The 55,115-nt window shown below is 67.7% G+C and carries 57 protein-coding genes, 1 tRNA gene and 2 pseudogenes (1 of these 60 running past the window's edge); 19 read left to right on the forward strand and 41 right to left on the reverse strand.

All coding sequences use genetic code 11. The features are described from left to right. Positions 1–161: 161 nt before the first annotated feature. The 7 genes from AB0K52_RS22005 to AB0K52_RS22035 form a co-directional block, all read right to left on the reverse strand. Positions 162–620: a hypothetical protein gene (locus tag AB0K52_RS22005; RefSeq protein ID WP_363535434.1), complete on the reverse strand. Its 459-nt coding sequence runs from the start codon at positions 618–620 to the stop codon at positions 162–164. Between the two features lie 15 nt (positions 621–635). Beyond that, complete coding sequence (locus tag AB0K52_RS22010; RefSeq protein WP_363535437.1) at positions 636–1,166, reverse strand: EndoU domain-containing protein; 531 nt, start codon at positions 1,164–1,166, stop codon at positions 636–638. 9 nt (positions 1,167–1,175) lie between these two features. Next, complete coding sequence (locus AB0K52_RS22015) at positions 1,176–1,667, reverse strand: hypothetical protein (RefSeq protein ID WP_363535439.1); 492 nt, start codon at positions 1,665–1,667, stop codon at positions 1,176–1,178. Beyond that, entirely contained in the window at positions 1,667–1,990 is a 324-nt protein-coding gene (locus AB0K52_RS22020; protein WP_363535441.1) for a hypothetical protein, read from the reverse strand. Before AB0K52_RS22020 ends, AB0K52_RS22015 begins: the two co-directional genes overlap by 1 nt. Before the next feature lie 8 nt (positions 1,991–1,998). Beyond that, entirely contained in the window at positions 1,999–2,424 is a 426-nt protein-coding gene (locus AB0K52_RS22025; protein WP_363535444.1) for a YbaB/EbfC family nucleoid-associated protein, read from the reverse strand. A gap of 36 nt (positions 2,425–2,460) precedes the next feature. Further along, positions 2,461–2,991, reverse strand: coding sequence for a hypothetical protein (locus AB0K52_RS22030; protein ID WP_363535447.1), 531 nt, complete (start codon positions 2,989–2,991; stop codon positions 2,461–2,463). Positions 2,992–3,201: 210 nt separating this feature from the next. Beyond that, positions 3,202–3,528, reverse strand: coding sequence for a transposase family protein (locus AB0K52_RS22035; RefSeq protein WP_363535450.1), 327 nt, complete (start codon positions 3,526–3,528; stop codon positions 3,202–3,204). Positions 3,529–3,665: 137 nt separating this feature from the next. Here AB0K52_RS22035 and AB0K52_RS22040 point away from each other — a divergent pair, with 137 nt between their 5' ends. Further along, the gene (locus AB0K52_RS22040) at positions 3,666–4,097 is read left to right on the forward strand and encodes a hypothetical protein (protein ID WP_363535453.1); all 432 of its coding nucleotides are present in this window, start codon (positions 3,666–3,668) and stop codon (positions 4,095–4,097) included. A 268-nt stretch (positions 4,098–4,365) separates the two neighbouring features. After that, complete coding sequence (locus tag AB0K52_RS22045; protein ID WP_363535455.1) at positions 4,366–4,527, forward strand: hypothetical protein; 162 nt, start codon at positions 4,366–4,368, stop codon at positions 4,525–4,527. Here AB0K52_RS22045 and AB0K52_RS22050 read toward each other — a convergent pair whose 3' ends face one another. The 5 genes and pseudogenes from AB0K52_RS22050 to AB0K52_RS22070 all read right to left on the reverse strand — a co-directional run. Continuing rightward, positions 4,528–7,623, reverse strand: a complete 3,096-nt coding sequence (locus AB0K52_RS22050; RefSeq protein WP_363535458.1) for an NACHT domain-containing protein — start codon at positions 7,621–7,623, stop codon at positions 4,528–4,530. It abuts the gene before it with no gap. A gap of 930 nt (positions 7,624–8,553) precedes the next feature. Beyond that, a tRNA-Trp gene (locus tag AB0K52_RS22055) sits at positions 8,554–8,626 on the reverse strand. 90 nt (positions 8,627–8,716) lie between these two features. Beyond that, positions 8,717–9,550, reverse strand: coding sequence for a MetQ/NlpA family ABC transporter substrate-binding protein (locus AB0K52_RS22060; protein WP_363535461.1), 834 nt, complete (start codon positions 9,548–9,550; stop codon positions 8,717–8,719). 30 nt (positions 9,551–9,580) lie between these two features. Beyond that, positions 9,581–10,234 (reverse strand): methionine ABC transporter permease, encoded by a 654-nt coding sequence (locus AB0K52_RS22065; RefSeq protein WP_363535464.1) that lies wholly within the window; start codon positions 10,232–10,234, stop codon positions 9,581–9,583. Positions 10,235–10,287: 53 nt separating this feature from the next. Beyond that, positions 10,288–10,998 (reverse strand): annotated as a pseudogene (locus AB0K52_RS22070) (ATP-binding cassette domain-containing protein); the annotation flags it as partial. A 271-nt stretch (positions 10,999–11,269) separates the two neighbouring features. Between AB0K52_RS22070 and AB0K52_RS22075 the strand changes: the two are divergent. The 4 genes from AB0K52_RS22075 to AB0K52_RS22090 are packed head-to-tail and all read left to right on the forward strand — an operon-like array spanning position 11,270 to position 14,934. Beyond that, positions 11,270–12,571 (forward strand): pitrilysin family protein, encoded by a 1,302-nt coding sequence (locus AB0K52_RS22075; RefSeq protein WP_363535467.1) that lies wholly within the window; start codon positions 11,270–11,272, stop codon positions 12,569–12,571. Next, positions 12,568–13,878 carry a pitrilysin family protein gene (locus AB0K52_RS22080; RefSeq protein WP_363535470.1) on the forward strand — a complete coding sequence of 437 codons (1,311 nt, stop codon included), beginning with the start codon at positions 12,568–12,570 and terminating at the stop codon, positions 13,876–13,878. The genes AB0K52_RS22075 and AB0K52_RS22080 overlap by 4 nt, the downstream gene beginning before the upstream one ends. After that, on the forward strand, positions 13,875–14,756 hold the full coding sequence (nudC, locus tag AB0K52_RS22085; protein WP_363535473.1) for an NAD(+) diphosphatase: 882 nt from the start codon (positions 13,875–13,877) through the stop codon (positions 14,754–14,756). The genes AB0K52_RS22080 and nudC overlap by 4 nt, the downstream gene beginning before the upstream one ends. A 7-nt stretch (positions 14,757–14,763) precedes the next feature. Then, positions 14,764–14,934 (forward strand): hypothetical protein, encoded by a 171-nt coding sequence (locus tag AB0K52_RS22090; RefSeq protein WP_363535476.1) that lies wholly within the window; start codon positions 14,764–14,766, stop codon positions 14,932–14,934. Here AB0K52_RS22090 and AB0K52_RS22095 read toward each other — a convergent pair. Continuing rightward, positions 14,889–15,764: pseudogene (locus AB0K52_RS22095) on the reverse strand (EamA family transporter); the annotation flags it as partial. The gene AB0K52_RS22090 and the pseudogene AB0K52_RS22095 overlap by 46 nt on opposite strands. A gap of 123 nt (positions 15,765–15,887) precedes the next feature. Further along, entirely contained in the window at positions 15,888–16,121 is a 234-nt protein-coding gene (locus AB0K52_RS22100) for a mycoredoxin (protein ID WP_363535479.1), read from the reverse strand. A gap of 145 nt (positions 16,122–16,266) precedes the next feature. Here AB0K52_RS22100 and AB0K52_RS22105 point away from each other — a divergent pair, with 145 nt between their 5' ends. From AB0K52_RS22105 to AB0K52_RS22115, 3 genes are all read left to right on the forward strand, one after another. Continuing rightward, positions 16,267–18,414 (forward strand): ATP-dependent DNA helicase UvrD2, encoded by a 2,148-nt coding sequence (locus AB0K52_RS22105; protein ID WP_363535482.1) that lies wholly within the window; start codon positions 16,267–16,269, stop codon positions 18,412–18,414. 680 nt (positions 18,415–19,094) lie between these two features. Beyond that, positions 19,095–19,454 (forward strand): WhiB family transcriptional regulator, encoded by a 360-nt coding sequence (locus tag AB0K52_RS22110; RefSeq protein WP_208499152.1) that lies wholly within the window; start codon positions 19,095–19,097, stop codon positions 19,452–19,454. Beyond that, complete coding sequence (locus AB0K52_RS22115) at positions 19,451–19,654, forward strand: hypothetical protein (RefSeq protein WP_208499114.1); 204 nt, start codon at positions 19,451–19,453, stop codon at positions 19,652–19,654. Before AB0K52_RS22110 ends, AB0K52_RS22115 begins: the two co-directional genes overlap by 4 nt. 285 nt (positions 19,655–19,939) lie before the next feature. Here AB0K52_RS22115 and AB0K52_RS22120 read toward each other — a convergent pair whose 3' ends face one another. After that, a complete protein-coding gene (locus tag AB0K52_RS22120) occupies positions 19,940–21,238 on the reverse strand; it encodes an AarF/UbiB family protein (RefSeq protein WP_363535683.1) in 1,299 nt (432 codons plus the stop codon). A 329-nt stretch (positions 21,239–21,567) separates the two neighbouring features. Here AB0K52_RS22120 and AB0K52_RS22125 point away from each other — a divergent pair, with 329 nt between their 5' ends. Both AB0K52_RS22125 and AB0K52_RS22130 read left to right on the forward strand, forming a co-directional pair. Next, entirely contained in the window at positions 21,568–21,732 is a 165-nt protein-coding gene (locus AB0K52_RS22125) for a DUF5679 domain-containing protein (RefSeq protein ID WP_205327395.1), read from the forward strand. 145 nt (positions 21,733–21,877) lie between these two features. Next, on the forward strand, positions 21,878–22,408 hold the full coding sequence (locus AB0K52_RS22130) for a M48 family metallopeptidase (protein ID WP_208499115.1): 531 nt from the start codon (positions 21,878–21,880) through the stop codon (positions 22,406–22,408). 21 nt (positions 22,409–22,429) lie between these two features. Here AB0K52_RS22130 and AB0K52_RS22135 read toward each other — a convergent pair whose 3' ends face one another. Continuing rightward, positions 22,430–23,698, reverse strand: coding sequence for a zinc-dependent metalloprotease (locus tag AB0K52_RS22135; protein WP_363535486.1), 1,269 nt, complete (start codon positions 23,696–23,698; stop codon positions 22,430–22,432). Positions 23,699–23,811: 113 nt separating this feature from the next. Between AB0K52_RS22135 and AB0K52_RS22140 the strand changes: the two genes are divergently transcribed. Together AB0K52_RS22140 and AB0K52_RS22145 are read left to right on the forward strand one after the other, a co-directional pair. Further along, positions 23,812–24,783: a S16 family serine protease gene (locus AB0K52_RS22140; protein ID WP_363535489.1), complete on the forward strand. Its 972-nt coding sequence runs from the start codon at positions 23,812–23,814 to the stop codon at positions 24,781–24,783. A gap of 97 nt (positions 24,784–24,880) precedes the next feature. Next, entirely contained in the window at positions 24,881–27,847 is a 2,967-nt protein-coding gene (locus AB0K52_RS22145) for a UPF0182 family protein (RefSeq protein ID WP_363535492.1), read from the forward strand. Between the two features lie 73 nt (positions 27,848–27,920). Here AB0K52_RS22145 and AB0K52_RS22150 read toward each other — a convergent pair whose 3' ends face one another. The 3 genes from AB0K52_RS22150 to AB0K52_RS22160 all read right to left on the reverse strand — a co-directional run bounded on the left by AB0K52_RS22150 (position 27,921) and on the right by AB0K52_RS22160 (position 31,443). Next, complete coding sequence (locus AB0K52_RS22150; protein WP_363535495.1) at positions 27,921–28,760, reverse strand: NAD(P)H-binding protein; 840 nt, start codon at positions 28,758–28,760, stop codon at positions 27,921–27,923. A gap of 400 nt (positions 28,761–29,160) precedes the next feature. After that, the gene (locus tag AB0K52_RS22155) at positions 29,161–30,936 is read right to left on the reverse strand and encodes a protein kinase (RefSeq protein WP_363535498.1); all 1,776 of its coding nucleotides are present in this window, start codon (positions 30,934–30,936) and stop codon (positions 29,161–29,163) included. 204 nt (positions 30,937–31,140) lie between these two features. Next, positions 31,141–31,443, reverse strand: a complete 303-nt coding sequence (locus AB0K52_RS22160) for a hypothetical protein (protein ID WP_363535500.1) — start codon at positions 31,441–31,443, stop codon at positions 31,141–31,143. A gap of 363 nt (positions 31,444–31,806) precedes the next feature. Between AB0K52_RS22160 and AB0K52_RS22165 the strand changes: the two genes are divergently transcribed. Continuing rightward, on the forward strand, positions 31,807–32,745 hold the full coding sequence (locus AB0K52_RS22165) for a helix-turn-helix transcriptional regulator (RefSeq protein ID WP_363535503.1): 939 nt from the start codon (positions 31,807–31,809) through the stop codon (positions 32,743–32,745). Between the two features lie 66 nt (positions 32,746–32,811). Here AB0K52_RS22165 and AB0K52_RS22170 read toward each other — a convergent pair whose 3' ends face one another. Both AB0K52_RS22170 and AB0K52_RS22175 read right to left on the reverse strand, forming a co-directional pair. Beyond that, positions 32,812–32,985, reverse strand: a complete 174-nt coding sequence (locus AB0K52_RS22170) for a DUF397 domain-containing protein (protein ID WP_208499121.1) — start codon at positions 32,983–32,985, stop codon at positions 32,812–32,814. 122 nt (positions 32,986–33,107) lie between these two features. Further along, positions 33,108–34,019 (reverse strand): cation diffusion facilitator family transporter, encoded by a 912-nt coding sequence (locus tag AB0K52_RS22175; protein ID WP_363535506.1) that lies wholly within the window; start codon positions 34,017–34,019, stop codon positions 33,108–33,110. Positions 34,020–34,316: 297 nt separating this feature from the next. On the opposite strand from AB0K52_RS22175, the gene AB0K52_RS22180 reads away from it, so the two are divergent. Then, positions 34,317–34,790, forward strand: a complete 474-nt coding sequence (locus AB0K52_RS22180) for a hypothetical protein (protein WP_363535509.1) — start codon at positions 34,317–34,319, stop codon at positions 34,788–34,790. Between the two features lie 58 nt (positions 34,791–34,848). Here the strand turns inward: AB0K52_RS22180 and AB0K52_RS22185 are convergent, their stop codons facing one another. After that, positions 34,849–35,238: a phage holin family protein gene (locus tag AB0K52_RS22185; RefSeq protein ID WP_243901551.1), complete on the reverse strand. Its 390-nt coding sequence runs from the start codon at positions 35,236–35,238 to the stop codon at positions 34,849–34,851. A 201-nt stretch (positions 35,239–35,439) separates the two neighbouring features. On the opposite strand from AB0K52_RS22185, the gene pstB reads away from it, so the two are divergent. Next, positions 35,440–36,321 carry a phosphate ABC transporter ATP-binding protein PstB gene (gene pstB, locus AB0K52_RS22190; protein WP_208499124.1) on the forward strand — a complete coding sequence of 294 codons (882 nt, stop codon included), beginning with the start codon at positions 35,440–35,442 and terminating at the stop codon, positions 36,319–36,321. Positions 36,322–36,392: 71 nt separating this feature from the next. Here the strand turns inward: pstB and pstA are convergent, their stop codons facing one another. From pstA to phoU, 4 genes are all read right to left on the reverse strand, one after another. Beyond that, positions 36,393–37,283, reverse strand: a complete 891-nt coding sequence (gene pstA, locus AB0K52_RS22195) for a phosphate ABC transporter permease PstA (protein WP_363535513.1) — start codon at positions 37,281–37,283, stop codon at positions 36,393–36,395. Continuing rightward, positions 37,280–38,266 (reverse strand): phosphate ABC transporter permease subunit PstC, encoded by a 987-nt coding sequence (gene pstC / locus AB0K52_RS22200; protein WP_363535516.1) that lies wholly within the window; start codon positions 38,264–38,266, stop codon positions 37,280–37,282. The genes pstA and pstC overlap by 4 nt, the downstream gene beginning before the upstream one ends. Before the next feature lie 82 nt (positions 38,267–38,348). Beyond that, a complete protein-coding gene (gene pstS / locus AB0K52_RS22205; protein ID WP_363535686.1) occupies positions 38,349–39,407 on the reverse strand; it encodes a phosphate ABC transporter substrate-binding protein PstS in 1,059 nt (352 codons plus the stop codon). Between the two features lie 218 nt (positions 39,408–39,625). Further along, the gene (gene phoU / locus AB0K52_RS22210) at positions 39,626–40,273 is read right to left on the reverse strand and encodes a phosphate signaling complex protein PhoU (RefSeq protein WP_363535518.1); all 648 of its coding nucleotides are present in this window, start codon (positions 40,271–40,273) and stop codon (positions 39,626–39,628) included. Between the two features lie 159 nt (positions 40,274–40,432). On the opposite strand from phoU, the gene AB0K52_RS22215 reads away from it, so the two are divergent. Further along, entirely contained in the window at positions 40,433–41,179 is a 747-nt protein-coding gene (locus AB0K52_RS22215) for a hypothetical protein (RefSeq protein ID WP_363535521.1), read from the forward strand. Between the two features lie 381 nt (positions 41,180–41,560). Here AB0K52_RS22215 and AB0K52_RS22220 read toward each other — a convergent pair whose 3' ends face one another. After that, a complete protein-coding gene (locus tag AB0K52_RS22220; protein ID WP_363535524.1) occupies positions 41,561–42,418 on the reverse strand; it encodes a hypothetical protein in 858 nt (285 codons plus the stop codon). A gap of 299 nt (positions 42,419–42,717) precedes the next feature. Here AB0K52_RS22220 and tcmP (AB0K52_RS22225) point away from each other — a divergent pair, with 299 nt between their 5' ends. Beyond that, positions 42,718–43,908: a three-Cys-motif partner protein TcmP gene (gene tcmP / locus AB0K52_RS22225; protein WP_363535527.1), complete on the forward strand. Its 1,191-nt coding sequence runs from the start codon at positions 42,718–42,720 to the stop codon at positions 43,906–43,908. Between the two features lie 323 nt (positions 43,909–44,231). On the opposite strand, the gene mobF is transcribed toward tcmP (AB0K52_RS22225), so the two are convergent. The 4 genes from mobF to AB0K52_RS22245 form a co-directional block, all read right to left on the reverse strand. Continuing rightward, a complete protein-coding gene (mobF, locus tag AB0K52_RS22230; protein ID WP_363535529.1) occupies positions 44,232–47,747 on the reverse strand; it encodes a MobF family relaxase in 3,516 nt (1,171 codons plus the stop codon). 514 nt (positions 47,748–48,261) lie between these two features. Continuing rightward, entirely contained in the window at positions 48,262–48,429 is a 168-nt protein-coding gene (locus tag AB0K52_RS22235; RefSeq protein WP_363535532.1) for a hypothetical protein, read from the reverse strand. Then, positions 48,426–48,641 carry a hypothetical protein gene (locus tag AB0K52_RS22240; protein ID WP_363535534.1) on the reverse strand — a complete coding sequence of 72 codons (216 nt, stop codon included), beginning with the start codon at positions 48,639–48,641 and terminating at the stop codon, positions 48,426–48,428. Before AB0K52_RS22240 ends, AB0K52_RS22235 begins: the two co-directional genes overlap by 4 nt. Then, positions 48,638–48,997: a hypothetical protein gene (locus AB0K52_RS22245; RefSeq protein WP_363535537.1), complete on the reverse strand. Its 360-nt coding sequence runs from the start codon at positions 48,995–48,997 to the stop codon at positions 48,638–48,640. The genes AB0K52_RS22240 and AB0K52_RS22245 overlap by 4 nt, the downstream gene beginning before the upstream one ends. A 339-nt stretch (positions 48,998–49,336) precedes the next feature. Here AB0K52_RS22245 and tcmP (AB0K52_RS22250) point away from each other — a divergent pair, with 339 nt between their 5' ends. After that, complete coding sequence (gene tcmP, locus AB0K52_RS22250; RefSeq protein WP_363535539.1) at positions 49,337–50,518, forward strand: three-Cys-motif partner protein TcmP; 1,182 nt, start codon at positions 49,337–49,339, stop codon at positions 50,516–50,518. A gap of 91 nt (positions 50,519–50,609) precedes the next feature. On the opposite strand, the gene AB0K52_RS22255 is transcribed toward tcmP (AB0K52_RS22250), so the two are convergent. The 10 genes from AB0K52_RS22255 to AB0K52_RS22300 all read right to left on the reverse strand — a co-directional run. After that, positions 50,610–51,371, reverse strand: coding sequence for a phage Gp37/Gp68 family protein (locus AB0K52_RS22255; protein WP_363535542.1), 762 nt, complete (start codon positions 51,369–51,371; stop codon positions 50,610–50,612). 56 nt (positions 51,372–51,427) lie between these two features. Beyond that, on the reverse strand, positions 51,428–51,877 hold the full coding sequence (locus AB0K52_RS22260) for a DUF488 domain-containing protein (protein ID WP_363535545.1): 450 nt from the start codon (positions 51,875–51,877) through the stop codon (positions 51,428–51,430). Between the two features lie 117 nt (positions 51,878–51,994). Then, positions 51,995–52,462: an NUDIX hydrolase gene (locus tag AB0K52_RS22265; protein WP_363535548.1), complete on the reverse strand. Its 468-nt coding sequence runs from the start codon at positions 52,460–52,462 to the stop codon at positions 51,995–51,997. A 175-nt stretch (positions 52,463–52,637) separates the two neighbouring features. Further along, a complete protein-coding gene (locus AB0K52_RS22270; protein ID WP_363535550.1) occupies positions 52,638–52,793 on the reverse strand; it encodes a hypothetical protein in 156 nt (51 codons plus the stop codon). Between the two features lie 27 nt (positions 52,794–52,820). Next, entirely contained in the window at positions 52,821–53,129 is a 309-nt protein-coding gene (locus AB0K52_RS22275; RefSeq protein WP_363535553.1) for a hypothetical protein, read from the reverse strand. A 46-nt stretch (positions 53,130–53,175) separates the two neighbouring features. Further along, on the reverse strand, positions 53,176–53,664 hold the full coding sequence (locus AB0K52_RS22280; RefSeq protein WP_363535556.1) for a hypothetical protein: 489 nt from the start codon (positions 53,662–53,664) through the stop codon (positions 53,176–53,178). A 67-nt stretch (positions 53,665–53,731) separates the two neighbouring features. After that, complete coding sequence (locus tag AB0K52_RS22285; protein WP_363535559.1) at positions 53,732–54,151, reverse strand: hypothetical protein; 420 nt, start codon at positions 54,149–54,151, stop codon at positions 53,732–53,734. 284 nt (positions 54,152–54,435) lie between these two features. Then, positions 54,436–54,687 (reverse strand): hypothetical protein, encoded by a 252-nt coding sequence (locus AB0K52_RS22290; RefSeq protein WP_363535562.1) that lies wholly within the window; start codon positions 54,685–54,687, stop codon positions 54,436–54,438. Beyond that, the gene (locus tag AB0K52_RS22295) at positions 54,677–54,835 is read right to left on the reverse strand and encodes a hypothetical protein (RefSeq protein ID WP_363535565.1); all 159 of its coding nucleotides are present in this window, start codon (positions 54,833–54,835) and stop codon (positions 54,677–54,679) included. The genes AB0K52_RS22290 and AB0K52_RS22295 overlap by 11 nt, the downstream gene beginning before the upstream one ends. After that, positions 54,832–55,115: the 3' portion of an RRQRL motif-containing zinc-binding protein gene (locus tag AB0K52_RS22300; protein ID WP_363535568.1), read on the reverse strand. 91 nt of this gene lie beyond the right edge of the window; the window shows 284 of its 375 coding nt (coding positions 92–375); the start codon falls outside the window, past its right edge — the gene reads right to left on this strand; it ends in the stop codon at positions 54,832–54,834. Before AB0K52_RS22300 ends, AB0K52_RS22295 begins: the two co-directional genes overlap by 4 nt.

The following is a 55,115-nucleotide window of genomic DNA, read 5'->3' on the forward strand; positions in this document are numbered from 1 at the left end:
CGCTCGGCTGGGAAACCCCAGCCGAGCGCCTTGCTAAGCTCCTGGCCGAAAGCAACATCTAACAGCAGTGTTGCCACCACCCCTAGAATCCGCCATTCGCCCCGGGCCTTTCTCCATCGCACGCTCGGTGAGTGACGACCGCTCGGATCACCGAGAGTCCGTTAGACGGCTTCTCCGCCAGTCGGAATCCCGAGGCGGCCGCGGTAAGGGTGCGGTCGGTGCCAGGTCGATTCCCACAGGTGAAGCTCAGATTCCACGAGCGGCAGATCCGGGCGGTAGACGCGAGTCCGGTTCGGGGACACGGGCTTCGACTCGATGACTGTCCAGAACTGCTCTAGTGCCCGAACTGCGACGTCGAACGGGACCTGCGCGGTGCGTTCCGGCAGGAACTTGTGCGTCACGAGTACGCCCTCCCGTCTGAACTCGGCCCGGTGGACTTCGCCGTCGTACACCTCGACGGCGGATATCCCCGAATCCACGTCGGCGACCATCTGCAATGCGTCCAAGCAACGGACCATACTGTAGTTGACATCAAGCTTGAGGAACGCGCCGAATTCAACGAAACGCTTGTCGTCGTAATCGATCGCGACGTCGCCGTCCTCATCCAGGTAGATCCTCAAAGTATTGCCTTTCATCTACTGGTCGAAGCTCGGGAATCCATGACCGATATTCCCAGTCTTGGGATCATACCAGCCCTCAATCTTGACGATTTCACCGTTATCGTCGGTGAAGGTGCCCTTCCAGGTGCCGTCGTCCGCGTTCTTTTTTGCTGATTCGAAGGCTTGCGACGTGGCGCTGTCGACCTTTTCGGCCGACCAGTGATCGGGGAAGAACGCACTCGTTCCGTCGCCCTGCTTAGGGATCCAAGGCGGGTCACCGCTCTTGTTCTCGAATTCGACCTTCCCTGAGTAGACGCCATTGTCGTACTTGTCGGTCATTTCAGTCGTGCGGCGACCGTCATGATCCATGCCGCCGGGCCGGTGGTGATACCCGCTGCCGTACCGTTCGCGAGTCTCCCGATTGGTCTTGATCTCACCGAGTTGTTGATGGCGTAGGTCTTTCCCCGCCATTTGACTACCGCGGTTCGGGCGTGCCTTGTACTTGTTCAGGAACGCCAAGGCGAGTTTGACTGGATTGTTCCCGCCGCCGGACTTCTTTTTCGCCATGCGCGCTTCCTAGTCGAGGAGTTTGAAGATCGCTTCCTGAATGAGGTTGCCGACGATCTCCCGGGCGATCTGCTGGAAGATCGGAATCTGCAGCAGCGATGCACCGAGGGTCACGGCCGCCTGCGCGATCGCCAGGGCGATCTGGACGGCGAGGATGACAACCTGAACTATGACCATGATCTTCAAGACCAGCACGATGATCGCGCAGATGATCATTCCGGCTCCGCCGACCATCGCCCCGATCGCGCCGGTAGTGAGGATGTCCGACGGACCGTCCTCGCCCTCCCACCAGGCTTGAAAGGCGTCGATTTCCTTCCCGATCTGATCGGCCCAGACCCTCGACGCGCTCGCACCACCTTCTCCGAGGATGTCGGACAGCTCATCGCTGAAGTCCATCCAGGCCTGGCCCATGTCCATGAGCGCATCTTCGTTCGACTGAGGAAAGTCGTAGCCGAGGATGCCCAATACGGAGACCAATTCATCCGGAAGCGTGATCGCCATCAGGAACCACCGCCGAGCTCGGACTCGAGACTCTTGAAAATCTGCGCGATCTCGTCGTCAATGGCGAGATGCTGCGCGGCGAAGTCGCGCACGTCGTACCCTGCGTCGGCGATCCCCTGAGCCAGGTCCTGGAAGCACTCCATCGCCCACTCGTACACGGCCTGATGGGCATCGCCGATCAGGCCGCCGATCTCGTCACCGCCACAGGCGTCTCCGACTCCTTCGATCTTGGCCGTGAATTGCTCCAACGCGGAGAAGAATCGTTCAGAAGTGCCCTCGAGTCCTTGCCCCGCCGAATCCATACCGTCCGGATCGATGCTCAACCCTGGCATCAGCGGTCCCGCCCTTCGGAGGCCGCACGTGCGATGTTGGCGTGAGCGCCCGCGAGGCTCGACATGAACTCCTGCATACGCTGGGTCGATTGCTGCTGGATCTCTTCGATCTTGCTCGAGAGTCCGTCGAGGTCCATCGCACCGGGCAGACCTGCCTGCTCCCGGGCAGCGTTGAGCGCGGCGTTCACTGCGATGGTGATCTCCTCGGCGAGAACCTCGGCACCCAAACGGACCGCCCTCGGATCGATGATCTCGACTTTCACCGATCCGCCCAGGGTCGCGGTGGCCCTCACTTGGCCGTCCGCCGCCTCCGCTTCCACGGTCTGGGCGTCCACAGCTTCCTGGGCCTGTTTGCCCTCTTGGACCACATTGAGAGCCTGTGCAAGCATGTCGCCGATACCGGACGCGTCTGGGTTTGAGCTCATCGATCCTATTCTCACTCTGGAGGTTTGACCTTGGAATCAGATACAAGAGCTTATCCACTCCCGGCAACTTCTGCTGTGCGGCTGAGGACGACGGGCGGCAGGCCTCTTGACAACCTGCGATGGGACGGATCCCGGCCACTCGGTTGTGAGGAGTGCCTGCTGGTAGTCGAGGATCACGCGCATGCGGGGGCTGCGTTCTTCGAAAGCGCGGGTGACGATCGGGTCGGGGCAGATGCGCACCAGTTCGAACTCGTAGCACTGGCCGAGGATTTCGAGGGCGCGGCTGGGGGTGAGGACGGCGTCGAGCTCGTCGAAGCAGAGTCCGAGGGCGAGCACGATGCCCATCGTCCCAGGGGCTTCGGCCTGTTTCTGCTGCTGTGTCAACTCTGAGAGCGCCTGGGGGGTGGCTTCGGCGAGGGTGCGGCCCTGCTGGAGGGCGGCCCGCAAGGTGGCGAGGATGCGGTCGACGGAGGCGGTGAGACCGGCGTCTTCGATGGGGCGCTCGGTGGTGGCCATTGCCCAGCCGAGGGCGTCGACGGCGATGCGGAAGCGGTCCCGAGCTGACATGTCCTCGAGAGGCTCCTCGAGACGGCTCATCTCTGCGTCCCACAACTCCATACCGAAACCCTCTCAAAGCCATGCTGCGCAACGGTTGCGAGGCAGTGTTTTCTCTGGTTAAGGCCACCCCGTCGGCCAGATCCAGGGCGTCCTTGGAGGTGGTGTTGCGGTTCATGACGTAGAACAGGTTCGCGTTTTTGACCTGAATGGTCGCCACCGTCAGGACCCAGTTGATACCGACCTTGAATGGACTGCATACGCTGCAGTACATGCGAAGCCGGCCCGGAGCTTCGGTGCGTGGGCAGCGAGCAGGTCGATGGTCTCGTGGATGCGGCGGGCCGCAGTTGCGCGGGAGATGCCGAAGCCGGGTGCGAGTTGGTCGTAGGTGTGGGCTTGGTGCAGGTAGGCGAGGGTGAGCAGGGCCTGGCTCGCGGGGTCGAGGACCCGCCAGCGGGAGCCGATGGTCTTGCGGTGGGCGCGGATGAGCCGGGCGGTGAAGGTCAGGGTGCGGCTCGACAGCGGCAGGGCCGCCTGGTACAACAGCAATCAAAGCTCCTGGGGCGCAGTGTGTTTGGCGACTGCTGTTGTACCAGGAGCTTCTTCCTTGCCACGCAACGGAACTCACCCAGGATGAGAAGGGTTCGTTGTTTCAACCTCGGGGGCTGCGGTGCGAAGATTCTTTGATGGAGATCGTTGAGAGCAGCAGCGCGGACTTGGTCCACTACGTGCGATTTCAGTCCATGCACCGGAATCAGCGTGGCTACTTCATCGAAGTGTTCGGGTTGATTAACACGCTCGCGAAACAGGGGAAACTGACTGACGAGCAGGAGTCGTTCCGTCGCAGCAGCAACAGCTGGTACAACGCGGCATACCGCGACCCTTCGACGGTGGGCCCGTCCGTCTACGACCATGATGTCAATGCCGGGGCCGCGGCCTGGTTCAAGTCTTTGGCCACACATCTCATCGAGCGCGTGTCCGGTTACCTGGAGATCCTGGCACATGGTGTCGAGTGCGAAGCTGTTCGTTCCGCTGATCCTGGTCGCGTGATCTGCGAGGACGAAGTACAGGTCGTAGTCGTGCCGCACAGCGAGTCAGCGATTGCCACTGCGCACTAGATCTGCTCACACCGGCCGATCGGAGAAAGCTTGGGCGGTCCGGCAGGTTGAAAATGATGACGGGACTACCTGAGGGGCCCGAACAGCTCGAAGTCCTGGATTAGCATGTTGCGCCACTGGTCGCAGTCGAAATGCAGCGAGCACATCGCCTGCAGGCCTTCCGTCTCCGGCTGCTCGGCGTTCCAGCCGATGGCGCTGCCGAGGAGGCCGGTGGGTTCGGTGAGCTCGGTTCATTGCGTTGGAACGAAGTCCGGTGAAGGATGACCGGGTGAGCGATCTGCGATGGAACGACGTGGGGGCTGCTTCCACCCCGATGCGGGCGGTGCCTGGTGCCTCCATTGAGAACTGGCAGGCGGGTACCACCAGAATCGCCGCCGCCTGTCTTTGCCTGCAGGAGGTCCAAGAACTCATGCACAACCCTAAAGCCTGACTATTCTCGGACAAGGATGATCGTCTCCAGGGGAGCCTTCCCTTTGGCCCGCTTCTCAAGCAAGGTGACCCCTGCGGCGAGCTGGCGGAAGTTCTCAGCATCCTCGTGGAAGCCGAGATCCACTGCCTCGGCGGCCAGCATCAGCGATGGGATTCGGATTTTCGCGAAGTTCTCGTTGGCGATGGGCCGAGCCCGTGTCAGTACGGGCTCTGCTTCGCTGATGAGATGCGAAGCCACTGATGCTTCCCAGTGGCTCGAGCGTCGTGTGAAATTACGCCCGCCGATGACTGCGTACGCTGACCGGAGGGCCCCGGCGAGTAGGTCCAGTCCCACCGTCATGTCATCGCCCTCAGGGACTCCCGCGGATTGGACGAATGCCGTGGTGAACGTCGTTGCCAGGCTCGATTCGATGCCGTTGTGCGCCGGGAGATATTCCTTCTGTTCGACGCTGGTGAGCGCCTTAGTCAAGGCAGTTCCGATGCTCGCCACTCGCATGGTGTCTCGAGTACGGACGTCGATGACTTTGCGAAGCGTTTCATCGGAGAACGCGCCACTGAAATCGAGGGCGAACTGAGGTGTGTAGTCGAGGGCATCGCCGAGGTCGTGAGCGAGATGCCGAAGAAGGTCGAGATCGCTGGTTCCACTCTCGGCTAGGTTCAGGTCGCCGACATGCTCGAGTGCGAGATCGACGTTGAGTCCACGCGGAAGATCAAAGTTGCGGGCAGGATCGTCCGCGAGTTCGCGGACGAGTTCGACATTGCGGACCATGGCTTGGGTGAGGTTGAAAGCGGTACTCGACTCGGCTTCGTCGATAATCGTGAAGTCGGTGGTAGGACCAGCGGCAAGAGTGTCTTCGATTGCAAGGCTCAGAGTCCGAGCGTCGAGACGGACGCCGGCAAGTATGAAGTCGATGAACAGCGGCGTGCTGAATAGGTCTGCCTTGACGGCATCATAGATGTCGTTGGCGGAAACTCCATATGGATCGTGTACTTCCCGTGTCCAAGGTGTCAGGGCACTGAAGGTTGCCCCAATTGCTGTCCAGATTGTGCTATTTTGCGGATCGAACCGACTGCCGATCGACCCGTTGCCACCGACGAGCTCGATCTCTGAAGGTGTGGGCAGCCGGTACGTCGGAGAGTTATCCTCGAGCGCCGCTGCATTGATCCATGAGACGAAGGATTCCGCATCACCGCTCCGCATCCCGGCTGCCACCCGAGCCGGATTGGAGCCGAACTCGCTGATGCCGTCCGGAAAGGGAGTGCCGGTGTCCTTGCAGAAAAGCCAGTAGAGGTTTTCCGTGATCGGGTGAGGGCAGATGAGTGATCCTTCCTCGGTGGTGACGAGTTTGCTCAAGTGCCCGGCAGCCAGTGCACTCGCGATGAGCCGACGGCGTTCAGGGCTCGTCGTCTCCTCGAACGCTTCTTCCAACAGCTGGTCCAACCGGTCGCGCAGGCCGCGGTCGAGCTGGCCGTGGCTCCACAAGCAGTCGATCGCCAACGAGAGCGAGGCACTGGTGTTCCGATCAAGACAGGCCTCGACGATCGCACTTGCGTCTGAGTCGGCCACGTACAGGAGTGTCGTCTCTCGCCACCATGGATTGTCGACTGAACTGATCAGTTTCGCCCCCAAATTGTTGCCGCGAATGTGGCTGGAGGCCAGATACTCCCCGATGGTGTGGTGGGCGAAGGAATAGAGGTTCTTCTCTCGCTCGACCAGCAAGCCGCTTGATTCGACAATCGAAGTGAGGAGCCCTTCTGCGGTGATGTCGGTGTCGGTCTGTTGCAGCGCACGGTCAAAAACCTCGAGTACTTGGGACTTTGGGCAATCGCGCGCCTCTGCCACCATTAGTTCATATGCCAGCGCCGCCAAGATCCGCTGTCGGACAGTGCCGGGTGGTTTCACCTCCAGTTTCTTGGATTCTTGGCGCCTCCACAGCATGACATCGCAGACCTGGTTGTAAAGGTCCGCTCGGCCCGCGGGTAGAGATCGCCGTTCGCGGTGCACCAGCACCATCATCGTCAGCAGCAGCGGATTCACCGCCAATTCCATCAGCGTTGGGGCTGACGAGAGTTGGTCGATCATTTCTTCGGCTTCTTCGTTAGCGCGTTTGTCGATCTCCGGGCCGGACGCGCCGGTCGCGAGCCGCTCGGCGGCCCGACACCAGCCAAGGACGAACTGGTGCACCTGTTGGGTCGTGAACGGTCGCACCTGAAGCACGGTCGCCTCGGGGATGACTGCCGTCTGATATCCATGGGGACGGGAGGTGACCACGAAGTCGTTCCGCGGGTTCTTTGCGATTTGCCTCTCGATCCACTCCGCGACCTCGGCGCGATGCTCGCTGCGCGCGATCTCGTCGAGGCCGTCGAGGAGAATCAGACAGCTGCCATTGCGTAGCTGCGCTTCCCACCAGCCCGCTGGTTCGGCGATCGCAATAGTGCCGATCTCCGCTCTGATGAGTTTGGCCAAGGTTTGGGATGGATCGGAGGTCAATGCGTCGGCGTGGTCGCGCAGGGCCAGCATGACAGGGATTCGTCGCTTTCTCTGCTTCCCTTGGCTTGCCGCGAGCCGAGCGGTGTGCCGGAGCAGAGTGCTCTTGCCGCTGCCGGGAGCGCCGATGATCGCGCACACGAATGCTTTGTCCTGGTCGAGGAAGTCGTGGATCGGTTGCCGCTGAGCCAGGTCGCCCCGGGAGGCCGGCAGTAGCCCGCCCACGCTGGTTGTGGTCGAACCGGGTGCCAGGCCGACGTCCACATAAACTGCGTCGAGCTCAGGGATGTGGCTGGGGGTGAACGACAGGTCACGGGCGTTGATGTGGCGATCCTGGTTGAGCACATAACGGCGGTAGTAGCGCGCGTAGCGCGAGACTCGTCGGCCGAGGGCGAGGTCGATGACGTCCATGACTTGCTCGACGCGGCGGCGTACGACCTTCTGTGCGACCGAGGCGATGATCGTGCCCATGAGGATCACGACTTCATAGAGCACGAGCAGAACGACTGCAACCCACGGGGCCGCAAGGTCTTGTTGGACAAGCAGACCAGCGAGGGGCAGACCCGCCAATCCGAAGAAACCGGCCAGGAATCGACCTGCGAGGGACATGTGACTCAGATTATCGTGACGGTGCTTCGACCGCTTGCCGCCGTTGTCCAAGGGGGGACGGCGAAGAGCCGTCACCGCAGGCCGCGGCTCGGACTGTGAGGTGGCGATCGATCCGCACGCTGTGCGCATTCCCTTGTTTCGCCCGACAGGAAAGTGGACGATCCGATCTGCAGCTCAGAGCAGCACTGTGCTGCCTCGCCGCCTCGGGACTGCTCCGGGCAGCCCGGTGCCGTGACTAGCGTGGCCCTGTGGATAAAGACCTGTCGAATCGTGCTGCGCCGCAGTTCAGAGCTAGTTCTCGAAACCATGGGTAGAGGACTGAAATATTGGGCCCGACCTGATGTTCTCGGGTCCAAGCGATTACCTCGGGCCACGGAGGTGAGCTGGACGTAGCTGGCCAAGGTCTTGTGTTGCAAACTGATTGGGTCCGAGATGCGGTGCCATATTGACAGGTCGCTGATACGAGCGCGGGGTGTGCCCGCCAGAGCGCAGATCTCGCATCAGAGTATGCGGGCCGTTGCGTTCGGCGGTGGCTTGGGCGTCGAGCTGGTCGCGTTCCGCGGCTAGGAGCGCGGCGAGCTGGGTGTCAGTGGAGATCGAGACCGGGGCGCCGAGATCGGCGGCGGTTTCTTGGGTGAAGGCGTCGGTGAGGTCGCTCTTCGGTGAGGTTGCGACCCAGGCGGGCGCCTTCGGTCCCGGTCCGGTCGCCGCCGCCCGGCGCAACGGGGTGTGACGAACGTCGCTGTCGGGAGCCAGGCTTCGGACTTTTGCGGGCGGAACCGCGGGAAAACTTTGGTACGTATTTGGTAAAACCAGCCGTACGGGGCCGGATTTGGCCGCTCTGGCAGGACATGGCCGGACGTCCAAAAGGAACAGTCTCTGACCTGTCTTGGTGCAGGTCAGGGACTGTGTCCGCTGGTTATGATCTTGCAGGAGTGACAGGACTCGAACCTGCAACCCTCGGTTTTGGAGACCGATGCGCTACCAATTGCGCCACACTCCTTCGGCTGGCCGGTTGCCCGGCCTGGCCGCAACTATCTTACGTGTTGCGGATCGGCCGGTGCAACCGGGTTGGGCTGGGCATAAGCCCAGGTTAGGAGGCCGGGACGACGGAGCCGTCGGTCCAGGTGTCGAGGATGAACTGCTTGACCTCGTCGGACTGGAGGAGCTCGGCGAGCTTCTGGACGTCCGGGTTGTCGGCGTTCGCGGCGGTGGTGACCAGGTAGTTCGCGTACGGGTTGCCCTCAGGGGACTCGCTGAAGAGGGCGTCCTCGGCCGGGCTGAGGTCGGCTTCGAGGGCGTAGTTGCCGTTGATGACGGCGGCATCGACGTCTTCGAGGGAGAGGGCGAGCTGGGCGGCCTCGAGCGGGACGAACTCGAGGTTCTTGGGGTTGTCGGCGATGTCGTCCTCGGTGGCGAGGGTGGCGTCGACGCCGTCGGCGAGGGTGATCAGGCCCGCGTCGGCCAGGAGGGCGAGCGCGCGGCCGCCGTTGGAGCCGTCGCCGGGGATCGCGATCTGGGCGCCCTCGGGGATTTCGGCGACCGAGGCCACGGAGCTCGAGTACAGGCCCAGCGGCTCGATGTGCACCGGCGCGACGGTGGTCAGGTCGGTGCCGTTCGCGGCGTTGTACTCCTCCAGGTAGGGCTCGGTCTGGAAGAAGTTCGCGTCCACGGAGCCGTCGGCGGTCGCCACGTTCGGCTGCACGTAGTCGGTGAACTCCTCGATCTCGATCGTCAGCCCGGCGTCATCGGCCAGGTTCTCCGAGATGAAGTTCAGGATGTCCGCGTGCGGGACGGGAGTGGCGGCGACGACGACCGTGCCGTTGGTCTCGGTGGCCTCCGAGCCGCCGTCGTTGCCGCAGGCGGCCAAGGTCAAAGCGGCTGCCGTGGCGACGGATGCGCCCACGAGGGCACGACGATTGAACATGGTGTTCTCCTAAGGAAGGTAGGGAAATAACTAGCGGCGGTCGAGGGTGCGGGCGCACCGGTCGCCGAGGATCTGGAAGAGCTGCACGAGCACGACGAGGATGACCAGCGGCCAGATCATGTACTCGGTCTCGAAGCGCTGGTAGCCGTAGCGGTAGGCGAGGTCGCCCAGCCCGCCGCCGCCCACGATCCCCGCCATCGCGGAGTACGAGACGACCGCGACCAGGGTGACGGTGAAGCCGCGGATGAGGCCTGGTGTCGCTTCGGGGAGGACCACCCGCCACACGAGCGCGGGCGTGCCGGCGCCCATCGAGCGGGCCGCCTCGATGAGGCCCGGCTGCACTTCGAGGAGCGCGCCTTCGACGAGGCGCGCGAAGAACGGGATGGACGCCACGGTGAGCGGCACGATCGCGGCCTCGGTGCCGATGCTCGTGCCCGTGATCAGGCGGGTCAACGGCACGACCGCGACCATGAGCAGCACGAACGGAGCGCTCCGGCCGATGTTCACGATCAAGCCCAGCGGCGCGTTCACCACCGCGATCGGCTTCGGGCCTGTCGCGGACGTGATGTAGAGGATCGTGCCGAGCAGGAGCCCGCCCAGGAGCGTGAACGCGCCCGAGACCGCCACGATGTGCAGCGTCTCCCAAAACGCCTCGGTCAGCAGTTCGACGAGCCGGTCCGTCATCAGGCCACCTCCTCGCCGAGCAGGCGGGCCGCGAGGCGCCGGGCCTGGCCGCCCAGGCGCGAGTCCGGGTCGGCGAGCAGTTCGGGAACGGCCCCGATCTCGACGAACCGCCCGGCCTCCATCACCGCCGCGCGGTGGCAGATGCGGGTGATCACTTCGAGCTCGTGCGTGATGAGCAGGATCGTGAGCCCCAACTCGCGGTTGAGCCGCGCCAGGAGGTCGAGGATCTCGTCCGTCGTGTCCGTGTCGAGCGCGCTGGTCGCCTCGTCGGAGAGGAGGACGGCCGGCGAAGCGGCGAGCGCGCGGGCGATCGCCAGGCGCTGGCGCTGGCCGCCGGAGAGCTGCCCCGGGTAGGCCTTCGCCTTGTCCGAGAGACCGACGAGGTCGAGCAGTTCGAGCGCGCGCTCGCGCCGGGCGGCGCGCGGGATGTTCCTGAAGCGCAGCGGCAGGGCCACATTGGACGCCGCGTTGCGGTTCGAGAGGAGGTTGAAATGCTGGAAGATCATCGCGGTCTTGGCCCGCGACGCGCGCAGTTCGCGGCCGCGCAGCCCGGAGAGCTCGACCCCGTCGACCTCCACGGTGCCCGAATCGGGCCGGGTGAGGAGGTTGACGGTGCGCAGGAGGGTCGACTTGCCGGCGCCGGAGCGGCCGAGGATGCCGAAGATCTCGCCGGGGGCGACGTCGAGTTCAACGCCGTCGAGGGCCACCAGGTCGCCGAAGCGCTTGGTCACGCCGGACAGGCGGATGCTGGGACTGGGTTCCATGAGGAAGGAAGATCGCTTTCGCTGGGGAAGATCGCCGCTTCGGGGCGCGGCGGTGCAGGGACCCTCAGCAGTCGCACATTCGGCAGCACGACGCGGCGGCGCCGGTGGCGTCGCTGAGGCGTCCGAGGTGCTGCGCGTTCATAGCCTAGAAGTCAAGCAGGAGTTCGTGCCGTCTCCAAGCTTCTGTGACGAACGCCGCGCCGCACCCGGGAGCGCGCGCTGGAACGGCGCTGGCACAGGATGGACACCGAGCTGAGATAGGGTTCCGTCCATGACTGTTGCGACGATTCCCGCCCCGGCGTTCGCGATCGAGCGGTTCAAGCTCGCCAACGGGCTGCGGGTGGTCCTCGCGCCGGACCCCGGGGCTCCCGTGGTCGGCGTCGCCGTGGTGTACGACGTCGGGATGCGCTCCGAGCCCGAGGGCCGGACCGGCTTCGCCCACCTGTTCGAGCACATGATGTTCCAGGGCTCCCACAACGTCGGCAAGGCCGAGCACATGCGGCACGTCCAGTCGGCGGGCGGCACCTTCAACGGCTCGACCCACATCGACTACACCGACTACTTCAACCTCCTCCCGTCCAACGGCCTGGAGCTGGCGCTGTTCCTCGAGTCCGACCGCATGCGCGGCCCGGCGATCACCGAGGAGAACCTGGCGAACCAGGTCTCCGTGGTGAAGGAGGAGATCCGCGTCAACGTCCTCAACCGCCCCTACGGCGGCTTCCCGTGGATCAAGCTCCCGCCGGTCATGTTCGACACCTTCGCGAATTCGCACGACGGCTACGGCTCGTTCGTCGACCTCGACGCCGCCACGGTGGACGACGCGAAGTCGTTCTTCAACGCCTACTACCCGGCCTCGAACGCGGTCCTCTCGGTCGCGGGCGACTTCGACCTCGCCCAGGCCCGCGAGCTCGTCGAGCGCCACTTCGGGAGCGTCGAGGCGCGCCCCGCGCCGGTGCACCCGTCCTTCGACGAACCCGACCTCAGTGCTGAACGCCGCGTCTCGTACACCGATGAGCGCGCGACCCTCCCGGCCGCCGCGGTCGCCTGGCGCGTCCCGGACCCGGTGACGGAGCTCGACGAGTTCCTGCCGTACGTGGTCCTCGGTGAACTCCTCACCGACGGCGACGCCTCGCGCCTGGTTGAGCGGCTCATCCACACCGACCGCACCGCCACCGCCGTCGCCGCGCACACCACATTCATGGCCGAGCCGTTCGCGTCGCGGGGCCCGACGGTGATGCTGGTCCAGGCGTTCCTGCCGCCCGGCACCGCCGTCGACACCGTGCTCGGCACAGTCCAGGAGGAGCTGGCCCGCATCGCCGAAGGCGTCGACGAGGCCGAGCTCGACCGCGTCAAGGCCCGCGTCGCCGCCCAGCTGCTGCGCGGCGACGACTCGGTGATGGGGCGCTCGCGCCGCTTCGCGACCGCCGAGATCTTCCACGGCGACGCCGCGATGTCGACCCGGTTCCCCGCCCTGCTCGGCGAGGTCACCGCCGAGGCCGTGGCCCAGGCCGCGGCCGCCCTGACGCCGAACCGCCGCGCCGTTCTCGAAGTCATTCCGGGAGGAAACCAGTGAGTAACGTCATTCCCGGTCTCGCGCCGGAAGTCCCGCTGTCCCTGCCGGTCCCCGTCGAGCGGACCCTGCCGAACGGCCTCCGGGTGCTGCTCACGCGCCGCCCCGGCGTCCCGCTCGCCGAGGTGCGGCTCTCCATCCCGGCCGCGCACGTCGACCTCGCGACCGCCGACCTGCTCTCGGCCGCGCTCTTCTCCGGGACAGAGACCAATTCGATGACCGAGATCGCCCAGCGCCTCCAGGGCGTCGGCGGCGCGCTCGGCGCCGGGGCCGACCCGGACCGGATCGCGGTGTCCGGCAACAGCCTCGCGACCGGCCTGCCCGAGCTCCTCGAAGTCCTCGGCGACCTCCTCAAGGCCGCCGAGTACCCCGAGGGACCGCTCGAGGTCGAGCGCTCGCGCATCATCGACGGCCTCTCGGTCGCCGAGCAGCAGCCGGACTTCCAGGTCAACCGCGTCCTCGACGCGCGCCTGTGGGAAGGCCACCCGTACGGCCACCAGCAGCCGACCGCCGCCGAGGTCGAAGCGGTCGGGCGCGACGCCGTCCTGGCACTGCACGCCTCCCGCGTCCACCCGGTCGGCGCGCGCCTGATCATCGTGGGGGACATCGACACCGACGCGGCCTACGCCGCCGTCGAGAAGGCCCTCGGCGACTGGAACGGCGCGAGCGAACCGCGCCGCATGGAGCCGCTGCCCGTGCTCGTCCCCGGCCCGCTCGTCCTGGTCGACCGGCCCGGCTCGGTGCAGTCCGCGATCCGCGTCGCCTACCCGGCCGTGGAGCGCACGCACCCCGACAACGCCGCGCAGCACCTCGCGAACCTCGTCTTCGGCGGCTACTTCTCCTCGCGCCTGGTCATGAACCTGCGCGAGACCAAGGGCTACGGCTACTCGCCGCGGTCCCGTGTGGACCACTCCCCGGCCGGCTCGATCCAGCTCGCGGCGGTCGACGTCGCGACTGAGGTGACCGGTCCCGCGCTCGAAGAGGTCCGCGCCGAGCTGCGCGGCATGGCCGAGCGCCCGCCCGCCGCCGACGAACTCGACCTGGCCCGCCGCTACGCGCTCGGCTCGGTCAAGCTCGCCACCGCCACCCAGGCCGGCATCGCCAACTACATCTCGGTGCTCGCCGCCTCGGGCCTGCAGCTGGCCTGGCTCGCCGAGCACTCCGAGCGCATCCGCGAGGTCACGCCCGAGGACATCCAGCGGGTCGCGGCCGAACGGCTCGACCCCGACCGCGCGGTCACCGTGGTCCTCGGCGACGGCGCCGAGATCCGCGAACCGCTCGCCGGGTTCGGGGAGATCGAAGCCGCATGAGCCACCCGCCCTTGGCGATCGACGTGCTCGACCGGCTCGGCGAGCACCGCGGCGACGACGAATGGCTCACGGCCGCTTGGGAGCAGGCGCAGATCGTCGTCTGCGATCCGGTGAACGAGCGCATCGCCGCCGACGAGGACGGCCTGCACTACTTCGACGCGGACACCGCGCCAGAAGGGCAGCGCGTCTACCTCGGCGGCGAGCACCCGCCCGTGTTCACCGTCCTCGCCGACCTGCCCGACGGCCTGCCGGGCCGCTGGATCAGGCCCGACTGGGACCGCCGCGACCTCGCGATCGCCGTGCAGGCCATCGCGATCGCCCACTGGCACGCGACCTACCGGTTCCACCCGACCACCGGCGAGCCCCTGACCGCCCGCCAGGCGGGCTGGGAGCTCGCGGCCGACTCGGGCCGCCCGGTCTTCCCGCGCACCGACCCGGCCGTGATCGTCCTCATCGACGACGGCGCCGACCGCGTGCTGCTCGCCCAGCACCGCCGCTACTCCGGCGCGCCGAAGACCGGCCCCGCGGCCGTCCGCAGTGCCAGGTACGCGTGCATCGCCGGGTTCGTGGAGCCCGGCGAGTCCGCCGAGGCGGCCGTGCACCGCGAGGTGGGCGAGGAGATCGGCATCAAGATCGACCGGCTCGCGTACGTCTCGAGCCAGCCGTGGCCCTACCCGCGCTCGCTCATGCTCGCCTACCGGGCCACCGCCGACCCGGCGCAGCAGCTGGTCCTGCAGGCCGAGGAGATCTCGGACGCGCGCTGGTTCACCCGCGACGAGGTGCGGCAGATGTGGGTCGACACGCAGGACTCGACGCCGAGCGCCGTGCGGATCTCCATCGCGCGCTTCCTGATCGACGCCTGGCTGGCCGAGGGATAAGACTTTCGTGACGGCCGCTTCGGCGGTCTCGTCCGGTGCCGCGGTCTTGGCGGCGACGGCGCGCTGCGCGGTGAAGACGCCGGCGATGACCACGACGCCGCCGATGATCTGCGGCACCGTCAGCGCCTCGCCGAGCAGCGCCCAGGCCGAGAGCGAGGCGACCACGACCTCGGCGTAGCCGATGCCGCCGGCGACCGGCGCGGTGATGAACCGCAGGCCGCTGAGGCCCAGGCCGTACGCGAGCGCCGTGCAGCCGATGAGCAGCACCACGCTGACGAGGCCGGTGGTCGTCATGCCGCCGAGCGAGACGTCGTCGGAGAGGGCCTCCCAGTCGAGCGCCCACGGGGCCGCGAAGGGCGCCAAGGCGACCGCGCCGACGGCGAAGCCGACCGCGAGCAGCACCCGCACGTCGACTTTCGCGGTGAGCCTTTCGCCCGAGAGGAAGTACGTGGCCTGGCAGGCGGCCGCGGCCGAGCCCGCGACGAGGCCGACCGCGTCGAGGCGCAGCCCCGACCAGACCTCGACGACGATGCACAGGCCCGCGATGCTCAGGAGCGTCCCGACGACCGCGGCGCGCGGCAGCAGCGTGCGGCGCACGAACCGCACCCACGCGACGACCACGATGGGGCCCATGAACTCCAGGAGCAGCGCGATGCCGACGGGCAGCCGCTCGACGGCGATGAAGTAGAAGGCCTGCACCGCGGCGATCGCGGTGAGGCCGAAGAGCACGAGCCCGCCCCACGGCAGGCGCTCGTCCCTGCCGCGCAGCCGCAGCAGCGGCACGAGGGCGGCGGCGATCGCGATGAGGCCGACGCCGCAGATGCGCAGCCAGGTGACCTGGATCGGGGTGAGCCCGGCTTGGATCACGACCTTGCCGAAGGGGCCGCAGACGCCGAAGAAGAGGGAGGCGGCGAGAACGAGAGTGACGCCGAGGGCGGCGCGGGGTGACGACATATGGGCTCCAGTGCTCACAATCGGTGCATAAGAAAAGGCCCGGGACGGATCCATCCCGGGCCTGAATGCTTAGCGACCACCCCTCGAAGTCGCTAAGCAAGCTTGACGAGTCAACTATAGGGCATCGTACCGGCTTTGTGTCCTAAACGTGACCATAGTCTCGGTATGTGGCACAGGTCAAGCGCTGACTTTCGCTTTCACCTGGGCCAGAGAAGGATTGGTGAGGGCGGTCCCGTCCTCGAACAGCACGGTCGGGACGGTCATGTTGCCGCCGTTGACCCCCATGACGAACGCCGCGGCATCGGCGTCCTCCTCGATGTTGACCTCTTTGAAGAGCACGCCCTCGCGGTCGAGCGCGGACTTGAGCCGCTTGCAGTAACCGCACCAGGTGGTGCTGTACATGGTGATCATCGATCCTCCTTCGTCTTCGAGGGTAACGCGATACCGCCCAGGGGCATTCCTTCCGGAGGCGGATCATCGTGGTGGTCCTCACGTTCATCCCGGCGGGAGTCACTGCCCGGCAGTTCTTGTCGGAGGCCTCTGGGAGACTGGTCGGATGACCGCACGCGATCAGGCCATCGAACAGCTCCTCTCCGGACTCGACCCTGAGCAGCGCGAGGCGGTGACCGCCCCGCCCGGGCCGGTCTGCATCCTCGCCGGCGCCGGCACCGGCAAGACCCGCGCGGTGACCCACCGCATCGCCTGGCGGGTGCTGCGCGGCGACATGCGCGGCCAGCACGTCACGGCCGTCACCTTCACCGCCCGCGCGGCGGGGGAGATGCGCGACCGCCTTCGCGGCCTGGGCGTCTCGGGCGTGAACGCCCGCACCTTCCACTCCGCGGCGCTGCGCCAGCTGCGCTACTTCGGCACCCGCCGCTTCGGCGGCCAGCTTCCCGAACTCGTCGACTCGACCCTGAAGTTCACGGCGATCGCCGCCGCCCGCGCCGGGCTCCAGACCTCGCGCGCCAAGAACTTCGACCTCACGACCGAGATCGAATGGGCCGCTTCGTCCCTCATCGGCCCCGACGACTATGTGAGCGCGATCGCCGCGCTCGGCCGCGACGCGCCCGCCGCCCCCGAGGACGTGGCGAAGGTCTACGCGGCCTATATCGAGGCCAAGCGCCGCGCCGGGGTGATGGACTTCGCCGACGTGCTGGCGTACACCGCCGACCTCATCACCGACCACGCCGCCACCGCCGACCAGATCCGCAGCCAGTACCGGTTCTTCGTGGTCGACGAGTACCAGGACGTGACCCCGCTCCAGCAGCGGCTGCTCGACGCCTGGCTCGGCGACCGGGACGACATCACCGTGGTGGGCGACGCCAGCCAGACCATCTACTCCTTCACCGGCGCCACCTCGCGGAACCTGCTCGACTTCACCCGCAAGCACCGCAACGCCTCCCTCGTGCGGCTCGTGCGCGACTACCGCTCCACCCCGCAGGTGGTCGCCCTCGCCAACCAGATCATCGGCGAGTCCAAAGGGCGCGAGGCGAAGATGCGCCTCGAACTCATCGGCCAGCGCCCGCCCGGGCCGGCCGTCACCGCCGAGGTCTTCGCCGACGAGGCCGAAGAGGCGGACATGATCGCCCGCCGCTGCTCGAAGCTCATCGCCGACGGCATGAACCCTGCGGAGATCGCGGTGCTCTACCGCACCAACGCCCAGTCGCAGGCGTATGAAGAGGCACTGGCCTCCTACGGCGTGCCGACCGTGGTCACCGGCGCGGCGCGGTTCTTCGACCGGCCCGAGGTGCGCCAGGCCGTGGTCGCCCTGCGCTCGGCGGCGAAGACCGAGATCGGCACGATGCCGCTGGCCGAGGCGGTGCCCGCCGCGCTCGAAGCGGTCGGCTGGCGGCCGGATGCAGCGCCTTCCGGTGGGGCGCAGCGCGAAGCGTACGAGGCGGTCGCGGCGATCGTGGCGCTCTCGGAGCAGTTCTTGGAGCACCACCGGGCGAACCCGGACGAGGAGGGGCCTGATCCGGACCTGGACGCGTTCTGCGCCGAGCTCTCCCGGCGAGCCGCCGAGCAGCACGCCCCGGCCGTCTCGGGCGTGACCCTCGCGAGCCTCCACGCGGCCAAGGGCCTCGAATGGGACGCGGTGTTCCTGGTGGGCCTGGCCGACGGCACGCTGCCGACCACGTTCGCGCGCACCGAGACCGCGCTCGAGGAGGAGCGCCGCCTGCTTTATGTGGGGATCACGCGCGCCCGCGAACTGCTCCAGCTCTCGTACGGGCTCGCGCGCAGCTCGGGCGGGCGCGAGCGGCGGCTGTGCCGCTTCCTCGCGCCGCTCGGCCTCGGCGGCTTCCCGCGCCCGACGGACCCGGGTGCGGCGGTGTCGAAGCCGCGCGAGCGCAAGAAGGCGAAGGTCCTCGACTGCTCCGGCTGCGGCAAGCCGCTCACCGACGCCCGGGACCGCAAGCTGGGACATTGCGAGGATTGTCCCGCCACTATGGACGAGGCGCTGTTCGAGCGGCTGCGCGAGTGGCGGGTCAGTGTCGCCAAACAGGACGGCAAGCCGGCCTTCACCGTCTTCACGGATGTGACCTTGATCGCTATTGCCGAGCGTTGTCCGGGATCCGACAGCGAGCTCGCGTCCCTCCACGGCATCGGCAAGTCCAAGTTGGACAAGTACGGTCCGGCGGTGTTGCACCTGGTCAACGGCGGAGAAGTGACGGAGGCCATCGCGATGTGCACGAGCGAGGAGTGACCGGTACTTGACCGGTAAATCTGGCGGCAAAAACTTTCTCGCGAGACTCGCAGAAAAAGACGTTGCGCTCCCAAGGGAGAGCGGCGTAGCGTTGCTCAAGCCGGGGTGAGGTGTGTGCCTCAGCATCCGGCAAGAGGAGATGAAGACCAATGTTGACCACGGAACCCGAAGGGAGGGGACAGATGAAGCTGCTTGACGAGACCCAGAGCACGACGCCGCTCGGCGTGTCGTTCGTGGCAGCCGCCGTCTATCGGCACATCGCGCCCGTCCCCGCTCCGGTCCGTGGCACCACTCTGCCCGGCGCCGTCCAGATCACGACGCTGAGCACCGTGAAGACCATCGACAACACCGATATGGGCACCAATGTCGTCATCGGACGTGGCCGCGACTTCGCAGGCCTCGGTTGGCAGCCGGTTACCGGCTCCGAGAAGCGTCACGGCGCCACCCGCGGGAGACCGCCTCGAGAACATCGAAAGGGCTTATCGACTAAGCCCGCTCGGAACTCTCGAGGCCGCGAATCCCGCACCAGGGATCGCGGCCTTTTTGTATGGCTCATCGCCAGGTCGCGGCCCACCAGTAGAAGACAGACGAGACAGATTGCGAAGCAATTGCGTCCTCAAGCAGCACTGATGCGACCGAACGTCGAGAAGACCATCGAGATGAGAGAGGAGACCGAGCTCATGACCGACACCCTCATCGGGCCCGAGCTTCGAGACCAGGCCCGCGAGACCGGCGGCGACCTGGCCTGCCGGGAGTACGACGCCGACCTGTGGTTCTCGGAGCAGCCCACCGAACTGGAGTTCGCCAAGTCCCTGTGCGCCGACTGCCCGGTGCGCCTGGCCTGCCTGGCCGGGGCGCTCGAGCGCCACGAGCCCTGGGGCGTGTGGGGCGGCGAGATCTTCGAGAAGGGGAACGTCGTGGCCCGCAAGCGGCCCCGCGGCCGGCCCCGCAAGGACGCCGCGCTGATCGAGCGGGCCGCCCAGGAGGAACTGGCCGAGCGGACCCGGGAACTCGCGCTCGCGGGGGTGACGGTGTCATGACGGTCGACCAGCTGAGCCGCCATCTCAAGAAGGATGTCGGCGTTAAGGATCTCGGACCCTCGTTCATCGGGGAGGCCGAGGCGATCCGCCCGATGGAGCTGACGAACCCGCTGCTCGGCGGTATCGGACGGCTGCGGATGCGGAGCCTGTGGAAGGAAGCCGGATACACGGGGCGTCACCGCCGCCGGGGCCGACTTTGACGACGCACTAACCGCGTTGGCTGAAGGGGTCCATCCCTGAGAGGGGATGGGCCCCTTTTGTTGTGCCCGGGTGGTGCGCAAGAGGCGGCGCTCGGGTGTTTCCGGGAGGGTCTTGGCGTGTCTGCGCATTTCGGACATTCGCCGACTCCCCCGGATCGATGATCTCGCGAGGGTGCGACATCGGGAGGGCGGGACCGTTCCCCGAGGTCGGGCGTGGCGGGGCGCCGACGCCCCCGGATCAATGGTCTCGCGGGGGTGTGACAGGCGCCGGGATGCGAGGGCTGCTCAGCGGTTGGGGTCGGTGCCTTCGGGGTCGGCGAAGCCGGGGAGCCACGCTTCGAGGATGGAGCGCCATCTCGCGGTGGCGCCGAGTTGGCAGAGGACGCCGATGGAGCCCATGGTGACACGGTGGATCAGCAGGTACGAGGGCGGGAAGCTCATCTGCTTGTTCAGCTTCGCCGCTTCGGAGCCGTGGCCGGTGAGGCGGGTGCTCTCCTTGCGCAGCCATTCGCGCGTGAACTGGAACTCGTCGCCCGCGATCGGCTCGAGCATCGGCTGGAGGAACTCGAGCATCGACTTCGCGTCGATCTGCAGCCCCGGCGGCACGAAGCCCTCGCCGCGCAGGCCCGCGACCACGTCGTCGGCCTTGCCGTCGAGGGTCAGCCGCGTCAGCCGGCCCACCTGGACGGGCATGCCGCCGGGCAGGCGCGCGGCCGCGCCGAAGTCGTAGACCACGAGCCGGCCGTCCTCGCCGATGGCGAAGTTGCCCGGGTGCGGGTCGGCGTGCAGGAGGCCGGCGCGCTCGGGGGCCGAGAAGTGCAGCGTGGCGAGGCGCAGCCCGGCCGCGTCCCGCTCCTCCTGCGTGCCCTCGGCGATGATCTCGGCGAGCGGCCGCCCCGGGATCCACTCGGTCACCAGCACTTCGCCGCTGGCGTGCACCACCTCGGGCACCACGATGAGCGGGTCGCCCCGGAAGGCCGCGGCGAACTGCCGCTGCGTCGCGGCCTCCAGCTCGTAGTCGAGCTCTTCGAGCAGCCGCTCCCGCAGCTCCACGGTGATCTTCTTGACGTCGAAGTTCGGTTGCAGCACTTTGAACATGGGGGCCATGCGCGAGAGGTGCCGCAGGTCGGCGCGGAGCGCGTCGCCCGCGCCGGGGTACTGGATCTTGACGGCGACCGGCCGCCCGTCCTTCCACACCGCGCGGTGCACCTGCCCGATGCTCGCGGCCGCGGCGGGGGCGTCGTCGAACTCGGCGAAGCGCTCGCGCCAGTCGGCGCCCATCTGCCGCTCGAGGACCCCGTGAACGCTCGCCACCGGCAGCGGGGGAGCGGCGTTCTGGAGCTTCGTCAGCGCCTGGCGGTACGGCGCGGCCAGATGCTCGGGCAGGGCCGCCTCGAAGATCGACAGGGCCTGGCCGAGCTTCATCGCCCCGCCCTTGAGCTGACCGAGCACGCTGAAGACGTGCTCGGCGGTGCGCCGCTGCGCCTGCTCGCTGAGGATCTCGTCGGCCAGTCCGGTCACCCGTTTGCCCAGCCCCACGGTCGCCCGGCCCGCCAGCCCCAGCGGCAGGGAGGCGAGTTTCATGCCCCGGGAGAACGCCCGGCGCGGGAGGTCGTCACCCGAATGGGCGGGTCCATGCCTGTCGCTCACGTTCCCAATGCTCTCACGGCGAAGCGCCGCTTGGCGACGCCACGGGCACGGCAGGTCACGCGCCTGCCGCCCGCCTGCCCGGCGCCCCTGAAACGACCGCGGCGTCACGCCTGTCTCGCGCCTGAGGGTCACCCACTCGAGTGAAGCGGCGCGGCGGGGCTTACAGGCGTGAAATCTGTGGCATTCTGAGGCCGGACGGTCGCACAGCGTGACCGTCGCAACAGGGCCTGCACGACAGGCTCGCGCACAACAGGGGGAATCCAGTGGCTCAAGCGACGAAGACCTACACCGGCTACTGCGTCAAGTGCCGCGAGAAGCGCGACTTCGAGGGCACCGTGGTCGTCTCCGACTCGGGCCGCCGGATGGCCAAGGGCACCTGCCCGGTCTGCGGCACCAAGATGAACCGGATTCTCGGCAAGGAATCGTGACCTCGGGGCCGGACGGCCCCAGCCCCTCGCTCGATCCCATTCTGCGGGAAATCGGCGAGGGGATTTTCTTGGCATTTCATTGCTCTCACCGCAATCGCGACATCCGCGTTATGCGATTGTCACCCCCCGGGTTTAGTGTGCGTTCATGGCGCGCAAAGTGCATCCCCCCGTTGAAGTGCGGCGCTCTCCCCGACGCCGGGCAACCGTAGCGGCCTATGAAGAACGAGGCCGCGTGGTCGTCATGATCCCTGACGCCTTCTCGGAGACCGAGGAGCAGGAGTGGATCGACCACATGCTCGCGAGGCTGCGGAAACGCGAGGCCCGCGACGGCCGCGCGTCCGACGCGGCCCTGCGAGACCGGGCCGTCAGGCTCGCCCGCCGGTACTACCCTGAGCACCCCGAGTGCGCCACCCCCAGGAGCGTCCGCTGGGTCGACAACCAGCAGCGCCGGTGGGGCTCGTGCACCCCCTCGGACGGCACGATCCGGATCTCCCGCCGGATCACGATGATGCCCTCATGGGTGATCGACTACGTCCTGCTCCACGAACTCGCGCACCTGGTCCACCCCGACCACTCGCGCCCGTTCTGGGACATGGTCGGGCGCTACGCCAAGGCCGAGCGGGCCCGCGGCTACCTCGAGGGCATCGCCGACGCCGAGGCCAGCGAGCGCGCGTAACGGTCGATGCGTCTCGGGGCGCTACTTGTCCCCGGGCTCCTCGTCGTCATCGTCCTTCGGGTCGTTGACCGCGAGCTGGTCGAACATCGACATGTCGAGGTCTTCGAGCGCCTCGGAGACGGACGCGAAGCCCTCGGGGTGCTCCAGGTCGCCCGCGCTCGGCATGAGGTCCGGGTGGGCCCAGACCGCCTCGCGCCCCTCGACGCCCCGCGCCTCGGTGAGCGACTGCCACAGCCGCGTCGCCGCCCGCACCTTCGCCGGGTCGAGGTCGAGCCCCACCAGGGCCTCGAAGGTCTGCTCGGCGGGACCGCCGGTCGCCCGGCGGCGCCGCGCGGCCTCCATGAGCCGGTCGATCGTGGGCAGCCGCTCGCCCACCGCGTCGGCCACGACCGTGTTCACCCAGCCGGCGATCAGCGCCAGCGTCGTGCCGAGCCGCGACAGGGCCGCCTTCTGCTGCTCGGTGTCCTCGGTCTTGAAGACCTCGCTCAGGTCCAGGGTCGCCGCGGCCTCGGGGTCCATCGGGTCCATGCCCGACATGGCCTCCTCGATCGCGGACTCGTCGATGCGGATCTCCCGCGCGTACGCCTCCAGCGCGCCCAGCAGGTGCGAGCGCAGCCACGGCGCGTGCGTGAACAGCCGGTGCGTCGCGGCCTCGCGCAGCGCCACGTACAGCCGCACCTCCTCGACCGGCAGCTCCAGGCCCTCGGCGTACTCGGCGATGTTGCCCGGCAGCAGCGCGGCCACGCCGGTCTTGCCCAGCGGCAGCCCGACCTCGGAGGAGGAGAGCACCTCGCCGGCGAGCTTCGCGAGCGCCTGCCCCATCTGCGCTCCGAACAGGGCCGAGCCGACGCCCTTCATGACGTCGGCCATCGGGCCGAGCATCCCGGCCATCTCCTCGGGGACGAGCGTCTGCATCGCCTCGCCCATCTGGGCGGCCAGCGGCTCGGCGAGCTGCTTCCAGGAGTCCTCGGTGCGGGTGATCCACTGCTTGCGGGTCCACGCGTCGGTGGCGGTGACGCCCGAGGGCCAGTTCACGGCCGAGTCGAGCCAGAGGTCGGCGAGGCGCACGGCCTCGGCGACCTGCGCCTGCTCGGCGGGGCCGACCACGTTCTCGCTCTTCAGTTCGGACTCGGCGAGCTGCTTGGCCAGCTGCCAGTTGACCGGACCGGACGACAGCGACTGCGCCATCATCTGCTGCAGCTGCTGCATCATCTGCTGCACCCGCGGGTCGTTCGGGTCGGGCAGGTCGCCGCCCAGGTTGCCGAAGCCGAAAGGAATGTCGGAGCCCATGGGCCAACCGTACGTCAGAGTAGGGGTCGCGGGCCACGGCCCGCCGAACTGGAAGCGCGCTGTTCGCTGCGGGCCGAACACCGCTTCGGCGGAAGGGATGTAGGCTTCCGCGCATGCGAAGGCGAGGAATCACCGTCCTGTTGGGTGCGGTCCTGGTGGCGCTGCTGACCTGGCAGGCGCTTTCGATGGACGTCGCCTACGTGGTGTTCAGCCCCGGCCCCACCGAGGACGTCCTCGGCGCCGAGGAGGTCGAAGGGGTCGAGCACCCGATCATCACCGCCGACACCGAATACCCCTCGGAAGGCGAGCTGCGCCTGACCACCGTGCGCGTCAAGCAGTCGGTGACCCTGGTGCAGGCCATGCGCTACTGGCTGTCCAATGAGTACGCCATCGTGCCGCGCGACCTCGTCTACCCGCCAGGCGAATCCGAGGAGGAGATCGCCGAAGAGCAGGAGGCCGACTGGGCCGAGTCGCAGTCCAACGCCGAGCAGGCCGCCCTCGGCTACCTCGGCGAACCCGCCACCATCTCGGTCGTCGCCGACTCGGGCGGCCTCCTCACCGGCGACGTCGTCACCGCGGTCGACGGGACCGCCGTCACCTCCCTCGAGGACCTCGCCGATTACGCCGAGAGCGAAACCACGGTCACCGTCACCCGCGCCGGCGCGGCCGTCGAAGTCCCCGGAGTGACCCTCGGCGACGCCGAACTCCAGTCCACCCACGACGATCCCTACAACATCCAGATCGACACCGAAGCGCTCGACATCGGCGGCCCCTCCGCCGGCCTGATCTTCGCGCTCGGCATCGTCGACCGGGTCACCGAGGGCGACCTCACCGACGGGGAGGTCATCGCCGGCACCGGCGAGATCGACTCCGAAGGGAACGTCGGCGGTATCGGCGGCATCCAGCAGAAGATCGCCGCTTCGGCGGATCTGGGCATCGAGGTCTTCCTCGCCCCGGCTTCGAACTGTTCGGACGCCGTCACCGTCGCGCCCGACAACATGACTATTGTCAGAGTCGAGACGCTCGCAGACGCGGTCGCGGCGCTCGAGTCCCTGGCCGCAGGCGGGGAAGTCACGACCTGCTGAACCCTGTTGACCGACGGCTCGCACGCACCGCCGAGCCGGCACCGCACGACGTGAAGGAGTTGCTGCAGTGGCGAACCGGACGCCCACCCCCCCACGGATGAGCCGACGAGGACGCTACGTCCTGATACTCCTGGTGGGCGCGATAGTCCTGCTGTCGGTCCTCGGCTGGCTCGTCGGCCTGCGCACCGACTACCTCTGGTACGACTCGGTCGGCTTCACCTCGGTGTTCGCGACCATGATGTGGACCCGCCTGGGGCTCTTCGGGGTCTTCACCCTCGCGATGGCCGCCTGGACCGGCCTCAACCTCTACCTCGCCTTCCGCTTCCGGCCCGACACGTGGCCCGCCACGAGCGAGCAGGAAGGCCTCGAGCGCTACCGCGAACTCATCTCGCCGCGCGCCGGCTGGTGGATCGGCGGCGTCGCCGTCATCGTCGGCATCTTCGCCGGCATGTCCGCCCAGAGCCGCTGGGAGACCTGGCTGCTGTTCCGCCAGAGCGGCACCTTCGACCACGCCGACCCGGTCCTGCACATGGACGCCGGCTTCTACGTCTTCCGGCTCCCCTTCTGGCAGTTCCTCATCGGCTTCGGCTTCGCCGCCGTCGTCGTCGGCATCCTCGCCTCCCTCAGCGCCTACTACCTCTACGGGGCGCTCCGCTTCTCCGGCCAGGGCGACCGCATGACCAACGTCGCCCGCATCCACCTCTCAGTGCTCGTCGCGCTCTTCCTGGGGCTCAAAGCCGTCGCCTACTACTTCGACCGCTTCGACTTCACCACCCAGGACAACCAGGTCACCGGCATCGTCGGCGGCGGCTACACCGAGATGACCGCCCTCATGAACGCCAAGAACGCGCTCATCTGGGTCTCCGTCATCGCCGCCCTCGTCATCCTCGTCTTCTCCTGGGGCTTCACCCGCTCGCTCGCCCTCCCCGCCGCGGCCCTCGGCCTCGTCGTGGTCACCGCGATCGCCGCCGGCGGCATCTACCCCGCCGTCGTCCGCAACTTCCAGGTCGAGCCCAACCGCCCCCAGCGCGAAGGCCCCTACGCCCAGCACACCATCGACGGCACCCGCTACGCCTACGGCATGGAGGACCTCGAGACCACCACGTACCCGGTCGCCTCCCAGCCCAACGCCGAGACCATGGCCGCCGACCAGTCCACGGTCCCGTTCGTGCGCCTCATCGACCCGTTCGTCGTCTCCGACGCGTTCACCCAGGCGCAGCAGCCGCGCAGCTTCTACGACTTCAACGAGAAGCTCGACATCGACCGCTACACCTACACCGACGCGAACGGCAAAGAGGTCACCCAGGACTTCGTCGTCGGCCTCCGCGAGCTCAACCCGAGCCAGCTCACCGACGAGCAGCAGGACTGGACCGTCGCCCACACCGTCTACACGCACGGCTGGGGCTTCGTCTCCGCCTCGACCACCGAGAGCGACAGCGGCGCCCCCTGCTTCACCTCCGGCGTCCTCTCCGACGACCCCGGCAACTGCCGGATCGGCAACGACATCATCAACGTCGAGAAGCCCCAGATCTACTACGGGCTCTTGAACAACGAGTACGCGATCGTCGGCGTCCCCGAAGGCGACACCCCCCGCGAGTACGACCGCCCGATCGACGTCGCCGTCAGCGACGAGGACTCCACCGAAGAGGACGCCGAGGAGATCGGCGCCGACCGCTACACCACCTACGAAGGCGACGGCGGCATCGACATCGGCTCCGTCGGCCGGCGCCTCCTCTACGCGTGGGAGTTCCAGGAGCCCCGCTTCCTGCTCTCCGACCAGATCAACGACGAGTCGCAGCTGCTCTACAACCGCAACGTGCGCGAACGCGTCCAGAAGGTCGCCCCGTTCCTCACCGTCGAGGCCGACCCGTACCCGGCCGTCGTCGACGGCGAGATCGTCTGGATCGTCGACGGCTACACCACGACCAACGACTTCCCCTACTCCGACCGGGTCAACCTCGCCGACGCGACGAACGACACCTACTCCGGCCAGGGCGTCGCCAACCAGCCCAACGAGGAGATCAACTACATCCGCTCCTCGGTCAAGGCGGTCGTGAACGCCTACGACGGCTCCGTCAAGCTCTACGAGTTCGACGACGAGGACCCGATCCTCAAGGCCTGGAACGCGATCTACGGCGGCGACCTCATCACCCCCAAGGAGGAGACCCCCGAGGCCCTCGAAGCGCACTTCCGCTACCCGCAGGACCTGTTCAAGATCCAGCGCGACCTGCTCCAGCGCTTCCACGTCGACGAGGCCCGCACCTTCATCGAGGGCAGCGAGGCCTGGGCGACCCCCGAGGACCCCTCGCAGAACTCGCCGGTCACCCAGCCCGCCTACTACGTGTACGCGACCTACCCGGAGCAGACCCAGCCGTACTTCCAGCTCACCTCGACCTTCACGCCGAGGAACCGGGAGAACGCGCTGGCGAGCCTCATGTCGGGCTACTACGACGAGAACGGCGACCCGCAGCTGCAGCTCTACGACGTGGTCGGCGGCGACGACCAGTCGGTGCGGCAGATCCACCAGATCATCACGTCCACATCGGAGGTGGTGACGACGCTCCGCGACGCCACGCAGGCGGGCACGACGGTCGAGTGGGGCAACCTGCTCGCGCTGCCGGTCGGCGACGGCATCCTCTACCTCGAGCCGATGTACCTGCGGCGGCAGGCGGGCGGCCAGGGCGAGGACCTGCCGCGCCTCACGAACGTCGCGATCAGCTACGGCGGCTACGTCGGCTTCGCGCCGACGTTCGAGGAGGCCGTGGCGATGGTGGTCGACAAGTACGTCTCGGGCGCGCCGAGCGAGGCCGAGCAGAACGAGGGCGAGACCGACGGCGAGACGCCGAGCGAGACGCCTTCGGAGACGCCGAGCGAGACGCCCACGACCGAGGCCCCGGCCGACCCGCCGGAAGTCGAGGCGGCGATCACGAAGGTCCTCGAGGCGCAGGCGGCTTACGAGGAGGCGCAGGCCTCCGGCTCGAACGAGCAGGAGGGCGCGGCCCTGGACGCCCTGCTCGCCGCGCTCGACGAACTCGAGGCGGCGCGGGAGGCGGCGGGCCAGTAAAGGCCTTGCGCCGCAATTGAAGCGAGCAGCGCCCGGCGACCGAATGGTCGCCGGGCGCTGTCGTCGTCGCGCGCTACCGCTCGAATGCGCTCGCGTGTTCGGCCGCCCACTGCCCGAACGTCAGCGCGGGGCGTCCGAGCAGGCGCGCCACGGTGTCGGTCTGCGGCCCGGCCTCGCGGGCGAAGTCGGCGAGCGAGCCGAGCAGCCGGGCCGGGATCTCCTCGGGCAGGCCCTGGGCGAGCATCGCGGCCCGCACCTGCTCGGGCGCGAGCTCGACGAACCCGATCTCGCGGCCGATCGCCTCGCCGATGAGCGCCGCCTTCCGCGACTGCGTCAGCGATTCGGGACCGGTGATCACATAGGCGCGGCCTTCGTGGCCGTCCTCGGTGAGGGCCTTCACGGCCACGGCCGCGATGTCGCGTTCGTGCACGGTGGAGGAGGCGGCGTTCGCGTACGCGCCGCGCACCGCGCCGGACGGAATCTGCGCGGCCCAGGCGAGGGTGTTGGAGGCGAAGTCGGCGCAGCGCAGGTGCGTCCACGCCAGGCCGGAGTCCTCGGCCGCGCGCTCGGCGGCCTTGAAGCCCTCGGCGAACCGCAGCTCGCCCGCCGGGTGCACGACGGTGGCCGAGGAGATCACCGCGACCCGCCGCACACCATGGGCCGCGGCGGTCTTCAGCAGGTTCGCGGCCTCGGGCCCGGAGGCGCGGGGGCTGAGCAGGACGCCGTCGACGCCCGCCCAGTGCGCGTCGAGCGCGCCCGGTCGCGAAGGATCGGCGTGCACGACGCGCACGCCCTCGGGGAGGCGGGCGGCGGCGGGGTCGCGGGTGACGGCGGCGACGTCGTGCCCGGACTCGCGGAGGATGCTGATGGCGGAGCGGCCGACCGGGCCGGTGGCGCCGATGACGATGATCATGGGAGGTTCCTCTCGGGTCGAACGGTGTCGACTCCGAGAGGGAACGGCGGCCCGATCCGTGACAGGCCGATGCTGTGAACCCGGTCGCAGGCGAGATCGGCGCCGCTCAGCGCTGGTGCCGCTTCCGTTGCGATCGGCGCCCTGGCAACGGGTTGGCCGTGGAGGCGACTCGCGCGGTCGCGCAGACCGGCGGCTGCCCTCGACCGCCTCCCCGCCCACGGGGACCGGTGACCGGTCGTTGAGACGCGGGGCACAGGTGCAACGGCGTCGCCGGCGGCTGCGGCGATCCGGCGGGCACCCCGAAGACGCGATCCGCGGCCAGGGAAGGACCCCCGGTTTCCAAACTAGGCCGGGGAACCTGAAGCGCAGCTGAAGTGTGGTCGACGCGACCGCGCTCGCGCTACTGCTCCTCGCCGGGGGCGGCCGTCTCGTCCGACTCCGGCTTGCACCCTTCGGCGTCCACCGCTCGCTTCACCGTCACCTGCACCGTCGAGCCCGGGTCGACTTCGCTTCCGGCGCTGGGGGACTGGCGCACCACGCCGCAACGGGTCTCGCCCTCGCCCTCGTAGTCGACGGCGGGCGTCAGGCCCGCCTCCTCGATGCGCGAACGGGCGTCGGCCTCCGACTGCGTGACCACGTTCGGCACCGACGACTTCGCGGGCGGCGTCGGCGACTCGCTCTCCGTGGCGCTCGGCGATCCGCTCGGCGTCAACGACGGCCCTATCGTCGCGGGGCCGGCCGCCGGTGCGGATTCCCCAGTGGCCGAAGCGGTCTCGCTCGGATCGTCCGAGGTCGCCTCGCCGCCGTCATCGTCGCCGTCGCCCCAGACGCCGCCGTCGCCGTCCTGCCCTTGCACTTCGGCGCCGTCGGCACCGGTCTCGCCGGTGGGCAGCGTCCCCTGCTTTTCGTCGTCGTCCCACGGCAGGCTCAGCGCGATCGCGCTCAGCGCCGCCACCGCGGCGACCGTCGCGGTGAGCGAGAGCCACAGCCCGCGCCGCCTCGGCCGATCCTTCGGCGCCGCAACGGGAGGCACCGGCCCGGTCGGGCCGGTCGGCGGGGCCGCCGCGTGCGCCCCCGTGTGGGAACCGGTCAGCGGCGGCAGCGTCTGGTCGTCGAGGCGCGGCGGCGCCGAAGGATGCGGCTCCTGCGGCACCGCGCGCGCGACCGGCTGCGGTCCGGTCTGGTACGACGGGTACTGCCCGACCCCGGTGTCGCCCTCCTGCACCGGACGCCGATGCGCGCCGGACGGCGGGCCCACCGTGCCCAGCCCGGTCGCGGCCGCCCGCGCCGGCTGCACCCTGGTGCGCGCCAGGGCCGGAGCCCGGTTGCCGAGCAGCGCCGCGCGCGTCTCGCGGCAGGCCTCGGCCAGCTCCGCGGCGTCCGTCCAGCGCGCCGACGGCTCCTTCTGGAGCGAGCGGCGCACGATCTCGGCGACCTCGTAGGGCACGTCGGTCGGCAGCGGCGGCGGCGCGTTGCGCAGGTGGGCCGAGAGCACCCCGAGCGGGGTGTCGGCCTTGAACGGCGGCGAACCGGCCAGGCACTGGTGGGCCACGACGCCGAGCGAGTACAGATCCGAAGCGGGCGTGAGGTTCTCGCCCGCGGCCTGCTCCGGCGACATGTAGGTGACCGTGCCGAGCACGACCCCGGTGGTGGTGAGCGTCAGGTTGTGGCTCACGCGCGCGATCCCGAAGTCCACCAAAACCACCGAGCCGTCCGCGCGCACGAGGATGTTGCCCGGCTTGATGTCCCGGTGCACGATCCCGGCGGTGTGGGCCACGTGCAGCGCCTCGGCCACGCCGCCGACCACGCGCATCGAATCGGCCGGACTGAGCTTGCCCCACAGGCCGAGCAGGCGCGAGAGCGGCTTGCCGTCGACGTACTCCATGATCAGGTACGCGAGCTGCGCGTCCTCGTCCTCGATCTCGCCGTAGTCGTACACCTCGACCACGCCGGGGCCCTGCATGACGGCGATGGCGCGGGCCTCGCGGCGGAAGCGCTCGCGGAAGCCCCGGTCGTCGACGAGGTCGGCGAGGAGGACTTTGATGGCGACGGTGCGCCAGAGGATCGTGTCGACGCCCTCCCAGACGTCGCCCATGCCGCCGCCGCCGATGCGCCGCTCGAGCCGGTACCGCCCGTCCAGAACCACGCCTGCCTTGAGGTTGCGAGTGCTCAGCATTCCGGCGGCTTTCCCCTCCTCGGCGAAGCTCGCGGGCCGTGCTTTCGCAGCTAAGGCGATGCTTGCGAGCCATCAATCGGTCCGGTGTCGGACCCGGTTCTGAGGGACTAACGAACGGCGGCGGCTGAGGCTACGCGCTGGGTCGGGCGAACTTCGGCCCGATCGGGGGTTTTTCGGCGCCGCGTCCGCCCGCGGCGCCGAGCGCTACGACTTCGCGGCGGCGACGACGTCGCCGAGGGCGCGAACCGGGGTCGCGGGTTCGGGGAGTGCGAGGGGGGCGGCCTGGCCGCCGACGGCCTGGCCGAGCTGGCCGTCCCAGCAGGCCCACGAGTGGCAGGGCCAGGACTGGCTGCAGTGGCCGCACACGGGGTGCTTCGCGCCGCGCTGGTCGAACGCGGGCGTGTGCCGCTTCCACCAGCGGGCCTGGACCCGCCAGAGGCTCGGCACCAGCACGTCGCTGGGCGGCTCATCCGGCGGGGGGTTGTCGAGTGTGTACGGACTTCGCAACGCGGGCTGCCTTTCCGGTCTTTCGCTGAACTGAGATCGATTGTGGCCCTTGGTATTCGGGCCTCGAGGTCCGGTATGACCTGGTCGATGCCGAGTCGCGGTGTCGAATCGGTACAGTCGAGGGGAGGCGGATAGCCCCTCCGTACAGTAGAATTGCACATGCAGAATTTGGATGCAAGAGGTATAACCGGATCGGGTGGCGATTCCTCCCGCCCCGCGGCCGAGCAGGCGAGACCTGGACGACCCCGTCCGGCGACCCCGTCCGGCCGCACTTGAGAACAGCTGACGTTACCGGGTGTGCGGCCCAGAAGTCCTCCCCGTCCCGGTGCGTCCTCACCGAATCCGGAGAGATCAGGGTGTCAAATGGGAACATCGAACGACAACGCTGAGAGCGATCTGCCGAAGAAGTTGGGAGGCAAGGCGATGCCTTCGACCGGCAGCCCCACCGTCCGCCGCCGCCGCGCCGGGAAGATCCTCCGGGACCTGCGCGAGAAGTCCGGAAAGGACGCCAACGACGCCGCCGCGGCCCTCGAGGTCACCAGCTCCACGATCTACCGGATGGAACTCGGCCGGGTCGGCATCAAGCCCCGCGACGTCCAGGCCCTGGTCGAGGTCTACGGCGTCGAGGACTCCGACCTCGTCGACGAGCTCGTGCGCCTGGCCCGCGACGGCCGCAAGCGCGGCTGGTGGGCCCGGTACTCCGACACCATCTCCCCGCCGTACGCGACCTACATCGGCCTGGAGCAGGACGCCTCGAGCCTCAACGTGTACGACGGCCTGATCATCAACGGGCTCTTGCAGACCCGCGAGTACGCCAAGGCCACCTTCGGGATGGTCCCGGAGCAGTCGCTGCGGTTCATGGACGAGCGGATCGAGCTGCGCATGGAGCGCCAGCAGCGGCTGCGCGGCGACCTGAAGATATGGAACGTCATCGACGAGGCCGCGATCCGCCGCGTCCTCGGCGGCCCGAAGGTCATGATCGACCAGCTGCAGAACCTGCTCGAGCTCGGCTCGCTCCCGAACGTGCACCTCCAGGTGCTGCCGTTCGAGGGCGGCGCCTACCCCGGCATGCTGTCGTCCTTCACGATCCTCGGCTTCGGCCCGCTCGAGGGCGAGGTCGACCCGGGCTACCGCCACCCCGACGTCGTCTACATCGAGGGCCACAACGGCGATGTCTACGAGGAGGGCGCCGACGTGCAGCCCTTCCACGAGATCTTCGGCTACCTCCGCTCCGCCGCGCTCGACCCCGGCAGGAGCCTCGAGTTCATCGAGCGGCAGGCCGAGAACCTGAAGTCGCTGTAAGCGCACATGCAAGGGGGCGGACATGGGTTTCCATGTCCGCCCCCTCGCCCGTCCTCTTGCTCTTGCCTACCTGCCGGATGCCCGCAGCAGCGAACGCCAGTCGGCTCGGCTGGCGCGCAGGATCGGGCTCACCGTCAGCTTGGTGTCCCTGATCTCCACGGCCGCTTCCGCGAGCCTGGCTTCGACGCAGGCCCCGTTCGGGCCTGACCTGCTGCTCTTCCTCCATGCGTGGGTCAACATGGATCTCCTCCTTCCAAGGAGCCTTCGAGTCCCCAGGACGGTGTAGAGCTTAACCATTGCGTGACAAGGCGAACGTCGACTATCCGTCAATATCAGGTTCCGGACAGAACGACTGCCGCGCTTCACCAATGCGGTGTGCCGCAGGCGGCCTCCGCGCTGCCGGGCTCGATTTGGACCGTCGCGTGAGCGATGTCGAATTGTTCTGCCAGCGTCCGCTGCGCGTCGCCGAGGACGATTCCGGGGTCGGCGCCCGAATCGAGCGCGAGGTGGACCGTCGCGACCTCCATGCCCGAGGTCAACGTCCACAGATGGAGATCGTGTACTTCTTTCACCCCATCGAGTGCGCCCAGCGCGTGTTCGACCGCTTCGGGGTCGACGCCGGCGGGCGCGTGCTGGAGGAGGATGCGCAGCGCGTCGCGGCCGAGCCGGTAGGCGCGCGGCAGGATGAACAGGCCGACGCCCACGGCGACGATGCTGTCGATCGCGAACCAGCCGGTGAGGGCGATGACGGTGGCGGCGGCGATGACGCCGATGGAGGCGATCGCGTCGCCGAGGACCTCGAGGTAGGCGCCGCGCACGTTGATGGACTCGGCGGCGGCCGATCGCAGCAGGAGCAGGGAGGCGACGTTCGCGGCGAGGCCGAAGAGGGCGACGGCGAGCATCGGGCCGGACTGCACCTCGGGCTGCTCGCCCAGGCGGCGCACGGCCTGCACGATGACGAACCCGCCGACGCCGAAGAGCAGCACCGTGTTCGCCAGTGCCGCCAGCACCTCGAGCCGGTACATCCCGTAGGTCCGGCGGGGCCGGCCGCCCGCGCGGCGGACCGCGACGATCGCGGCCAGCGCCATGGCGATGCCGAGGGCGTCGCCGGCGACGTGCCCGGCGTCGGAGAGCAGGGCCAGCGAGTGGGTGTACCAGGCGGCGACCGCTTCGGCGGCCATGACCGCGAGGGCGAGGCCGAGCGCGAGCCAGAGCCGGGCCCGGTGCTGTGCGCCGAGCGAGGCGGCTCCTGCGTGCGAGTGGTCGTGGCCCATGGAGGGCGTCTCCTTCGTTCCGGTGCGGGCACGGCGGACCGGGCCTCGGCGGTGGAGTCCCCGCCGCAGTCGAATGCTAACATGCGCACTATTGCATATGTAGTGACGGGGGCGATTTCGTTCCGCGTTCCCGGGGTACCCCTCGGTCGCTTTTTCGTTCCTGCGGATCGCCCGATCCGCGGCATTTGCGTGTGGCGCACCCGGAAACGCCCGAACCAGGGGGACTTTCACAAATGTGGGGCGGGAATGGAATAATATTCGTACCAACATCATCAGCACTGGTCACGGGGGGTGACGATGAAAGACGCCATTGAAACCTCTGCCATCGCGTTCATCGCAATCGTCGCGATCGTCCTCATCTTCGCAGCCGTCCTCGGCCTGCGATCCGTCATCGAGACCAAGCGCCGTCGCAAAGCCAGGGCGAAAGCCGACGCCGAGGCCTGGACCGAGCTCCTCGGCACCCAGCTGAAGATCGCTCCGGCCTCCGTCGGCGACACCGAAGCCGCCGCGGCTCTCGACCGCGCTCGGAAACTCCACTACAAGGCGGTTGAGCGACTCAAGACCGCCAAGAAGGCCAAGCAGTTCGCGCGTATCCGCACCTACGCGCTCGCCGGGCTGCACAACCTGAACATCATGCGCCGCCGCCTCGGCAAAGCCCCCGGACCGCAGGGCCCCATGCCCTTCAACGTCGCGGGCACGTCCAAGAACGCGAAGCGCGACGCCAACGTCCGCGACATCCCCACAGGACCGTCGACCGGACTGCCCTTCTGAGCGAGCGACAACGGGGACGGCCTCAGGCCGTCCCCGTCGTCATGCCCAGAACGCGCCCTTACTCTTCGGCGGTCCGCGTCCGCGGCGACAAGAGGTCCATCACCCACATCGCCAGCGACACGATGATCGCGCCCCAGAACGCCGCCCAGAACCCGTCCACGAAGAACCCCAGCGACAGCTTCTCCGAGATCCAGCCGGTCAGCCAGAACATCAAAGCGTTCACCACCAGCCCGAACAGGCCTAGCGTCAGCACGTAGAGCGCGCACCCCACCGCCATGACGAGCGGCTTCACGAACGTGTTCACCAACGTGAACACCAAGGCCACCAGCACGAGCGAGAAGAACCGCTCCAACACCGAGTCGCCGTACAAGTGGATGCCGCCGACGATCGCCGTGGCCAGCCACAGCGCCAGCGCGGTCAGGACGAGACGCACCAGAAACCTGATCATCCGGCCAGTATCGCCGCCGAAACGCCGGCGCGTCCAGTTTCCGCCCACGAACCCCGGACGGTCCGGCATGGGCGAGACCGAGAATGACCCGCGGATTCACCCCCGGTTCACCCGGGATCGAACCCCGGGCCACCCGCCGCGCCTACAGTCGCGGCAGCCCCGCTTTCGCTTCCACACCTGCCTCGCGCAGAAGGAGAAACCATGAGCGACCCGTCGCTTTCGGCGCTCGGCCGCACCGTCGATCCCCGCCGGATCGGTGCGAACACCGCGCCCGCCCAGCACGGACCGGCCGGCCACGGCGCCCCCACCGTCTTCGACATCCGCGGCGTCAACGTCTACTACGGCGCCTACAAGGCCGTCAAAGACGTGAACTTCACCGTCGCCAAGAACGAGATCACCGCCCTCATCGGCCCCTCAGGCTGCGGCAAGTCCACCCTGCTGCGCTCCCTCAACCGCATGAACGACCTCATCCCCGGCGCCCGCGTCGAAGGCACGGTCTCCTACCACGGCAAGGACGTCTACGCCGCCGGCGTCGACCCCGTCGAGGTCCGCCGCCGCATCGGCATGGTCTTCCAGAAGGCCAACCCCTTCCCCAAGTCCATCTTCGACAACGTCGCCTACGGCCCCCGCATCCACGGCGTCCCCCGCGCCGAACGCGAGGCCATCGTCGAGGACTCCCTCAAGAAGGCCGCCCTCTGGGACGAGGTCAAGGACAAGCTCAAGCAGAGCGCCCTCGCCCTCTCCGGCGGCCAGCAGCAGCGCCTGTGCATCGCCCGCACCATCGCGCTCGCGCCCGAAGTGGTCCTCATGGACGAGCCGTGCTCAGCGCTCGACCCGATCGCCACGGCCCGCATCGAAGAGCTCATGGTCGACCTCGCCAAGCAGTTCACCATCGTCATCGTCACCCACAACATGCAGCAGGCCGCGCGCGTTTCCGACAAGACCGCGTTCTTCTCCACCGAGGTGAACGAGCAGAGCGACACCCGCACCGGCGTCCTCGTCGAGTTCGACGACACCCAGCGGATCTTCACCACCCCCTCCGACGAGCGCACCGAGAACTACGTCACCGGCCGCTTCGGCTAGACGGACGACGGCGAAGGGCCGGCCCCGCCATTGCGGCGGGGCCGGCCCTCTCGGTGTAGAGACCGTTCCGACTAGCGCCTGTCGATCGCGAACCGCGCCGCGATCACCCGCGACACGATCGTGAACAGGAAGACGATCGCGATCAAGGTCAGCGCCGCGCCCCAGGCCCGCTCCTGCGACGCCGCGAACGGCTGCGTCGCGTTCCGGTAGATCTGCGCCGCCAGCGACGTGTTCTCGCCGTAGAACAGGTCCGGCTTGTAGATGTACGTGAGACCCACGGTCACGATGATCGGCGCGGTCTCACCGGCCGCGCGCGCCACCGCCAGCAGCGCGCCCGAGGTGATCCCCGACGACGCCGACGGCAGCACCACGCTCATCGTCGTGCGCCACTTCCGCGCGCCCAGCCCCGCCGACGCCTGCCGCAGCTCGTCCGGCACCAGCCGCAGCATCTCCTCGGCCGAGCGGATCACGATCGGCAGCATCAGGCACGCCAGCGCCAGCGAACCGCCGAAGCCGACCTTCTCGCCGATCACCACCACGTACGCCACGTAGATGAACAGGCCCATCACGATCGACGGCACACCCGTCATGACGTCGGCCATGGTCCGGATGAACCGCGCCAGCGGCTTGTTCTTCCCGTACTCGTTCAGGTACACCGCGCCGAGCACGCCGATCGGGATCGCGATCAACGCCGCCATGCCCGTGATCGCGAGCGTGCCCAGGATCGCCGGGCCCATGCCCGGGCCCTCGGTGCGGTAGTTCCGCGGGATCTCCTCGGTGAAGAACGCCAGGCTCAGCGCCGAACCGCCGCGGGTGACGACCTCCCACGCGACCAGCAGCAGCGGCAGCGCCGCGATGAGCACGCACAGGCCGATCAGCAGCGTCGCCGTGCGGTTGGCGAACGCCCGCCGCTTCGACAGATTGCGCCCCGTCAGGTCCGGGGCGGTGTTGAGGCTCGTCATGAGTGGGCCCCCTTCATCTTGATCTCCGCGCGGCGGACCACCACGCGGGCGAGGAAGTTGATGATCACGGTGATGGCGAACAGCTCCACGCCGATCGCGATGAGCGCGTCCTGGTGCAGGCCGCTCGACTCGCCCCACTGCTGCGCGATGATCGCCGCCATCGTGTTGCCGGGTTCGAACAGGTTGGCGGACATGGACGTCGCGCCGCCGATGACCAGCGCCACCGCGATGGTCTCGCCCATCGCGCGGCCCAGGCCCAGCATCGACGCACCCACCAGGCCCCCGAAGGAGTGGGGGAGGATCGCGCCCTTGACCATCTCCCAGCGCGTCGCGCCGAGCGCGTACGCGGCCTGCTTGTCGGTCTCGGGCACGGTCGCGAACACCTCCCGCGCGATCGAGGTGATGATCGGGATCGCCATGATCGCCAGCACCAGCGCCGCGGTGATGTAGTTGCGGCCGGTGTTGGAGTCGTCGAAGATCGCGTTCAGGCCGGGCACCGGCGACACGAGGTTCGCGACCCCCTGGTACGCCGGCGTGATCACCGGCACCACCACCAGGACCGCGACCAGGCCGAACACCACCGAGGGCACGGTGGCGAGCAGGTCGATCACGGTCACGATGTACTTGCGGGTGCGGCGGTGCGCCACCTCGGTGATGAACAGCGCGATGCCGATCGACACCGGCACGGCGATGATCATCGCGATGAGCGAGGTGACCAGCGTCCCGTACAGCATCGGGAAGGTGCCGAACACGTCGTCGTTGGGCGCCCAGCGGGTGCCCGTGATGAAGCCGAGCAGGCCCTCCTCCTCGAACGCGGGCCAGCCGCGCAGGGAGGTCGTGACCAGGATCAGGCCCAGCACGGCCAGGACGGTCAGCCCGGCCGCCGTCACGAGGGCCCGGAAGCCCCAGTCGGCCCGGCGGGAGCGGGCCTCGCCGCCGAGGTCGACCTCGGCGGGGGCTTCGGGGGTAGCGGTTGCGGTCAAGGTTCTCTCTCCGGTCTCGTCAGCGGAACGGCCGAAAACCCCAGCGGCGCGCTGGCCGTTGGGGTGTTCGGATCCGGGGTTCCTAGTCGGCAATCGTCGAGTTCAGCGCTTCGACGGCCTGGTCGCGCAGGCCGGTGGGCAGCGCCGCGAAGTTGTTCTCGGCGGCCAGGTCCTGGCCGTCGGTGAGCAGGTAGTTGACGAACTCCTTGACACCGGCGGCGACGTTCGGGTCGTCGTACTCGGTGCGGATGAGGATGTACGTCGGCGCGGTGATCGGGTAGGCCTCGGCGCCGGCCGCGTTCAGCGGGTTGTAGGAGAGGTCGGCTTCGACCTGGGCCCCGTCGAGCGCGGCGGTCGCACCCTCGAGCGTCGGGGCGATGAAGGCGCCGTCGGCGTTCTCGATGGAGGCGGTCACCAGGCCGGACTCGGTGGCGTCGGCCAGGTCGACGTAGCCGATCGCGCCCTCGGTGCTCTGGATGATCTGCGCGACACCGGTGTTCTTCTCACCGGCGACGGCGTTGCCCGGCCACTCGATGGTGTCGCCCGAGCCGAGGGTCCACACGTCGGGGGACGCGGCCTCGAGGAACTTCGAGAAGTTCGTGGTGGTGCCCGAGCCGTCCGAGCGGACCGCGAGCGTGATCGCGGTGTCCGGCAGGGTCGCGTCCGGGTTGGCGGCCGCGATCAGCTGGTCGTTCCAAGTGGTGATGGTGCCGCCGAAGATCCCGGCCAGGACGTCCTGGGGGAGCTGCAGGGCGTCCACGCCGGGCAGGTTGTATGAGACCGTGATGGGCGCGGCCACGGTCGGGATGTACTGGAAGGAGCCGGCCTCGACGCCGTCGTCGTCCTTGACCAGGGAGTCGGTGCCCGCGAAGTCGTTCAGGCCCTCGCCGAACTCGGACTTGCCGGTGCCGGAGCCGGTCGCGTTGTAGCTCACCATGAGGTCGGGGTTCACTTCGGCGTAGGCCTCGATGGCCGCCGCGTAGAACGCGTCCGGGAAGCTCGCGCCCGAGGCGTTGATCTCGCCGCTGGCCAGGTCGCCCGACCCGCCTTCTTCGTTGCCACCGCCGCCGCAGGCCGCCAGGCCGAAAGCGAGGGTGCCGGCGGTGATGCCGCCGATGATGGCTCTGCGGTTCAGTTTCATGTTCACAGCTGGTCTCTACTCCGTCTCCCGGCGGTCGGCCGGGCTACTGCTTCACTGTCCGCAACCATCAAAGCCAGACCCGGTGTTCACCCGCTGACTTGGAGTTGAACTCAAGGTGAACGACTGAGCGCGATTCGCAACAGTGCGGGAGGAGCATTCGGAGACACCGCCCTGAACAGGCGGTTTTACCGGGTCTCGCCCCGGTTGTGACCTGACCGTTATGAACGGTCCAGGTGAACATCCCCTGTCACGAGGTACACCACCTGGTGCGAGATGCGGACGGCGTGGTCGCCGAACCGCTCGAAGAAGCGCGCCAGGAGCGCCACGTCGACCGCCGTCTGCGGCCCGTACCCCAGGTCCGGCAACTGCGCGTGGATGCGCTGCTGGATCGCGTCGAGCTCGTCGTCGTCGAGCCCCATCTGGGTCGCCAGGAGGTGGTCGCGCTCCTCGAGGACCGTCACGAGCTTCTGGGAGAGGTGCACCGCCGCCGCGCCCATCGCCGCGAAGTCCGCCCGCAGCGAATCGGGGATCACCGGCACGGGCGCGCGCAGCAGCACCGACTTCGCCACGTGCTTCGCCAGGTCGCCCATCCGCTCCAGGTCCACCGAGATCCGCACGGCCCCGAGCACGAACCGCAGATCGGTCGCGACCGGGTCGTACTGGGTCATCAGCTCCACGATCCGGTCGTCCACCCGGAACTGCAGAGCGTTCACCTGCTCGTCCGCCGCCACCACGGCCTCGGCCGCGGCCGTGTCGGACTCGAGCAGCGCCGCCGTGGCCTTCTCGACCGCGTCCCCGACCCTGCGGGCCATCTCGACCAGCAGCTCGTTGAGCTCGTTGAGATGCACGTGGAAGACATTCGCCATAGTGGACCAATCGAGGTTGGAAGCGCCGGATTCGTCCCCAGTCTAGGCACCGGGGCGCCGCTCCCGGCTCCCCCCGCTGGCAAACTCCGGGCGAACACGCCTGGACGAGCGGCGTTAGAGTGAATGCGACCGACGAACGATCCCCATGGAGCGGACCAGATGACCTACCCCTCGCAGCCGGGCTACCCCGCGCCGCAGTACGGCGGCCAACCCCCGCAGCAGCCGCAGCAGAACAACCTGTGGCTCATCGGCGGGGCGGTGCTCACGGTCCTCATCGTCATCATGACCGTGATCCTGCTCGTGGTGCAGGGCACGCAGAACGACAGCAACAGCGGCGACGGGGGCGAGGACCCCACCGGCGGCACGAACGAGACCGGCGACGACGGCGGCAATGACGGTGGTGACAACGGAGGCGACGACGGAGGGGGTTCCGGCGCTGTCGAGCTGAACTCCGACGCCTGCGACGCCTTCGACTTCGGTTCGTTCGAGGATGCGTACGGCGCCCTCGCCGAGGAAGAGACCTCCCGCTCCGAGTCCAGCTACAACGGCCTCGCCTCGATCAACTGCACGTTCTACAACGAGGACGCCACCAGCGTGCACCTCAGCGTCTCGGACTACGAGACCTCCGAGGACGCGAAGTTCTGGATCGACGGGGACGCCGACTACTACAACGAGGAAAACGGCTACGAGCTCACCGAGTACACCGAGCACGGCGACGCCGGCAACTTCTTCACGCAGGCTGGCGACGGTTGGACGAGCATCTACATCCACGTCGCCTTCGGCAGCCTCGAAGTCGAGGTGAACACGACGCTGTACGACTACGAGAGCATCGATGAAGCCGCGGCCACCGCGGTGCTCGAGGACCTCCTCGTCCAGTGCGGGGAGAAGTTCGCCGACTACGCCTAGACGAACAGTGAAGGCCCGCCCGGCGGCCGACGGCCGCCGGGCAGGCCTTTCGCATACTCCCGGCAAAACCAAAAAGAGGCCCTGTGATCAGGACCTCTTGTGTGGTGCGCCGCCAGGGACTCGAACCCCGAACCCGCTGATTAAGAGATCTGTTCGAAGCTCATGAACTGGGCATTCGCTCTCATGTACGAGAGTCTGAGTCATGGCGTGACCAGGGCTAATGCCAACGTGACCAAACCTGTTCGTGGACGATTCCATGGCCCAACTGTCCACAATCGTTGATGCCGGAGGTGCTATTGGGGGACCCGTCGTGCGGCCCCATTGATGGTGTCGTCGAACACCGGAGACCCTAGATAGTCAGGGCCCGGCCTGCCCACCTGGCTACGGCTGACGCGGAAAGTGGCGGAGCAGGAAACGCGCTACGCCGGTCACCAGCTGCATGCGCAGACGTGCTTCCTCCGCATCCGACAGGCCGGGGTGAGCTCCGTTCGGATTGCAGATTCCCCAGACGCCGCGCAGCAATCGCCCTCCGTCCTCTGCCGGAAGCGGCTTCCCCTGCTTGCTTGGGGGCTGTTGGATCCGCTTCTTGGTTACTGGGTCCCATTCGGGAAGGCACAGTTCATTGAGGGCGTTGCCTGCTTGGCTAGCTTTCCCCGAATCCGTGTAGCCGACGTGGTCCACTGCCAGTCGAACACAGAGCTCTTCGAAGGTCGACCGGAGCATGCCGTTCGACGGCTCCCACTGCCCGTCCGCCAGGTTCTGGATCGCAGACTGATAGTGGTGCAGGGCGACAATGTACCCGCGCGATGCGAGTTCAGCTTCCAGGGCAGTCATCTCGGGAACCAACGGCACCGGTGATGGCTCGGTCGGATACAGCCGACACTGAACCCGGTCGGAAAACGGCCCGTCCGACTCGGTTTTGAGCAGGTACCCATCGCTGACGAGCGCCGCTTCTAGTTCCGGAAGCAGCTCTTCTCGCGCTCTTAGCCCGAGGTGTTCGACGAACTTCACGATGAAGTCGAGCATTGCCCGGTGCTGTCGGTCATCACCTGAGCGCGCAAGGTCGCGGGAGTTCGTTAGGGCCAGGCGGGTGATCGCCGACAGGCTCAAGTCGTTGCCAAGCTCAGTCGCGTCGATGCCCGAGCGCATGAGTAGCTGCCGGAGGGTTTCCTTCGAGCTGAGGTAATTCGTGGAGGCGAGAGCGAGGACGCCGATCGTCTTGATCGAGAGGGTGGTCATGCGTTCAGTATGGCCGTCTCGTGGCGGCGGACGCCAGATGCGCGCAGATGTTGCTACTCATCGGGCCAAGCGCGTGGCGGAGTCAGCGCCGAGGACTACCAGTTTCGGGCGGCGCTCACGCTAGCTCTCGTGTGGGCGGATCATGGCCTTCTCGATCGGAAGCAGCGCGTTGCGGTTCCCGAGCCCTCCGGGTCGGCACCCCAGCATCCACGCCGTCTGCCCCTGGCAGCGGATGACGGTGAACGGCTGATTGCGATGATCCTCAGGTGTGTGTGACTTCAGTTACATAGACTGAGGTGATGGTGGCTGGGAAGCTGATATCTGAGAACTTCCATAGGACCAAGAAGTCTGCGGCGGTGCTGAAGCACGCCATCATCGATCAGTACGCAACCCCTTTCGCGAGCAAGACCGGCAGTACCTCGAGGGATCGGCGGGTCGCCTTCATCGACGGGTACGCCGGGGCCGGGCGGTACGACTCTGGCGAAGAAGGCTCCGCCGCAATGCTGCTGAACAAGGCCAAACAGATGGCAGGTTCGCGAAGGGTGGAGTGTTACTTCGTGGAGGGTGATCGTAAGACGGCGAAGAAGCTGAGACAGGTGGTCACCGCGGAGGGCAAGGGCGTCGCCTGCACTGTTGAGAACGGTGACATTTCGCGGCATCTCCCGACTCTCTTGGAATCCGTCAGGGACATTCCGCTGTTCGTGTACCTCGACCCTTGCGGCCTAATCATCCCGCTTAACGAAGTCGCCCATATCTTCGAGCGCCCAGGGGGCGCTGGGGCTCCGGCCACAGAGGTTCTCATCAACCTGACCGCACACTTGCGCCGCCTGGCGGGGAAGCTCACCAGCGACATCCCGACTGACAAGTCAAGGGAGGCATCACTGAAACGCATGGACGGGGTGTTTGGGGGCGACTGGTGGCGTGCCGTCTGGTCCGACAAGTGCCCAGGTCCTATGAAGCGCGCTCCTGAGAAGGCGAAGACGGCGGCTGAAGAGGCCGTGGTCGCAGGCTACGCAGAGAGGCTTCGTGAATTTGAGGGTGTTGGTACCTGGACCATCGGCGTTCGTCCGCGTGCCGATCTAAAGCCCGTGTACTACCTCGTCTTTGCGACGCGGCACAGTGACGGTTTGCCCCTGTTCGGTGAGTCGGCGTCGCTCGGACTGAAAGCGTGGCGTAAGCACCAAGCCGGGGCCGCAGCCGAGAACACTGCGTCCGGCGCTGATGGTTCCTGGGAGACGAGTTGGAAGGCAGAGGAGAAGGCACTTGATCACCAGTGGATCGACACCCTCGCCGAGCGCATAACCCACGAGCTTGAGGAGGGTAAACCGTTTCGCATCATGGACCGTGCTGAGACGGTTCTTGGCGGTCTCGCCGGCGTTGTCCGCGATCTGCACCTGCGTGCCGCGATCAAGAAAGTGCGGGCCGCGGGCAGGACCTCCACTGACCCGAAGGGCCGATTCCTGCTCAACTTGTTGATAAGGCCCTCGTAGGTGCCATCGACGGCCTTCCCTGGCCACATTTTGGTGCGCCAAGCCCTCCACTGGACGCTTGTTCGCCCAGTCCTCGTTGCGAGCGCGGTGGTCTAAGGCTGCGATCGGTGCATCGGCGAGCACCCAAGGCAGTCTTTGCGCATCTGTCTCATCTTCAACGTCTCGTTCAGCAAATCCGGCTGAAGGAGACGCTCGCGCACTCACCTGCGGTTTGCACCCTTCGCCTAGGGCAGCCCCTTAATAAAGGCGGAGAGGGGATTTCAGCGGGTCATCGCAAGCGCAGGGTCCGTCGTAGCTCGGTTTTCGGTCTCATTTTGCTCGGGTCAGCGGCTGAAGCCGTGGTTGCGACGGTGCGCTGGTGGTTCGGGTGCTGCCGACCTGGCCCAGCCGCGCCTCGGTGGCGCGGACTCCGCACCGGCGGGGAAAGCAAGGTCCACGACGGTAGGCGCTGCTGCTTGTACGGCCTCAGCGTGGGCGCGGGGTTCCTTTGCTGCGATGAGTCTGGCCCCCTGGGCAGCGATGTGGGCGGCACGGTATCCGGCGTGTTCAGGGTCGTTCCGAGGGACCCAGGGGCCGCACGGGTCGTCCTCAGTGATGGCGGCGGCGTCACGCCATGCGGCGATGACACTGATGAGTCCACGCCAGGCTTCATGCGCTTGAGACGTGGTGGGAACAGGGCGGAGGGCTTGGATCCATGGTGGCTGGTCAGCGAGTGCGGTGGCGGTGAGTGCATGGACGCGGGTGTCGACGGCGTCGAGGAGCGCGTCGAGGTGCTGGCCGATCAGTGAGTCGGCCGCCGTCGGTTCGGCGGGTGCGAGCCGTATCCAGGGGAGGGCGGTGTGGATCGGGACTGGTTCGGCGCCTTGTTCGCTGGGGAGCTGGGCGGCGGTGTAGCCGAGCTGGGGCAGCAGCTCGGCGAGGCTGTGGGCGCGGTTGAGGGCGCCGCGGAGGGTTTCGGTTGCGGACTGGTCGGCGCCGTCGTGTTCGATGGCGGCCGCCAGGACGGCGCGCGCGGCGTCGACCGGGTCCATCGGCCTGGCCTCGGTGGGGGTGACGGCGTACAGGTCGGTGCGGAGGGCGGCGCGGGTGGCCATCGAGTAGAGCGCGCCGCGGTCGAAGATGCCGTCGGCCAGGACGTGGGCGGTGTCGACTGAAGCACCCTGGGCGCGGTGGGCGGTAGTCGAATACGCGGGCTCGACGTGAGCGGCGACGTAGGCGGCGGGGAGAGTGAGATGGTCGCCGCCGTGCTCACGGTGGACCTCGAGCGCGCCGTCCGGTCGGTGGGCGGTGACGGTCCAGGTTTCGCCGTTGCGCACGAAGTCGCCGGTGGTGGATCGCAGGCGCCGGTCGGGTTTGCGGGTGACGATGCGGTCGCCGGTCCCGGCGAGGTTGCCGTCGCGCAGTTCCACGCCGTCTGCGGTGACGATGCCTTCGGCGACGAGGTCCTTGCGGGCGCGGGCGGCGAGGTCGGCGACGTCGCGGTTGGTCACGGCGATCATCAGCGTCCGGGCGCCGCGGTCGCGGTCGAACTTCCAGGCGCTGTAGACAGCGTCGATCATCGCTTCGCGGTCGCCAGCGTGCAGGCGGCCGTTCCGGGCGTAGAAGTCGAGGGCGGCGAGGTCGCCGTCGCGCAGCCCGAGGGTGGCGGCGGCTTCGACGGGGTCGGCGAATCGGTGCAGGATATCGAGTTCGACGTGCTCGGTCTCGGAGGCGAGTAGGCGCAGCATGCCGCCAGCTTCGACGGCCGCCAGTTGGGCGTGGTCGCCCAGGAGCCGGAGGGCCGCGCCGTGGTGGGCCGCGATCTGGGCGAGGGCATCGAGGCGGGTCGTGCCTGCCATGCCCGCCTCGTCGACGACGATGACGTCGCCGGGGCGGATGCGCCAGGGCTCGGCGTCGGGTGGCAGGGGCGCTCCGGTGGCGAGCGCGGCGGCGCGCGGGCCGGTGGTGTGCTCGGTGAGGAACTTGTGGAGGTTCTCGGCGGGCCGGTCGAGGTCGGCGCCGAGGATCTTCGCCGCGGCCCCGGAGGTCGCCAGCGGGATGAGGCGCCGGCCAGTGGCGTCGAGGGCGGCAGCGAGGGCCCGCATGGCGGTGGTCTTGCCGGTCCCGGCAGGGCCGATGCCGATAGCGAGCGTGCGGGTGTCGAGCGCGAAGGCGCGCGCGAGGTCGCGTTGCCCGGCGTCGAGGGCGCGGTGGCGGGCCTCGAAGGCACACAGGGCCGCATCGACCTGAGCAGGGTCGGGCGCGGCGAAGCAGTCGGGGGTGGTGGCGAGGTCGAGCAGGCGCTGCTCGGCGTCGAGCACTGCCTTCGTGGTATAGCGCGTCGCGCCGTGGGGAGTGAACACCGAGGCGCCGTCAGAGCGGCGCAGGGCGGGCGGGGCCGCGGCAGGCGCGGGGGCGTTGAGCGCGATCGCGCCGCCCAGGATCATGTCGGTGGCGAGGATGAGGGCGCGTTCCCGCTCGTGGTGGGTCAGATGCCCGGCGTGGGCGAGGGCGCGCAGCACGGCCGCTTCGACGTTCGCGCGGGTCCACGTTGACCGGTTCTCGCTGACCTGCTCGATCGCGGCGGCGGCGACGCGGTGGAGATCCACCGAGCTACTTCGCTGGGGCGCCGGGGTGCGGCCGAGCCGGTTGATGGCATCGAGCGCGGCCGGGCCGAAGGCGTTGGTGAAGTCCGTGCGCCATGCCGCGCGGAGCTCGCTGAGCGGGCGGGCTTCGCCCTTGGGTTTGCGGGTGGCGAGGTTCGCTTCGCGTGCGAGGGCACGGTAGGCGCCCGCGTCGGGCCGGTGGCCATGCGCGGCAGCGAATTCGGCCAGGCGCGGGGCGAGGTTCTCGGTGATCTGGGCGCGGCGGGTGGCCGCGTGGGCGATCCACGACGGGTCGATACCGGCGATCTCCCAAACCGGCGCGGTGTGCTCGGCCGTGTCGGGCCGGATGGCCCAGGACAGGCCGAGCCGCTCTGTCAGCTCGGAGCGCAGCGCAGCGTCGTAGACGCCGGAGGCGGTCACCGCATGCTGGTGCAGGGCACGGGCATCCAGGGAGCGCCAGCGGCCGTCGACGCCGAGGACCTTGTTGGCGACGACCAGGTGGGTGTGGAGGTTCGGTTCGCCCTCGCGGTTGTCGAAGTGGTCGAACGCGGTGGCGAGGAGCCCGGTGGTCTCGATCTGCGCAGCGCCGCCGGCGCCGGTGCGCGTGAAGGCGACATTGGCCTCCAGGTAGGCCAACATGCGTGCGACCGCGGCGTGATGGGCGGCGACGACCTCCCGAGCGACAGGAGCGTCAGCGAGGCCGAACAGGAGCGACACCGACTTCGGCGGCGTCGCCGTCAGATCGAACCCGGCCACCGGAGCACGGTGCTGACGCGCCGCCCACCGGCGGGCCGAGCGTTCCTCGACCGCAGTGGGCTCGCGGCCGGTCTCGGTGCGCAGCTGCGTGAGCCGTTCGGCCAGCAACTGTTCGAAGGGCATGTTGGTGTAGACGGGATAACGCCGCCCGAGCCGGGTCGCTTTCGCGGCTTCGGCGGTCAGCTGGTCGTACTCGTCGTCGCCGGTGGCGTCGTTGACGCGGGCGGCGAGGAAGTCGGCGATGATCTGCTCGGCGTTCGGGTGGCGCCCTTGGCCGTAGAGCGCGCGCATCTGCGCCTCGGTGACGGCGTCGCCGACGGCGAGCCCGAGATCGCCCAGTCCCACGCCGATCCAGCGACCTGGCGGGTTGCCGCGGGCGGTGTAGTAGCCCGTCTCCGCGCCGTTCTCGGGCGTAGGCGCGCCGGGGGCGTCGCCGGTGGCCACGGACTTCGTCAGGTACTGCCAGGCATTGCCGGCGGGCAGCTTGCGCATGGTCATCATCGCGATCACCTCCAGACGGGGCGGGTTCAGGATGGCTTGGTTGCCGCCAGCGTTGACGGCAACACGGGAACAACAGCGTCGAACGCGAAGGCAACACCGTTCGGCACGGGTCGAGTTGGTGTTGCCGAAGGCGTTGCCCTGCTTGACGCGAGCGTGGAGTTTCAGGGTCTCCGCTCGCGGAGTGCAAACAGTGTCATGAAATTAGAACAGATGTTCATATACAAATCAAGTGATCATGAAGATGAGAATTATGTGATGATTAGAGATCAATGTATTGTTTAATGCATGAAAGTGAATATTATGTGATTACTGGTTAGTATCTTGATTGCTGTTGTTGGGCATGAAAAAAGCCCGGAAGCGATGCTTCCGGGCAGATGACATGACTACGGGAACTGGCGCCGGAGAGCGTCGGTGTGGACGCGCGAGGCCGTCGTAGCGGATCTGGGTGTGGGCGAAGGCGAGTGTCTCGGTGAGGGCGCAGTTGCTGGGTGACGGTCAGCCTGGTTAGGCCTCAAGGCGCGTTGACGCAGGAGGTCTGGATCGCGTCGGCCGCAACGTACTTGACTGGCTTGGACCTGCTGCGTCGCCAGCCGTACTTGGAGACCCAGGAGTCGATGGTGCACTTGCTTCGCCGGATGATGTGGACGAGGTCATCGACGCTCAGCCGGTGGTCGGTCATGCTTCCAGCCTTCCGATCCAGAGTCCATCCTCGCGTTGCTGTATGCGGTAGGTGAACTTCTCGTAGAGGGATGGGCGATACTCCGGATTGCCAAGTAGATCCGCGTGTTCGGGCGGAACGTGGCGCACGGTCCAGAAGGGCTTGTTGGCAGGGATCATGTGGGACTGGCCCTTGAGTGGGCCGTCAACAAACCAGACTTCCCGCTCGGTCACCGTTCGATCCTTTCCGCGTATGTTCTGGCAATCCACCTCGGTTGCCAGACATCGTCTGATCCCTCAGCGCTGATCGTGATGCCCGTGAACGCCTCGGCCAGAAGTTCCGCGTTGCGCGCGCTCTCGAATCTGCGGGCCATCTCAATGTCGTCGGTGATGAATCCCGGCAGTTCATCCCGCGAGATGTAGCGCCTTCCACCGTCGTGATCCTCGAACACTGCAATGAACTGGTTCACGCTGCCCCCCTCAACACGTCCCTTGACCCATTGTCTCCCGAAGGTCATCCACTTGTCCGCCGGAACGTAGTGCTGCTCGTCGTGGTCGCAGACCAGCTCGGACGGCAGCAGGGAGTCCACGCGGCGAAGGATCGTCCACAGGCTCCCGGGACACGGTTCGCCCTCGTCGACGGTCTCTCGGTCTCTCGGCATACGACGGCGTTCCCGTCGGGGTCCTTGAGTTGGTACCGCCTGGCGCCGGTCGGTGGGCGATGTGGAAGGCCTCGCTCGCGTTGTCTGCGAGCTCCTCGGCGAAGTCGCCGGCGGCCAACGCCCGTGCTTGATGATCGAGCGTTTAGCTCCATCCGCGATCTGGTTGGGAGCGCATCGTATAAGCGGCGGGTGACCGACTTGAGGGGTACACAACGCGACCTAACTTCGCTACGCTCAGTGAGAACTTCAAACCCCCTGGAGATCGCGATGTCGAGTAACAAGCACTTCTTTGGAATGCGAAAACCACCTGCCGAGCTAAAGCACGGCATCCTACGAAGCTATCCCCCGGTCCTCGCAGGGAAGACCGGGAAGGGGGGGACCGATGTCGTGTTCCTCGACGGGTATGCCGGGCCTGGCGTGTACGAAGATGGAGAACCGGGATCGCCGCTATTGCTGGCCAAGACAGCAGCGGGGATGAGTTCGCGCAGGATTGAGGGCATATTCGTAGAGCGGAGCCCGAAGTACTTCCGCCAACTCGAGGCCACGCTTCGGCCATACGCAGACAGCATGCCGCACAGAACGTTCCAGGCTGACATCGGCCAGGTGGTCGACGAGATCCTTGGGCTGTCGCGAGGCAAGGTTCTGTTCGCTTTTCTGGATCCGTTCGGCCCGGCGATTCGAATGGATCAGATTGCCACGATCCTGAATCGCAATGGAACCAGCAGCCGAGCGTGGCCACCTACTGAGCTGCTACTGCACTTCAGCGCGAGCTCGGTGTGGAGGGACGCCCGCAAAGCCGTCGTTCAGAGCGACCAGGACGCTTTGGGCCGCTATGACAGTTTCCTCGGCGGAACCTGGTGGCAGGATATCCTCGCGGATGCCCATCAGGAGTCCGCCGGGCTGGCAGCGTTGGAAATCGGCGAGCAGTACGCGCAGATGCTTTCCGACCGGACCGGATGCATGGCGATTCCGATGCCAGTGTATTCGTCGCTCACAGCCCGATACCCGAAGTACGTCCTAGTCCTCTTCACCCGCCACGAGGAGGGAATCTGGAGCTTCGCCAAGGTCCTCGGCCCCGCGCAACGTGACTGGTTCGATGCCTGCCAGCGCTATAAGATCAGTCAGACAGACCAACGACAGACCAAGAAGGGACAGGAAGCGCTTTTCGGTGCCGAGGAAGCGTACGCCTTCGATGAGGGTGCGTACAACCGTCAGATAGATGACGACTGCGTCCCAATCATCCGAGATAACCTGAGACACTTGCTTCAAGCAGGGCCGGTACGCATCGTCGACCACACACTTGCGGTGTACGGCTACACGCTAGGTTTCGCATGGGACAAGCACGTTCGCGCGGCAGTCCGGAAGCTCCATGAGCTGGCGCTCATTGATGACGATGGTAGGGGCAAAGACTTCTACCGGCGAACGATCAGACTGGCGCGGCAGTCCTAGTCGGCATCTCATCCGCGTACGACCGATGTTCGGAACAGAACGAAGACGGTATCAAAGCGGTCCCTTTCACGAGCACGAAAGAGCTAGCGCTTCAGCCGGTGGATAGGATTTCGGCGGCCAGGGGCGGCATCTCGTCCCAGACTCGTCCGTCGAGTTCGCGTCCGTTCGACTTCGGGCGTGCCCCGCCCCACTGCTTGAAGAAGAACCGCACTCCCGCCGCGAGGGATTGGTCCCGCAGGTCGCGGACCCAATCGGCTTGGATCGGCCGGTGGCGGGGTCCAGATTCGCCCCCAACGATGAGCCAGTCGATCTCCTTGAGGTCGAGGTCGGGAAGTGCGGCCAGGAGCGGTTCGGCGGAGATGAACTTGACTGCCGCCGGCGTACGGCGCAGGAGGTCGAGCCGGTTGACCTGGTCCGGGGATTCGACGGAGACGCCGAGCCACACGTTGGCGGGCCATGTCAGGCTGTCGGCCAGTCGAGCGGCGCGCAGCGGGCGCTTGGTGAGCACCTGGTAGGTGTGCTGCGGGGTGGCGGCCATCGTGGCGAAGACGTCGGCGATGAAACCCGCTGGGACCTTGGCATGGAACAGGTCGCTCATCGAGTTGACGAACACGGTTCGCGGCTTGACCCATCGGCGCGGCAGGTTCACCAGGTCGGGGTGGATGGTGAGGCCGAAGCCGGGGCCGGAAGTGCGCGGGTCGCCGTCGACTTGGTAGCGGGCGCTGCCGGCAGCTTTGAGGCGGCGGGCCATAGTCAGGGCGTAGCAGTTGTCGCAGCCGGGGCTGACGCGATCGCATCCTGTGACCGGGTTCCAGGTGGTCTCGGTCCATTCGATGCCACTGGTTTGTGCCATGTGGATCATCTCCTTCACTGCATGGAGTTCACGGTAGTGGGACAGGCGTTCGAAGGTCAACCCTCGGCAAGTCGGGCGAGGATGGCTTGGTGGTGGCAGGCGGCCGGATCGGATTCGAAGCAGAGCAGGGCAACCCGACCAGTCTGGGCGAGCGTTTGAAGCTCGTCGAGGGCGGCCTGGGCATCGGGCCGGTCGAGGATGCGGGAGTACGTGTCCAATGCCGCTTGGCGGGCAGGGCCGGGTCGGGCGAATCCGGGCCGATTCTCCTTGGGGTTTCCGAGGCTTCGCAGGTGCAGGTACTCGATATCGGCATTCGCCAGGGCGGCGCGCAGCTTGTTCTTGGACATGCCGGGTTTGCGTGAGACGGGGTTGAGGCGCACGTCGGCGACGTGAGTGACGCCGAGGCCGTGGAGCCGATCGATGAGATCGGCGAGGCTGGTTCCCTCGTAGCCGACGCCGAAGATGGCCGGTACGTGTTCAGCAAGGGGACGTGCGTAATGGTGCATGGAGCCCTCCTAATCAGCTGACGATGTATGTCGAGCAGCTCCACTCGGGTAACGAGCGGGTCGCGAAGTGGGGCGCGGCCCAGGACCTCACGATCCCAGGCCGCGCTCTTTTTGCTGTTACTGGCGGCGCAGCGCTGTGGTGTGGCCAAGGCGCTCGGACAGCGCGAGGCCGTCGTTGAGGATCTGAGTGTGATCGAAAGCGAGGTTCTCGGTGAGGGCGTCGTGGATCGGGACCCACTCGGCAGTGGCTGCGTCGTCGCCAGCGCGGACGGGGATGGGCCCGGCGAGGACGGAGAGGAACGCGGTGCTCTCGGAGTCGCCGCGGGGGTCGCGTCCGGGCGTGTCGTAGCGGCCGATGATGTCGAGGGTGGAGGGGGCGACGTTGATGCCGGTTTCCTCCCACAGTTCGCGTGTGGCGGCGTGGTGGAGGGTCAGGTCGTTGCGGGCGACGCGGCCGCCGGGGAGGGCGAGTTGTCCAGCGTGCGGGGCCTTGCCGCGGCGGATGAGCAGGATCTCAAGGTGCCGGTTCCAAATGGTGAGGACGACGAGATCGACGGTCTTCATGGTGGTGGCGGATTCGCGCACTGGGTCTCCTTGCGAAAAGACGACGGGCGGGACCGCATTCGCGGTCCCGCCCGGTTGGCGGTTGCTTGACCTGGTGGTCGGCCTGGTCAGGGATCGAGGCGGGCTTTGACGCCGGTCTCGGTGCGGATGATGATGTAGCCGTCGGCGCGGCGGCGCTCGTCGACGGTGGCGTCGGTCATTCGACGTCGATGCCGCTTGCGGTGACGGTCGTGCTCGTGGTTTCGAGCCAGGTGAGGTGGCCGACCGTTCGCATGGTCATCGGGCCGTTGGCGACGAAGCTGCGGGCGCCCGCGCCGATGGCGAGTTCACCGTGGAACTGGTACTTGGGCACATGGGCTCCTTCGGTGGTGTGGGTTGGTTAGTCGATGGCGGGGAGGTCGAGGCCGATGTCGCGGTAGGCCTGGTGGATCGCGCGCCACTTCGGGAGTTCGGTGGCATCGGCGACTTGGTGCGGGATGCGGGAATCGATCGCGTCCCTGAGCCAGGCCCAGCCGGCGTCGGTGATGGTGAACGTTCGGTCGGTGCGGGTTGCAAATCCGCGCTTGACGAGTCGGACGGCTTGCCGGTCGTCGTCTGCGGGTTTGAAGCGAACGCCGGTGTCGTCGGCCTCGGCGAGGGCGAGGAGCAGCTTGCGTTCGCCGTTGCGGAGCAGGTCGTTGAAGTCCAAGGACGTGATCCTTCGATTGGGTTGGCGGAGTCGGGCGGTTCGACGTTCAGCGGCGGCCAAGGGAGCGCTGCCGGGCACGGACGCGCTCGAGGAGCTCGACGATTTCGGCTTCGGCGCGCGGGTTGTCGACGCGCGGTCCGCCGGCGAGGGCGTGGAGGCAGGCTTGGAGCTCGTTGATGTCGGCAATCGGGTCGAGGTCGTCACGGGTCATGTCCTCGAACGGATGTGGGCAGGAGCACCCGGAGTCGGAACCGATGAACAGCGCTCCGGTCTTGCGGTCGGCGAAGAGCACGGTGACGTCGTACTCGTAGTGCTCATCGGTCCAAGAGACGTCGCCTACGGTCTCGAGACCGTGCGATTCGGGCTGGCATTCGATGCACGGCAGCGACTTCGACTTCTTGCTGGCGGCCGGGCGGCGCTGCTTGAGACGGCGCAGGGCCTCCTGGGCGGCGGTCTTCTCGTGCTTGGGGGTTCGCGGGTGGTTGATGAGGGCTTGGAGGGCTTCGATCATGTCGGGCTTGCTGGATTCGTGCACGACGGTTCCTTCCCGGAGCGGCGGCGGGCCGGGACGCGCCAGTGCGTCCCGGCCCGGTGAAGTGCGGTTACTGGTGGAATTCGAGGCGGACCCACTGGCTCATCAACGAACGGACGGCATCGCCGTCCAGAGCGGTGTTGAGGCCGATCGCGTTGTTCTGGTACCGGCCGGACGAGCCTTTGATGGTGCGGTTGCGGAGGCGCACAGTGCCGGTGCCAAGGACGACTTCGCTGCCGAGCGGTGGGGTGACGGCACCTCGGCGGATGGCGTGGTCGACCTGGTTCTGCTTGCGGGGCTCGCGGTTGACGACGGCGATGAGTGTGCCGTGCTGGCCAGCGAGGTCGGTGGGGAACTCGACGTCATCGGCCCAGCCGTCGCCGCGGTGGAAGAGGGCGACGATGTCGTCCCAGCGGTAGGCGTTGGGCTCGCGAAGGCGGCCGGGGAGGTCGACTTCGAGGAATCCTTCGCCGAGGACGGTGATGGACATGGGTGCCTTTCTGCAGGTTACGAGCATGGATCGGCCCGGGCGAGCTGATGCTCGACCGGGCCGTTGAGGTTCTCGGTTGGAGTACCGGGGTCAGCGACTGCGGGTGCCGTACATGGCCTTCCCGACCGCGTAGTGCTGGGAGCCGGTGGCGACGGCGGCGCGGACGCGGTCGAGGTCGGGGTCGATGGAGTCGGGGAGGCCCTGGTACTGATCGCCGCCACCCCGCCCGTGCGGGATGGTTCGTTGTCTCGGTCGTCGGCGATAGAGCCCGACTGGGGCGGCGGTCAGGCATGGTTCTTCTGCGACCTGGTGGTGGGAAGTGGCTCGATGTGCGACAGGGCGATGCAGCTGCTCGCGTTGTCGATCCATACGACGGCGGTGTGGCCACCCAGGACCGATGCGCGAGCAATCGTGATGCCCTGGCACGGATCGCCTGTCTTGAACCCAGGCCAGTAGGCGATGGGCGTGCCGACCGGGTGAAGCGCATTCCAGGCCGCGACCTGGGCGATGCTGTCGAAGAAACGGTTAGCGCTCATCGGCGGGCTGCTGGGGGTTCTGGTCGAGCAGGGCCAGGGCGTCGGCAACGGCGCTCTCGAACGCGTCGCTGGCCTCACGGTCGCCGCCGAAGATCTCTTCGCACTCGTCGATGACGAGGCGGATGGCGGGCGTGTCGATGTGGGTCACTGCTGGTCTCCTTCGGTCTTGGTGCGTTCGTGGCAGGCGAGGCATTCGCCGAGACTGCGTGGGATGTAGTAGCCGTACTCGGTGCCGCAGGTCGAACAGGTGCACTGCGCGACATGGGCTTTGAGCAACGCGGCAAGCTGAGCGTCGGTGGGCGGTCGTTTCGGCCGGGCCAGCTCTTCGCGGTACAGGTACGCGACCCGGCGTCCGCGACGCCACAGAATCTGGCCGGCGATCGGCTGGCGTCCCGGCGTCAGGCCCTTCGCGGCGAGCTGGCGGCGGG

The organism is Glycomyces sp. NPDC049804 (assembly GCF_040674615.1).
GTDB lineage: Bacteria > Actinomycetota > Actinomycetes > Mycobacteriales > Micromonosporaceae > Glycomyces > Glycomyces niveus.

Excerpts from the sequence above, each read along its gene's own strand:
- AB0K52_RS22105 (WP_363535482.1), top strand. The coding sequence starts at position 16,267 with ATGACCGCACGCGATCAGGCCATCGAACAGCTCCTCTCCGGACTCGAC.
- AB0K52_RS22050 (WP_363535458.1), bottom strand. The coding sequence starts at position 7,623 with ATGTCCCTCGCAGGTCGATTCCTGGCCGGTTTCTTCGGATTGGCGGGT.
- AB0K52_RS22220 (WP_363535524.1), bottom strand. The coding sequence starts at position 42,418 with ATGACCACCCTCTCGATCAAGACGATCGGCGTCCTCGCTCTCGCCTCC.
- AB0K52_RS22170 (WP_208499121.1), bottom strand. The coding sequence starts at position 32,985 with ATGTTGACCCACGCATGGAGGAAGAGCAGCAGGTCAGGCCCGAACGGG.
- phoU (WP_363535518.1), bottom strand. The coding sequence starts at position 40,273 with ATGGCGAATGTCTTCCACGTGCATCTCAACGAGCTCAACGAGCTGCTG.
- AB0K52_RS22255 (WP_363535542.1), bottom strand. The coding sequence starts at position 51,371 with ATGGCACAAACCAGTGGCATCGAATGGACCGAGACCACCTGGAACCCG.
- AB0K52_RS22140 (WP_363535489.1), top strand. The coding sequence starts at position 23,812 with ATGCGAAGGCGAGGAATCACCGTCCTGTTGGGTGCGGTCCTGGTGGCG.
- AB0K52_RS22075 (WP_363535467.1), top strand. The coding sequence starts at position 11,270 with ATGACTGTTGCGACGATTCCCGCCCCGGCGTTCGCGATCGAGCGGTTC.
- AB0K52_RS22130 (WP_208499115.1), top strand. The coding sequence starts at position 21,878 with ATGGCGCGCAAAGTGCATCCCCCCGTTGAAGTGCGGCGCTCTCCCCGA.
- AB0K52_RS22235 (WP_363535532.1), bottom strand. The coding sequence starts at position 48,429 with ATGACCGACCACCGGCTGAGCGTCGATGACCTCGTCCACATCATCCGG.
- AB0K52_RS22110 (WP_208499152.1), top strand. The coding sequence starts at position 19,095 with ATGACCGACACCCTCATCGGGCCCGAGCTTCGAGACCAGGCCCGCGAG.
- AB0K52_RS22120 (WP_363535683.1), bottom strand. The coding sequence starts at position 21,238 with ATGAAACTCGCCTCCCTGCCGCTGGGGCTGGCGGGCCGGGCGACCGTG.
- AB0K52_RS22060 (WP_363535461.1), bottom strand. The coding sequence starts at position 9,550 with ATGTTCAATCGTCGTGCCCTCGTGGGCGCATCCGTCGCCACGGCAGCC.
- AB0K52_RS22065 (WP_363535464.1), bottom strand. The coding sequence starts at position 10,234 with ATGACGGACCGGCTCGTCGAACTGCTGACCGAGGCGTTTTGGGAGACG.
- nudC (WP_363535473.1), top strand. The coding sequence starts at position 13,875 with ATGAGCCACCCGCCCTTGGCGATCGACGTGCTCGACCGGCTCGGCGAG.
- AB0K52_RS22030 (WP_363535447.1), bottom strand. The coding sequence starts at position 2,991 with ATGTCAGCTCGGGACCGCTTCCGCATCGCCGTCGACGCCCTCGGCTGG.
- pstA (WP_363535513.1), bottom strand. The coding sequence starts at position 37,283 with ATGACGAGCCTCAACACCGCCCCGGACCTGACGGGGCGCAATCTGTCG.
- AB0K52_RS22290 (WP_363535562.1), bottom strand. The coding sequence starts at position 54,687 with ATGAGCGCTAACCGTTTCTTCGACAGCATCGCCCAGGTCGCGGCCTGG.
- AB0K52_RS22185 (WP_243901551.1), bottom strand. The coding sequence starts at position 35,238 with ATGATCAGGTTTCTGGTGCGTCTCGTCCTGACCGCGCTGGCGCTGTGG.
- AB0K52_RS22165 (WP_363535503.1), top strand. The coding sequence starts at position 31,807 with ATGGGAACATCGAACGACAACGCTGAGAGCGATCTGCCGAAGAAGTTG.
- AB0K52_RS22025 (WP_363535444.1), bottom strand. The coding sequence starts at position 2,424 with ATGAGCTCAAACCCAGACGCGTCCGGTATCGGCGACATGCTTGCACAG.
- AB0K52_RS22150 (WP_363535495.1), bottom strand. The coding sequence starts at position 28,760 with ATGATCATCGTCATCGGCGCCACCGGCCCGGTCGGCCGCTCCGCCATC.
- AB0K52_RS22155 (WP_363535498.1), bottom strand. The coding sequence starts at position 30,936 with ATGCTGAGCACTCGCAACCTCAAGGCAGGCGTGGTTCTGGACGGGCGG.
- AB0K52_RS22010 (WP_363535437.1), bottom strand. The coding sequence starts at position 1,166 with ATGGCGAAAAAGAAGTCCGGCGGCGGGAACAATCCAGTCAAACTCGCC.
- AB0K52_RS22100 (WP_363535479.1), bottom strand. The coding sequence starts at position 16,121 with ATGATCACCATGTACAGCACCACCTGGTGCGGTTACTGCAAGCGGCTC.
- AB0K52_RS22180 (WP_363535509.1), top strand. The coding sequence starts at position 34,317 with ATGAAAGACGCCATTGAAACCTCTGCCATCGCGTTCATCGCAATCGTC.
- AB0K52_RS22015 (WP_363535439.1), bottom strand. The coding sequence starts at position 1,667 with ATGGCGATCACGCTTCCGGATGAATTGGTCTCCGTATTGGGCATCCTC.
- AB0K52_RS22040 (WP_363535453.1), top strand. The coding sequence starts at position 3,666 with ATGGAGATCGTTGAGAGCAGCAGCGCGGACTTGGTCCACTACGTGCGA.
- AB0K52_RS22260 (WP_363535545.1), bottom strand. The coding sequence starts at position 51,877 with ATGCACCATTACGCACGTCCCCTTGCTGAACACGTACCGGCCATCTTC.
- AB0K52_RS22215 (WP_363535521.1), top strand. The coding sequence starts at position 40,433 with ATGACCTACCCCTCGCAGCCGGGCTACCCCGCGCCGCAGTACGGCGGC.
- tcmP (WP_363535527.1), top strand. The coding sequence starts at position 42,718 with ATGGTGGCTGGGAAGCTGATATCTGAGAACTTCCATAGGACCAAGAAG.
- AB0K52_RS22115 (WP_208499114.1), top strand. The coding sequence starts at position 19,451 with ATGACGGTCGACCAGCTGAGCCGCCATCTCAAGAAGGATGTCGGCGTT.
- mobF (WP_363535529.1), bottom strand. The coding sequence starts at position 47,747 with ATGACCATGCGCAAGCTGCCCGCCGGCAATGCCTGGCAGTACCTGACG.
- AB0K52_RS22285 (WP_363535559.1), bottom strand. The coding sequence starts at position 54,151 with ATGTCCATCACCGTCCTCGGCGAAGGATTCCTCGAAGTCGACCTCCCC.
- AB0K52_RS22175 (WP_363535506.1), bottom strand. The coding sequence starts at position 34,019 with ATGGGCCACGACCACTCGCACGCAGGAGCCGCCTCGCTCGGCGCACAG.
- AB0K52_RS22145 (WP_363535492.1), top strand. The coding sequence starts at position 24,881 with ATGAGCCGACGAGGACGCTACGTCCTGATACTCCTGGTGGGCGCGATA.
- AB0K52_RS22135 (WP_363535486.1), bottom strand. The coding sequence starts at position 23,698 with ATGGGCTCCGACATTCCTTTCGGCTTCGGCAACCTGGGCGGCGACCTG.
- pstB (WP_208499124.1), top strand. The coding sequence starts at position 35,440 with ATGAGCGACCCGTCGCTTTCGGCGCTCGGCCGCACCGTCGATCCCCGC.
- pstS (WP_363535686.1), bottom strand. The coding sequence starts at position 39,407 with ATGAAACTGAACCGCAGAGCCATCATCGGCGGCATCACCGCCGGCACC.
- tcmP (WP_363535539.1), top strand. The coding sequence starts at position 49,337 with ATGTCGAGTAACAAGCACTTCTTTGGAATGCGAAAACCACCTGCCGAG.